Consider the following 57671-nt stretch of genomic DNA (forward strand, 5'->3'; position numbering starts at 1 on the left):
GCATACGTCATCGACTGACCTTCAAACACCAAAGCCGTACTGTCAGGCGTTCGGACAGCCTGTGCTTCAAACTGTTGATGTACCATCAGTTCGTGTGCAGGTGCACACGCTGTGTTGTTCCACGTATGTAGTTGTTGATGTACAGAGTGATGATCTAAACAATTAAACTCTTGAATTTTCGAGCTTGGGTTTTCAAGAATCTGTATAACTAAATTTTCTATCTGACATATATGTGATTCTATTTGTGAATGACTAAAATATGCATTATCAAAAGTAAATTCAGCAATTACATCATCATCTTTTACAAAGTCTTGAATTGCAATTACAAGAGGCTTTGCTCCAAAGTCGTTATTAAGGGGTCTTCTATGGGTTTTGGTATTTTCAAAGCTATATTCATCTGAATAATCTTCTACCGACAAAGATATATCAAACAAATTGGCTCCTAGATGACTTGTCGACCGCAATAGACGCATAAGTTCAGAAACAGGAAAACGTTGATGTTTATACAAACTTCTCATTTGAGAAGTAATTGCCAGCATTGTCTCGACAAACGAACTTGATGGAGCAACAGGAACTACAACAGGCAAAATGGAAGAAAACATACCTAATGATTTTTTCTGACTTGCAGATGTTCGATTGTGAACAGGCATTCCAATTGCAAGTTCTTCCCTGCCATCTGTCAGTTTAGAAAAATAAATTGCCATAACCGCGAGGAAAAAATGTGTGTTAGAACCACCAACCTCCGCTGATAGCTTTGTCACAGCAGAGAATATACTACGCTTTATTGGCCAATAGGCCTTAGAGAAAGAGCTACTATTGGAATTCAGCGACTTAGTGTTAAACAAAGGCTCAGGCAGTTTATTAAAACTTTCTAACCAAAAAGCTTTATCTTTTTGAAAACGCTTCGAAGATTTATATGCTGCGTCTGATTCAATAAAATCAATATAAGAAGATGTATAGTCACTTAGCTTTTCAGGGGAATTTAGATCATGGTATATATCAATGAGGCGGGTTGAAAATAAGTAACTTGAGAATCCATCAGCCATTAGATGATGAAAGTACGCAACAACTATTCCCTCATCTTCCGCGACTTTGATCCAATCGACTTTCCAAAGTGGATGGTTATATAAAGAAAAAGGTTCATTTAGTCGTTGCCGCATATGCTCTTGTGCACGTTGCTGCGGATCATCATAAGACGAAAAGTCTACTCGCTCGAATTGCACGTCAATGTCATTCTCAACTCTTTGAGTGACACCATATTCAGTTTTACTGAATACCAAACGAAATGCATCATTGTTATCGATAAGAATTGAAAGGGCGGTACACAAACGTCCAAAATCAACCTTCCCTTTGATATGCATTGAACCACCAATATTATGACAAGGCAGTTCAGATTTTAGTTCTTGGTCTATCCATATTAATTCTTGAGGGGAAGTAAGTGGGTATTGTAATTTATCGCTCATGACAATTTATTAACCTATTTTTATATACACTCTTATTAACTTATAAATTTAAAAAGTTAATTCAGAACCATCCTTGAAGTTATATTTCTTTAAAATTCAAATTAAAAACGTATAGAAATTAAATTATATTTACAACAGGATTTAAATTTTCACCTATATCACAGGGGAAACGACACTTTATTTTGGAAGCTAAACCATAGTAGCTGATTCTTTTTCTTTTGATTCGATGCCAACTAGTTCCCCTCCATCCATAAAGATTAGCCTATCGGCACATTTGAAATAACGATCATCGTGAGAAACAACAATGACTAACTTATTATCTTTTTTCATGGTGGGTAAAATTTGATGATAAAAAACTTTTTTGAATTCAGGATCCTGATCAGCGGCCCACTCATCAAAAATATAAATATCCTTATCTTCAATCAAAGAAACTAAAAGTGCTAACCTACGACGCTGTCCGTCAGATAGTTTGGTGGTAGTAAAATAGCCATTAACAAAATCAGTTTTTCCTGCCAAGCCTAAGCTTTCCAAATAAAAATTGACTTTCTCAACATCTGACAAACTTTGCTTTTTATACAGCTTGCTAAACAAGTAATAGTCTGAATATATAACTGAGATCCGCTCTCTAGCTAAAGCAATATTACTTTCATTAATAACCGTATTATCAAACAAAACCTCACCCTCATCACATTGATAATGAAGTGAAATTAACTTGCTTAATGTAGACTTACCAGAGCCGTTACCGCCCACAATGAAATTTATTTGACTTCGACTAAATGAGAGACTGACGGGCTTTAAAGAGAATGAGTTATCAGATTGTTTACTAGCGTACTTATAGCTTACACCTTTGACATTGTATGTATTCCATTCCGGCAACGGTAAAGAATCGTTACGGTATACTTCACCGTCGTAACGCTCTAATGCATGTATACGTTTCAATGCAACATTCCCTATTTCAAGCTCTCTCAACATCCCTAAGATTGTTGCAAGTGGGCCAGCTATATAGAGTAGGGCCATTATAATTCCTGCACTTTCTTCTTTGGGAAAAGGAATATAGCTGGGCAAAACAAAAACAAGGAAGCCAATAATAAAAAAAGACAAAAGATCACTTGCTGTAGCAGATAAATGAAGAATTCCATCAGCAATTTTTTCTAATTTTGTAGACTTTAAAAGTGGATTTTCTATTTCTTCTTTTATGTAATTTTTCGATTTATTTCTATCTAGTTTAAGCTCAAACGCTCCAAATATTAAACCCCTTAAGCCCTCTTGAATAACATCGCTAAACTCTCGCGATTTAGCGTACGAACCTCTAACAAGCCTGACTGGCGTTTGATAAAGAATAAGGCCAAATATGACGGAAACTATAACAATTGCAAAAACAACAGAGTTCAATATAAACAAGTAACTAAACATACCAATTATTGTTACTATTGAAACGACAATAACGGGAATACCTACAGCAGCATTAGCCACACTTAGTACATCCTCAGTCAGTACATTTAACAATCGAGAAAAACCTACCTTTTCCATATCATCAAGTTTCATACTGTTAACTCTCTTAACAATATTTATTTTTAATTCTGCAGTAGCTGATTTTGCGATATTATTAACAAGAATAACTGAAGCGGCTTTAGTGAAAAGTATTATGATAACGGTTAAGAAGAATACCCACCCCTCATTACCATCTATAAAATTATATGCTTGAAAATAACCATCATTAACTCCAACTTCATCGCTGTCTTTACCTTGAATACTATTAACAATAATTGGAATTATCAGACTATAAAAGAAACCTGATAAAGCACCAATAGTAACTGCTAAAACCAATAGCTTTGGTGAATATGAGAACAACAAGGAAGTTATAGAAACCTTTTTATTGTTTGAATCACTACTACTCATCCATGTTCCTTAAAAATAAAATTTAAAACCACAAACACTGAAAATCATATTACCTATTGAAAACCTCTAAACTAGAATTAAATGAACTTTCACCATACCAACACCATAAAAAAGTAGAAAATATAGTAAAAGCAATCTTCATAAAGACAGTAATGATAATAATAAGCAATTTAAATTATAAACTAGAGGTAAAATTTCACTCTGTATAGTTCTGTTCACTAGCCTTTACTTAAAAAATTTAAATCAAACACCTCTGTCTAGTTTTATTTAAATTTTTATAGAGATAAAGATAAGAGCTTATTATTCAAATGACATTCTTATACAGAACAAAATTGAAAGATAAGCTTTTCTATTTATAAATATCTAAGGTAAGATTTAGCCAATTAGCTTAGCTTGTTCTTTTTGAAATGAATCATACTTATAAAAGTTCTTCTTGGCATTTTGAATAAAATCAGATTGACTGAAAATATTAAGAACAAGCCACTTATTAAGTATATCCATAGGGAAAGGTAATGGTCTAAGAAAGTCAACAAATAGAACAGTTCTAGTCTTATCTGATTCGTTCCAAGCTGAATGCTCAAAACTATCATCAAAAACTAAACTTTTGCCATTTTCCCAACCTTGCACTTCGTCTTCAATTTGAATTGCACATTTTTCGGGAACACTGATCCCCAAGTGATAACGCAACAATCCATTGTAAACGCCGGTATGAGGAGGGATCTTTTTACCAGGCTTTAGAATTGAATACATAGCAGACACCCAGCCAGGTATGTTATTTAGCAATTTCATCGTGGATGGAAACAAAGCTATGTTATCTTCTATAGACTCTCCATATCCTTTAAGCACGATCACTTTCCACTTATCATCTGATGTCAGATAAGTTTGCTCGTTCTGAATTTCTTGGAAAGCAGGAATATTTTCTTCCTGAGATAAAGCTAATAATACTTCATTCAAAACTTCTGAATACAAGGCTTCAGCTTCTTTAATCCAGGAAAAGTCCTCATTATTAAAAAACTTAACATTCCCATCTTCTGTTTGACGAATGATTTCAGTAGCCACAGGGTGTAGTATGTGTCCCCACTCATGCATGTTATCTAAAGTCAGTAAGTCAAATTGCCCCAACAAATATTCTGCTTTAGATTTATCATGTTCGAATAATTTGTCCAGCAACGGTGATAGACTATTAACCAACGAACTAAAGTCACCCCTATTGAGATCCATTTCTATTTTTTGTGTACTTTCCTGCATTACATTCACTCCTTAAAATAAAGCCCAAACACTGTATTAGAATACGATTACGACACAGATATAAATAGTTGCCCTTCAGTACTATCATCAAAGCAAATCTATACCTGTCCTGTATGATGACAGCAAACTAAGCAGGTTATGGGGAATATAAAAACGCTAATGTCATCGCTCTTAGTCATTTCAAAATTTGCGCGTGTTTACTCAAAAGCCCGTTTTCACATACCCAAAGTAAGCTTTCAAAGTCTATCAAGCTAAACGCTCAATCCAATTTCATCATCTTTATAAAGTCGACCATAAATAGCTTCTGAATTTGGGTTTACATCTGGCAATTTTTTTATGATCAATTCGCCCAAGTTGGCTTCAGTAGTAAGTGGGCCGCCGCTTTCAAATTTTTCAAGATCATCTTCAATAAGTATATCTTTTACTTCTGAAGCCAAACCTGCATAGTGAATAATATAACTATCGACTCTTTCAGATGGATCAACATTAAGAAACAGCATGTGATTAAACTGAATAGGTAAATGGAACACTTCACAACCAAGTTTATTGACATTGTAATTTAGGAGTGTTTGCTCTGGGTACTTGAGTCCCCCTTGCGAGTCCTCAGTAAATTCGAAAATAGATTTGTGGCATTTCGAGAGGACCATCACACCCACATTGAAATAGTCCTTGTCCCACTTAATTGGGGGCATCTTTTCAAGCATATCATTGATTTCCAGTGTCTGATCAATGCCAAAATCAGTTTCATATAGCACTGCAAATTGCTCTTCAGGTACGATATCAAATAGATTTGGACAACTTTCTCGAACCACGGTATCAAGATCTAAAAAAATAATTCTTTCGTACGATTTTAAAAGCTCAAATAATTTAAATTTAGCCCAGTATGCAGAATATTCTGATTCTATTAAAGGAAGCTCAAACTCTTTTATTTCGACGAAATCAGCTCCTATCTTATTTGCATAAGCTTTATGGGTAGGGAGAGTTAGGCTCGCCATTTTGCTATAACGCGTACCAATATTAATAGTGACAACAGCATGCTTCTTCATTCAGAGTTATTTCCCTTTATTTTTGAAATGAAAAATAAATTAAAATTTGAATTAATTTATTAATTAATAAAACATATGTCCTTAGCAAAAACTATTAAACTGAATAGTTAAATCAGATTAGTTGTAACAAAGCATTTATAAAACTTTTCAGCTAACGAGTTACGCAAACACGTTTACGCATTCTAACCTAGAAAAATTGACGCATTAATTACAATAAAAAGCAAACCAAAAGCGAATAAATTGGCCACAAAATAACAAAAACAATGATGTTGGTCAATCTATAATATACGTTACTGCTTAAAGGATTTTTCCTTCTATCTCATATGGATAGAAAACTTAACATAGAAAGTTTTCAATTTTTTTTCAAACATAATTTATTGCATACGTATTCATAGCATACATTTTATTTACAAATCACTAGGTGAAAGTTTCAATAACCACACGTATTAAAAAGGGTAAAAAACTACACAATATTTATTAGATAAAAAATATAGTTAAGCCTATAAACATCTACCTTCCCCACAAAAAATGGCTTTTTCAAGCTTTTTAATTGCAAATTGAACAACATAATTATTTCACGAAATATCAGGGGAAATTTATAGATTAAAAAGCTAATTAATTAGGAAAATGCAAAAATAAAAAGGGTAATTAGAGACGTCTAAATTTTTATAATTAGGTGTTACATAGTAAGAGAGCATGGCTCTTTGATAGTATTATCTTAAAAATAGGAATGGACAGACTCAATAATAATAGTAGAAGTAATGCAATATTAATAAATGCATAACTTCTACAAACCTTTAACTGTCTATTATTCAATCATTCCCTATGAAGATCTGAGGCAGATATGTACAAACTTGCACCACATAGCCTCCAATTAAAGTGAGGCTAAGTGGCACAACGGATCACATAAGCCAATGCAATCACCAATTAATACGAATAGAGTTTTTATGCCTAAAAAAGTGCTGATAGCGATACCCATAACAGATAGAGATGAGCCACTTATCGCCGAATGTTTCAATGCGTTGAAAAATGCTATTGAATACGTAGAAAGTAACGAGGTTAATCCAATAGAATTTAATATTTTAATTATGCCTAGAACGACTGATCTTGCAGCTATTGATAATTGGTCTAGATTAAAGAACACATCAGCATACCCTATAAAGATTGAATGTGTTGATCCCTATGAAATTAGTTCACGTCATAACCTCGCAGCCATAGCCATGAAACGGAATTTAGCGCTAAAAAAAGCATTGGTAAATAACGACGATTATGTGCTTTTTGTTGACTCAGATATTTTGGTGAATCCAAACACAATCTTCGATTTACTTAGCGCGGCTTATCTAGGGCATGATATTACAATATCAGCCTACGAAGTTGTTTGGTTAGGGTACCCTGCTATATGCACTATTCAAGACGGCAAAATAGGCATATTGGATCTATCAAACAAAAATGAAAACATTGCACAACCAGTTCAAATTGTAGGCATGGGCTGTAGCCTGATTAGCAAAACATGTTTCAATATTCCTTTCTCAGACCAATTCACTGATCCGACTCATGAGGCACTATTAAAAAACGCTTTAAGAGAAGATAACGGGGCAGATTCCATTATTTTTGGTGAAGACGTCATATTTTCACTAAGTTGCCTAACACAAGGAAAATCAATGTATTTCACAGGAGACGTAGTGGAACACAAATACAAACGACAGTAATGGCCTGAGGCGAGCTAATAGTCGTCATTAGATCGCCAACACCTCAGATAACACTATGCTATGCAATTCAACCACACTGATCATCGCCCACATCATAAACTACAGATCAAACTTTAAGTGCGCATCAGCTTATTTTTAAGCAAGGTTCAAGCAAGTACTATCTCAATCATAAATACTTACTCCTTGAAAAAATTGTATATATATTAGAGATAAGCAAATTTAGTATCGGACATTATGATTTGATTCATGTATCACCTACGCAACAAAGTGATATTGAAAATCAGTGGATCCCACATGGATTGATAACTGAGGGCGATAATCTTGACTATAAAAAATGGACAATTAAGTTTTTTTTAGAATATTTACTTATATATACCTTATTTTATAGATCCAAAAAAACATCTTGATAACCTTCAGATCGATCAAACTCAGAATAAAACTATCCACATGACTATTTTTTGGTGTCAGCAAGAGCAAGAGATTGTGATCATCACGCTCGATGACTGCACCTTATCTTAAGCTTACTACCTGTTTATCCACAGTAAACAATTAAAAACCAAGCTCGGAATAATTTATTTACCCGTTATAAAACAACAAGATATGAAGAAGCACTCACAATATATCAATTATTCACCAATTAATTTTATCCCTGTGAAAAACTATCTCTTTACTTCTGCCCATGGCGCATTATTATGAGCGGCATAAATAGTGCCTTTTCGAGATAAAATGAGTAACTTAGAGATCATAATTGGCAGTCAAATGGGATCAGCAGAATACGTTGCAGAGCAACTAGCTGAGGATCTTGAAACAAGATCCGTCACATGCAATCTGCATGAGCAGCCTGATCTGTCGGAGTGTAAGGGTGATACTTGGTTAATAATTACATCGACTTATGGCGCCGGTGATTACCCAGAAAACTTATTGCCCTTTATCTCTCAGCTCCAAGAGCAGGAAGATATGAGCCATATAAAGTTTGCTGTAGTCGGTATAGGTGACTCAAGTTACGATACATATAACCATGCAGCAATCAATGGCACGAAACTGCTGACAGACAAAGGTGCAAAGCCTTTACTACCCACCCTTACAATAGATGTATTAGATGAAGCGTTACCAGAAGACACGGCATTAGCATGGCTACCAACGCTAAGTGAGATCTTAATAGCAAGTTGAGAAAGATCTGTTTCACATAAGTTATCCACAATATTTCTTAAATTTAATGAGTAGTGTGGATAACCTTTGATCTAACTGCTGATCTATACTTACTTATCCATTGGATAACTTTAAGGGCATAACTGGCTGTGTATAAATAGCCGATTTGATCAAAGCTTATACGCCATAAGATCCGATCTAATTCACACCATTTGATCTGACTTAAGTCTTTGGATCAATATAGGAATATCACGTTATGCACAGATCTTACTGCCTATAAATATAAGATCAATAAAGATCTTTAAAAAGATCCTTATATATATTTAGTGATCCATTTTATCTATGGGTTAAAATTTAATCGTTTCACTTCTGCGTTTTTCTAGGTAGAATACGCACCCTTTCGAAATTTGCTGGTTGTATTTAAGTAGGATCCCGTAAATGATTTATCATGAACATTTTGACGTAATCGTGGTTGGTGGCGGTCATGCTGGTACTGAAGCTGCACTTGCAGCTGCACGTATGGGTATGAATACCTTATTGTTAACTCACAATATGGACACATTGGGGCAAATGTCTTGTAACCCAGCGATCGGCGGGATCGGTAAAGGTCATCTGGTCAAAGAGATCGATGCACTGGGTGGTGCGATGGCACAGGCGATTGATAAAGGTGGGATCCAATTTAGAACACTGAATTCATCAAAAGGTCCTGCTGTACGAGCAACCAGAGCACAAGCAGATCGTGTTTTGTATAAAGCAGCGATCCAAGACACTTTACAAAACCAAGAAAACTTAAAGATTTTCCAACAAAGTTGTGATGATCTTATTGTTGAGCAAGATCAAGTGAAAGGCGTCGTTACCCAAATGGGGTTGCGTTTTAGCGCAGAAACGGTGGTATTGACGGTGGGGACTTTCCTTGGTGGTCAAATCCACATTGGTTTAGAGAACTTCAAAGGCGGTCGAGCAGGGGATCCTCCCTCTATTGCTTTAGCGCATCGCTTACGAGAACTCCCATTTCGTGTTGATAGACTAAAAACGGGTACTCCTCCACGCATTGATGCAAGAACGGTGGATTTCTCCGTTATGCAAGCGCAACCGGGGGACACGCCTACACCTGTATTTTCTTTTATGGGCAAACAGTCCGATCACCCGCAGCAAATTCCTTGTTATATAACGTATACCAATGAAAAAACCCATGATGTAATACGCGCAAATTTGCATCGTTCACCAATGTATGCAGGTGTGATCGAAGGGATCGGGCCAAGATATTGTCCATCAATCGAAGATAAGATCGTCCGTTTTGCTGATAAAGAAAAACATCAGATCTTTGTTGAGCCTGAAGGGCTAACGTCTTATGAATTATACCCTAATGGCATTTCCACCAGCTTACCATTCGATATACAACTTGACATCGTGCGTTCCATCAAAGGTTTTGAAAACGCGCATATTTGTCGTCCTGGTTATGCGATTGAGTACGATTTCTTCGATCCGAGAGACTTAAAGCAGTCACTGGAAACCAAATTTATTAATGGTTTATTTTTTGCTGGCCAAATCAATGGTACTACGGGCTATGAAGAAGCCGGTGCACAAGGTCTTATCGCGGGTATGAACGCGGCACTACAAGTCAAAGGTGAAGCGCCATGGACACCGCGAAGAGATGAAGCTTACACAGGAGTACTCATTGATGATCTTGCGACATTGGGCACAAAAGAACCTTATCGTATGTTCACAAGCCGTGCGGAATACAGATTATTATTGCGCGAAGACAACGCCGATCTACGATTGACAGAAAAAGGCCGCGAGCTTGGGTTAGTAAATGACAAACGCTGGGCTGCATTCAATGACAAACTTGAAGTCATGGAGCAGGAGTCTCAGCGCATTCGTTCAACTTGGATCCACAAGGATCATCCTGCTCGCGATCAAGTGAATGCTCTATTGAAGTCCCCTTTGACGCGTGAAGCCAGTTTAGAAGATTTGATCCGTCGCCCAGAAGTCAGTTACAAAGATCTGATGGCAATTGAAGGGTTGGCCAGTGAGCAAGACAATTGGCAGGCACTTGAGCAAGTAGAAATACAAACCAAGTACGCAGGCTACATTGCAAGGCAACAGGATGAAATCAATAAGCAGTTACGCCATGAAGAAACATTACTGCCTAGCGAGTTTGATTATAGTCAGGTAAGTGGTCTATCCAATGAGGTGGTTGCAAAGCTCACTGACGTGCGTCCGCAAACGATCGGACAAGCATCGCGTATTTCTGGTATCACCCCAGCGGCGATTTCGCTATTATTAGTGTATCTGAAAAAGCAAGGGCTGTTGCGCAAGTCGGCGTAACAGCGATGGAAAACTGTGTTATTAGAACAACTGAATGCGCTGTTATCTAAAACAGACATTACGCTGACCGAAAATCAAAAACAGCAACTTGTCGATTACGTCGGGTTGCTCGACAAATGGAACAAAGCTTACAACCTCACTTCTGTGCGAGATCCAAAAGAGATGATGGTGAAACACATTTTGGATTCCTTGGTTGTTGCGCCACATTTAAAAGGCAAACATTACATCGATGTCGGTACTGGACCTGGTTTACCAGGCATTGTATTGGCAATTGCACTCCCTGACACTGAATTTGTCCTACTGGATAGCCTTGGAAAAAGAGTACGATTTTTAACCCAAGTAAAACATGCGCTTGGACTAAAAAACGTCACGCCTGTGCAGTCTCGTGTTGAAGAATATCAGCCAAGTGTTAAATTAGACGGTGTGTTAAGTCGTGCGTTTGCGTCTTTGCAAGACATGGTGCAATGGTGTACACATTTAATTGATACATCAGGACGATTTTTAGCACTCAAGGGAATGTATCCGCAAGATGAGCTAAATAGTCTGCCTGATGGCATTTCTTTAGAACAGAATATCACCTTGCAAGTTCCTAATCTGGAAGGTGAACGCCATTTAATTATTCTTACAAAAGATTAAGAGTCGAGGACACTGTGGCTAGAGTCATTGCAATTGCAAACCAAAAAGGTGGCGTTGGTAAAACGACCACTGCGGTTAACCTTGCTGCCTCGATGGCAGCAACCAAAAGAAAAGTATTGCTGATCGATCTCGATCCGCAAGGCAATGCCACCATGGGCAGTGGTGTTGACAAATATTCTGATGTTGCAACGATTTACGATTTGCTGATTGAAGAGACGCCGATCAAAGACGTTATTTGTACTGAAACTTCAGGTGAATATCACTTAATTGCCGCAAATGGTGATGTGACAGCCGCTGAAGTCAAGCTGATGGAGCTGTTTGCGCGTGAAGTGCGTTTGCGCAACGCGATTGAGGCCGTTCAAGACGACTACGAGTTCATTTTTATTGATTGCCCTCCTTCGCTCAATATGTTGACGGTCAATGCCATGGCCGCTGCTGATTCGGTGATGGTGCCAATGCAATGTGAATATTATGCATTAGAAGGCTTAACGGCACTGATGGACACAATTACCCAACTGTCGAAGTTGGTGAATCCATCTCTGCAAATCGAAGGTATTCTTCGCACAATGTATGATCCGCGTAATCGACTGGCCAATGATGTATCTGAGCAATTAAAGCAGCACTTTGGCGAGAAAGTATACCGCACTGTGATCCCGAGAAATGTCCGTTTAGCTGAAGCCCCAAGTTTTGGTGCGCCTGCAATGTACTATGATCGAGCTTCAAGTGGGGCAAAGGCGTATCTTGCGCTTGCAGGAGAAATGTTGCGTCGCCAAGAAAAACAAGCCGCTGCAGTAGCGTAAGAGGATAATAAAAACATGTCGGTGAAAAAAAGAGGACTGGGCCGAGGGTTGGATGCATTACTCAGCTCTGCGAAGCCACCCGCTGCGGCATCAAAGGAAACTTTAGAAGCACAACCGAGCGAATCCGTGCCCGCTGAACCTGTAACTGAGCCAGTTACAATCTCAGAAAATGAATTACAGCGAATTCCTATCGAGTTTTTACAACGTGGTAAATACCAGCCGCGTAAAGATATGTCTGAGCAAGCATTGGAAGAACTTGCTAACTCAATCAGAGCACAAGGGGTGTTACAACCAATCGTTGTGCGCAAGATGGCTCTGAATCAATATGAAATCATTGCGGGTGAGCGTCGCTGGCGAGCATCTCAATTGGCAGGCCTTGATGTCGTACCCTGCATCCTCAAAGAAGTTGAAGACGATGCCGCCGTTGCGATTGCTCTCATTGAAAACATTCAGCGTGAAGATTTAAACGCCATGGAAGAAGCGGTAGCATTAGATAGGCTCCTCAATGAATTTGAGCTGACCCATCAACAAGTGGCTGATGCTGTCGGCAAATCGCGTACAACCGTTACTAACTTGTTACGTTTAATCAATCTCAATGATGATGTAAAAATCTTGTTAGAACATGGTGATATCGAAATGGGCCATGCACGTTGTCTATTATCACTGCAAGGGGAAGCACAATCAGAAGCCGCGCGCACTGCGGTCGCGAAGGGCCTTACGGTGCGTGAAACCGAGAAACTTGTTCGTACAATGCAAGAACCTGCGGTTAAAAAAGAAGCAAAAGAAAAGGACCCAGATGTCAAACTGTTAGAACAACAGCTAGCAGAAAACTTGGGTGCCAAAGTAGAGATCAACTACAATCAAAAAGGCAAAGGAAAGCTGGTTATTTCTTATGCTGATCTTGATGAATTAGACGGCATTCTTGGGCGGATCCATCCAGATTTACAACAACCCTCCTAAAGGTCAAATTTGCGACGAATTGTGTGCCTATTTTATGCGTCAATTCGTCGCGTCAAGTTGCAAATTGAGCAGAAATCAGTATAATTTCGCCAGTTTTTATACCCTGATAAATTTTAGCGTCATTAAGGTTAATATAAAGTGACTCATTCGTTAGCTGGCCCGTACAGACGTGCCGCATTAAAAGGTGTCTTGCTTCAGGGTATCGTAGCACTGTTTGCTGCAGTAATAGTTTTAGTAGTTTGGGGAGCACAAGCCGGTCTGTCAGCTTTGATGGGCGGTATTGCAATTGTGCTGCCAAACTTCGTATTTGCTTTGTATGCCTTCAGATATGTTGGTGCAAGTAAAGCAGAGCAAGTATATGACTCGTTAAAACGAGGCAAAGGATTAAAATTTTTGCTAACCATTTGCATATTTGCACTGGTATTTAAACATTTAAGTGTCATGGCGTTGCCATTTTTCTGCTGTTACATACTCGTGATGTTTTCGCAGTGGCTAGCACCGATTTTTTTTAATCATTAACTTTTGGGATAAAACATGGCTGCAGAAGAAGTTACTCTATCAAGCCATATTCAGCACCACTTGACCAATGCCAAGATGTGTTCGACCGATGCCGGTCTTGCCTTCAATAAAGCATGTGCGGATAGTGGATTCTGGACATGGCACGTAGATACCCTCGCATGGTCAATCGGTTTAGGTCTTGTATTTTTATGGATCTTCCGTAGCGCCGCTAAAAAATCCACTACAGGTGTTCCTGGTAAATTCCAGTGCTTCATCGAGATGATCGTTGAGTTCGTTGGCGACAACGTACGCGATACTTATCACGGTAAAAGCGCTTTAATCGCACCATTAGCCCTCACAATTTTTGTTTGGGTGTTCTTAATGAACTTAATGGACTTAATTCCGGTTGATTTCCTACCTGCATTCGCTGGTTTCGTTGGTGAAACCGCATTTGGTATGGACTCTCATGATGTTTACATGAAGATTGTACCGACAACAGATATCAATATGACTGCTGCACTAGCACTAGGCGTATTCTTCTTGATGATCGGTTATTCAATTAAAATGAAAGGCATCGGCGGTTTTATTGCTGAGCTAACGCTTCACCCGTTCAGCACTAAGAACAAAATCGGCATGATTTTCTTAATCCCTTGTAACTTGTTACTAGAGACAATCGCATTAGTCGCTAAGCCTTTCTCGCTTGCACTACGTTTGTTCGGTAACCTTTACGCGGGTGAGCTGATCTTCATCTTGATCGGCGCAGTTGGTTTGATGCAGTTACCTCTGCACTTCATTTGGGCTGCTTTCCACATCTTAGTTATCGTTCTTCAAGCATTTGTATTCATGATGCTGACGATCGTATACCTAAGCATGGCTAGCTCAGATAACCACTAAGAATATAATTTTTAAAAAGATTTTTTAACTTTAACTTTAATTTACAAATGAAACTTTGGAGAAAAAAATGGAACTAGTATTAGGTCTTAAGTACATCGCTGTTGCTCTACTTATCGGTTTCGGTGCTATCGGTACTGCTATCGGCTTCGGTAACATGGGTGGTAAATTCCTAGAAGCGTGTGCTCGTCAGCCTGAACTTGCACCTTCACTACAAGTTAAAATGTTCATCCTAGCTGGTCTAATCGATGCGGTAGCAATGATCGGTGTAGGTATCGCGATGGTATTGTTGTTCGTACTTTAATAGCCTTATTTTTTGAACAGCTTACTATTTTAAGGAGGAGCGGTTGTGAACTTAAACGCCACTCTACTAGGTGAATTAATCGCATTTGTGGTATTCGTATTATTCTGTATGAAGTACGTATGGCCACCACTAAATGGTGCGATTGAAGCTCGCCAGAAAAAAATTGAAGATGGTTTAGCTGCCTCTGATGAAGCTGAAAAAGAGCTTGAGCGCGTTCGTAAAGAAGCCGCGGTAGAGCTAAATGAAGCGAAATCTCAAGCTGCTGAAATCATTGAGCAAGCTAAAAAGCGTGCTGCGCTTATCGTTGACGAAGAGACAACTCGTGGTCAACAAGAGCGTGAGAAGATTATTGCTCAAGGACACTCTGAAATTGACTCAGAGCGTAACCGTGTTAAAGAAGAACTACGTTCTCAAGTAGCTACTTTAGCAGTGGTTGGCGCTGAAAAGATTTTAGAGCGTGAAATTAATCAAGACGCACACAGCGATATCGTTGATAAGCTAGTTGCTGAGCTTTAATTAGGAGGGTATGAGCATGTCTGAATTGACTACTATCGCTCGCCCATACGCTAAAGCGGCTTTTGAACTTGCCGTTGAGAAAGGTGCTGTTGAAGCTTGGAATGAAATGCTGTTCTTCGCTGGTCAAGTGACTAGCGATGAGCAGGTTCAGACGCTACTGGGTAGCATTGCTACTCAGGCAGAGCAGTCTGAAGTCATCATCAAGCTATGTGCTGAACAACTCAACGAACAAGGTCAAAATCTTATCAAGCTGATGGCCGAAAATGAGCGTTTATCTGCAGTCCCTGCAGTTGCTGAACAATTTGCTGAATTAAAAGCGGATTATGATAAAGAAATCGACGTTGACGTGGTTTCTGCAACTGAACTTGCGCAAGAGCAGCAAGATAAATTGGGCGCTGCGTTAGAAAAACGTTTCGCACGCAAAGTTAAGCTGAATTGTAGCATTGACGAAACCGTAGTAAGTGGTTTGGTTATCAAAGCTGGCGATACCGTAATTGACGGTAGCGTACGCGGTAAATTAGACCGCCTAGCAGTGTCGCTACAATCGTAATTGGGAAAAAGAGCATGCAACTTAATTCCACAGAAATTTCTGCACTGATCAAGCAGCGTATTGAGCAGTTTGAAGTTGTAAGTGAAGCACGTAACGAAGGTACTATCGTATCTGTTACTGACGGTATCATCCGCATCCACGGTCTAGCTGACTGTATGCAAGGTGAGATGATCGAGCTTCCTGGCAACCGTTATGCTATTGCATTGAACCTTGAGCGTGACTCAGTAGGTGCAGTAGTTATGGGTCCTTACGCAGACCTTAAAGAAGGCGTAAAAGTACAATCTACAGGTCGTATCCTTGAAGTGCCAGTAGGCCGTGGTCTACTAGGTCGTGTTGTAAACACACTAGGTGCACCAATCGATGGTAAAGGTGCACTAGACAACGATGGTTTCGAACCAGTTGAAAAAATTGCACCAGGTGTAATCGAGCGTCAATCAGTAGATGAGCCAGTGCAAACTGGTTATAAGTCTATCGATGCGATGATCCCAGTTGGTCGTGGTCAGCGTGAGCTAGTTATCGGTGACCGTCAGACTGGTAAAACTGCACTTGCAATCGATGCAATCATCAACCAAAAAGACACAGGCGTTAAGTGTGTGTACGTAGCGGTTGGTCAAAAAGCATCTACTATCGCAAACGTAGTACGTAAATTAGAAGAGCATGGTGCACTTGAAAACACAATCGTTGTTGTTGCATCTGCTTCTGAATCAGCAGCGCTTCAATATCTAGCGCCATTTGCTGGTTGTACTATGGGTGAATACTTCCGTGACCGCGGTGAAGACGCGCTTATCGTATATGATGATCTATCTAAGCAAGCAGTTGCTTACCGTCAGATCTCACTACTACTTAAGCGTCCACCAGGTCGTGAAGCATACCCAGGTGACGTATTCTACCTTCACTCACGTCTTCTAGAGCGTGCATCACGTGTTAACGCTGATTACGTTGAGAAGTTCACAAACGGTGAAGTGAAAGGTAAAACAGGTTCATTGACGGCATTGCCAATCATTGAAACTCAAGGTGGTGACGTTTCTGCATTCGTACCTACTAACGTTATCTCAATCACCGATGGTCAGATCTTCCTAGAAACTGACTTATTCAACGCAGGTATCCGTCCAGCTGTTAACGCTGGTATCTCGGTATCTCGTGTAGGTGGTGCAGCGCAAACTAAAATCGTTAAGAAACTAGGTGGTGGTATCCGTCTAGCGCTAGCTCAGTACCGTGAACTAGCGGCGTTCTCACAGTTCGCTTCTGACCTTGACGATGCAACGCGTGCACAACTTGAGCACGGTGAGCGTGTAACAGAGCTAATGAAGCAGAAGCAATACGCACCTATGTCTGTTGCTGAAATGTCTCTGTCTCTATTTGCTGCTGAGAAAGGCTTCCTACAAGACATCGAAATCAACAAAATTGGTGATTTCGAAGAAGGCCTAATCGGTTTCGCAAACAGCACTTACGCAGAGCTGATGACTCAAATCAACGAAACGGGTAACTACAACGCTGAGATTGAAGCGCAACTTAAAGAACTTCTAGAGAAGTTCAAGTCGACGCAAACTTGGTAATTTAGTTATTCATGGTGACTTCGGTCACCACTGATTCGGAGAGAGAGTCATGGCCAGCGGAAAAGAGATAAAAAGCAAGATCGGGAGTATTAAGAATACTCAGAAGATCACCAGCGCGATGGAGATGGTTGCCGCTTCAAAAATGAAGAAGGCGCAAGACCGCGTGGCATCAAGCCGTCCATACGCTGAGAACTTACGCAAAGTGATCGGTCGTGTTGCTCAAGCAAATCTTGACTTCCATCACCCGTTCTTAGAAGAACGCGATGTGAAGCGAGTTGGTTATATTGTTATCTCAACTGACCGTGGTCTGTGTGGTGGCTTAAACTCAAATGAGTTTAAGAAAATCACACAAGACGTTAAGGCGTGGAAAGAAAAAGGCGTTGATGCTGAGTATGCTACTTTAGGTAGCAAGGCGGCCGGTTTCTTCCATCGTTTTGGCGGTGAATTACTCGCTAAAAAAGCGGGTCTTGGAGATGCACCTTCAATTCAGGACGTTATTGGTCCTGTAAAAGTAATGCTAGATGCATTTGCTGAAGGCAAAATTGACCGCTTGTTCGTTGTGTACAACAAATTCGTGAACACAATGAAGCAAGAGCCAACGATCGAACAGTTATTACCTTTGCCAAAAGCTGAAGAAGAAGTATCAGCCCACGCTTGGGACTACTTATATGAGCCAAACCCAGAAGCGATCTTAGAGACGCTATTGGTTCGTTTCATTGAGTCACAGGTGTACCAGGGTGTAGTAGAAAATGCTGCATCTGAACAGGCTGCCCGTATGGTTGCGATGAAAGCTGCAACCGATAACGCAGGCGACCTAATGGATGAGCTGCAACTTGTTTACAACAAAGCACGTCAGGCTGCAATCACACAAGAAATCAGTGAGATTGTTGGCGGTTCGGCTGCTGTTTAACGCTTCGGCAAAGTTTAACGAGAGGAATAGACATGAGTTTAGGTAAGGTCGTCCAAATTATCGGCGCCGTTGTGGACATCGAGTTTCCACAAGACAACGTGCCAGCCGTATATGACGCACTAAAAGTTACAGAAGGCGACCTAGCTGGTTTGACACTAGAAGTGCAACAGCAGTTAGGTGGCGGTGTGGTACGTGGTATCGCACTTGGTACTACAGACGGTCTACGTCGTGGTATCTCAGTAGAAGGCACAGGTGAGCCAATCAAGGTTCCAGTTGGTACTAAGACCCTAGGTCGTATCATGGACGTACTTGGTCAGCCTATCGATGAAGCAGGTCCAATTGGTGAAGAAGAGCGTATGTCTATTCACCGTGCTGCGCCTTCATACGAAGATCAATCAAGTTCAGTTGAGCTACTAGAAACGGGTATCAAGGTAATCGACCTTGTATGTCCATTCGCGAAAGGTGGTAAAGTTGGTCTATTCGGTGGTGCCGGTGTAGGTAAAACCGTAAACATGATGGAACTTATCCGTAACATCGCAATCGAGCACAGCGGTTACTCAGTATTCGCAGGTGTTGGTGAGCGTACACGTGAGGGTAATGACTTCTACCATGAAATGAACGACTCTAACGTACTAGACAAAGTATCTCTAGTATACGGTCAGATGAACGAGCCACCGGGTAACCGTCTTCGTGTTGCACTGACTGGTCTTACAATGGCTGAGAAGTTCCGTGACGAAGGTCGTGACGTACTATTCTTCGTAGATAACATCTACCGTTATACACTAGCAGGTACTGAGGTATCAGCACTACTAGGTCGTATGCCTTCAGCGGTAGGTTACCAGCCAACGCTTGCAGAAGAGATGGGTGTTCTACAGGAGCGTATCGCGTCAACTAAGACGGGTTCAATCACTTCAATCCAAGCGGTATACGTACCTGCGGATGACTTGACTGACCCATCACCGGCGACAACGTTCGCGCACTTAGATGCAACAGTTGTACTTTCACGTGACATCGCGTCTCTAGGTATCTACCCAGCGGTAGACCCTCTAGATTCAACTTCACGTCAGCTAGACCCTCAAGTAATCGGTAACGAGCACTATGAGACTGCACGTGGCGTTCAGACTGTACTTCAGCGTTATAAAGAGCTGAAAGACATCATCGCGATCCTAGGTATGGACGAGCTGTCTGACGAAGATAAGCAAGTTGTATCTCGTGCACGTAAGATCCAGCGTTTCCTATCTCAGCCGTTCTTCGTTGCTGAGGTATTTACAGGTGCACCTGGTAAATACGTATCTCTTAAAGACACCATCTCTGGCTTTAAGGGCATCCTAAACGGTGATTACGATGACATGCCTGAGCAGGCATTCTACATGGTTGGCTCAATCGACGAAGCAGTTGATAAAGCTAAAAACATGTAATTAGGAGGTTGTTATGGCAATGACAGTACAACTTGACGTAGTAAGCGCAGAGCAGAGTGTATTCTCTGGTGCTGTTGCCACTATTCAAGTAACAGGTAGTGAAGGTGAACTAGGTATTCACCCTGGCCACGCGCCACTCCTGACTGGCCTAAAACCTGGTATGGTACGTTTGGTTAAAGAAGATGGTACAGAAGAGATCATCTATGTCGCAGGCGGTACGCTTGAAGTTCAACCTAAGTCAGTAACTGTCCTTGCGGACGTTGCTATCCGTGGTGAAGAGCTTGATGAGCAGGCTGCTGAAGAGGCCAGACGTGAAGCTCAAGCGCAAATCTCTTCAGGCTCTGCCGCTGACCTTGATTACGATCGAGCAGCTGTACAGTTAGAAGAAGCGCTTGCACAGCTACGCGTTATTCGCCAGTTGCGCAAATAACCAACCACCTATTTGGTTTAAAGCCCACGCTAGCAATATCTAGCGTGGGCTTTTTATTTTATCTTTTCCGCATTTTCTGCACTTATCAATGTGAACGACCATGGTGCTTTTAGCTGCATCAGCCACAATGTGCACGCGCTAAATTTAATGCTTCGTCCTTAGTTATTAGTCTTTTTAATTATGTTAAGTAAAAAGTAATATTTATTAGAAAGCAGCGTGTCGCTGGTTTTTATTCTATTGATAACTATTCATCGATTATAAGTGAAGAATTGTTCACATTGAGGGATATTTAAAATAGTATAGCTATTGGTCGTATAGTCGGTCGTTAGCTGTGACGTACTTAACTTGAGTGCATTGTATTAATTCGTCAGCTCTTTTTAATGTGGAGAACCATAGAAGAGCTTTGCATATTTACTCTGCTTTTATTCCTATATCCTCAAAAAAGAATATGAATATTGTTGCGTTTTGTAAAAATATAGAAAAAATAAAACTGGAATCTTGGACGATATATCCAGATAAACAATTACTAACAGACAACGATAAAATAGAAAGGGAACTGGAGCCACTACTATTTAGGATGCTGTTGTATTTTATTGATAACAGTCATCGTATTGTCACGCGTCAGGAGTTATCCGATGAAGTGTGGCAACAGCCTTATGTTGATGATAATGCAATAAATCGTGCGATATCCGAATTGAGAAAAGCGCTGAAATCGGACAAACAACGTGGGCAAACATTAAAAACGCATTACCGCACAGGCTATAGCTTTGTGCTGGATGTTGAAATCATTTATAAAGGCGCACACGCCAAATCAAATCACACTGAGTCTGCCGCAAATCCACAACAAACGGTTGAAAATGCGGCTTTAAGTAGCTCGCCCTCTTTGCCTCCAATGTCTAACGCAAAGTATATTTGGGGCGTACTTGGTGTTATCGCATGCGTTACAGTCGGCGTGATGCTGAAAGATCAATTACCTGCACCAGTTGAAGAGGCTACGTCAGTAGCACAGAGTCATGGCTACAATGATTATATTACCCTGCTGGACAAAGAGATATTGACCTGGAGCAAAGGATCGGTAGCGTTTCAGGACATGTCGTCAGATAGCGCGTTGTTGGCTTATTCATTTCTTGCTGAGGGTAAACGAACGTCTGCTTTGTATGTAAAGGATATGAAGTCTCTGCAGAACAGTAAGCTAGTCGAGGTCGCTGGTGCCAATGTCATGCCGACTGGGTGGGCAGCAGACGGCGCGCGTTTATACTATCAGATCAGCAGTATTGGCGAAAACAAAGTATGCGAATTGTGGCTGGCAACATTCTCACCAGGTACTACCGATGCGGAACATACAAAAGTTTGGGATTGTAATGCTGAGCGCAGAATGAGTGTCACCAGTGTAGACAGTACGTTGCTATACACAAAATATGATTATCGTGACCGACCTTATATTTCGGCGATTTTCAGTAAAGACTTATCCAGTGGTACCGAGTTTCAAGTCACCTCTCCAAATATTCGTTTCAGCGGAGACTTTTATGTCAAGCTCTCCCATAGCAAGCGTGAGATTTTGTTTTTACGTTCAATTAAAAACGGCACGGCCATTTTTAAAGCAAATGCCGATGGCAGCGAACAAGAACTGTTAGTGCGATTGAACTACAGATTGCGCTCAGTTGAATGGTCAAGCGATGATTCAAAAGTGATGTGGTTTGACGACAATGAAAATAAGCTGATGACTTATGAGTTGGCCAGTAAAATTGTTTCAAGCATGTATTTTCCTCTCGAAAAAGAAATGCATGGTTCTATGGTGGTGTCACCTGAACAGTTGATATTCTCGACTAAATTGTTGGATGGTAATATTTATCAAATTGATGAAAGTACCTCTGAGGCATTACTCATTCCATTTTCTGAATCTGATGCGACAGAATCTTTAGTCGCGCCTTTCAACCATGCGAAGGGTGGCATCTATTTAGCAAGAGGCGCAAGAAATCAGTCGTTGTGGAAGATCATTGATGGGGTTCGTACTAAGTTCTTGGAACTGCCAACCACCGAGATTGTCGATATCGTGCTTTCGTCAGACGACAGTCAACTACTGGTTGCTTATCAAAATCGGCTCGAAATCATTGCAATGAATGATCTGAGTGTGGTCAAGAGTATTGCAGTAAGCGATACCATTGCGGATGCGAGCTGGGGCTTGAACGACAATATTGTGATGACCTTGGTGAAAGATACCAGTGACGCATGGAGCTACAGCTTAACAGAGCAAAAGTTTGTGCGGCTCACCAAAAAAGGTATTCACTCTGCACGCATGATCGATGACTCCTATTTGTACTATTTTGATAAAAACTACAAACTCTTTAAGCGTGAATTGGAAACGGGTAATGAACAAGAATTGTTAGATTTATCTGACACCACGCATTTGAGCTGGTCGATGACCAATGATTTTGTTTACTTTAGCTCGGGCAACAGCGTGAGTAAAATGGATCTGAGTAGTTTAACTGTGACACGGTTATTAACCGTTGAGCGTAAAACGGATTCTTTTTTTGGTATATTTACCGGTGCTCAAAAAGGGCAAGTTTATGTCTATGCTAAGCGGCTTCAGAATAACCACCTGTTGAATGTGTCTGTGGCCAAGTAGTGCGTAAATGACGAGCTCTACTGAGGTAGTGCTCGTTGAGTCAATCATACTACGGTCAGTGCCACTGCGTCCTATGGCCTAGCGCCTGTGCAATCAGAGAGAAACTGACGCCAATTCTCCAATCTTTTATACAGCTGCAAAAAACGATAGCTGTCTCGCCGGCGTATTAATCATTGAGCTACGGAGGTGTTTGAGCACGCCCGCGATTAAAAAATGTCACCGAGATAATCTGATACTCCGCTCAACGCGCTTTACTGTGGCCGTTATTTGTGGACTGTCGCCATGAAGGTCATAGGGTCAATTGTTTGCATGCGGTTTCTCAATGCACTCTCCATGTATTCACTGTCATGTCACTTTTGTAATCTTACTCATCGCTTTTCAAGATGCTAAATCATCCTTGTTCTGTCAAAAATGACAGTTACTCAATTTTTGAGGTTTTATTAATATGCATGTGCTCGCTGATCAATGGCAGCTGAGAAGAAGGGGGGCATGTGAAAAATGAAAAACATGTCACTTCTTACAGTTTTATAAAAACCAGAGTTTGCCATTATGGCTAGGCACAAAACGAAAACTGAATTAGAGCATGAGTATGAACAATATTTTGAGGTTACAGCAATTACCACAACGACATAACACAGAAGAGGGCGTTTGGAATTTTCACAGCGTAGTGAGAAGTACCTAGCACTCGCCTCTAGCATCAGGAAGTATGATTCAACCCCAACCATAGAGAGTCAATACCCCTGAGAGTCTGCGACGTGCCGGATGATTGGTCGCGTCGTCCTGACAACTTTTCTAAAACAAATTGAACAATGAGAACGAAAATATGTTGGATAATTTATACACCTTTGCCGATAAGCATTTTTTCTCGCGACCATCAGAGTTAAGTGCTGATAAGGAATACAGTGAAGTTATAACCAGTTTGCTTTCGAAAGATTGGACAGTAAAAAGACACAATATTTGGTTGACGGCCACGCCAAAAAATATAGATATGCCGCTACAAGGATTTAAAATTCATGTCTCGGCAATTGAAGACGAAGCCATTGAAGTAATACATAAAGCGGTACAAGTGTGTCTAGATCACAAAGCGGCTTTCAAAGTCATTTGCCGCAAAGATATTGCAAACCAATTGGCCTCAAAATCTACCGGTCGCAGTGGTTCAGGTAAATTAGTTACGATTTATCCGGTCAATATTGAGGCTTTTAAGGTCATAATCCACGCATTGTACATGGCCACCAAAGACAATAGCGGTCCATATATCCTATCCGATAAGCGTTATAAAGACAGTAAAGTGGTTCACTATCGCTATGGTGGTTACAAATTGATCCCTAAGCAGAAACCCGACGGCACGACAGATACATGCTTAATTCAGCCTGACGGTACTTTGGTCAAAGATGAGCGGGCAGCATTTTATTCGTTGCCTAGTTGGGTTGATGAGCCATTTAAAGAGGAAGAGAGCACTGACAGCGCGTCGGAGATCACGCCTTTGGCTGGTCGGTATCAAGTACTGGAAGCCCTTTCTTTTTCTAACAGTGGGGGGGTCTATAAAGCGCTAGATTTACACACTGAAAAAATGGTTGTGGTCAAAGAGGCACGTCCATATGTACAGTTTTCTTCACTCAATACGAAGTCAATTTATGCCGATACGGTTTTGAAGAACGAGCACAAAATCCTTGAGGCCTTGCAAGGCAGTGAATACTTCCCAAAACCCGTCGATTGTTTTTCAGAATGGGAGCATTCATTCTTAGTGGCGGAGTTTGTGCAAGGGGAAGCAATTCGCTCACTCAGCGCCAAAGAGGCAGTCACCTTAATGCCATTTACAGGGAACTTGGCAACGGCGGAAAAGTTTAAGCAACAGTTTACTTGGATCTCTCAATCTTGTATCGAAGCGATTACCTACGCTCACAGTCAGGAAATCGTTTTAGCTGATATTTCACCGAATAATATCATGGTTGATATCACCAATAAACGTATTAAATTTATCGACTTAGAAGGGGCGTTTCGAGTTGATATTGCGCATGAGCATCGAGACAGCATCCCTATTCTGGCAACGCCTGGGTTTACTGAGCAGGCTACTCTGGCCAAAGAGGGAGCAACATACAAAGGTGACTGGTATGGATTATCAATGGTGTTATACAGCATGCTATTGCCGATACAGCAAGCCTTTGACATGAATGCTGAGTTCAAATGGACTTTGCTAGAGAAAATGGTTAAAGACAGCGGCTTACCAGCGCAAGTGACGGATGTTATCGACTCGCTCTCGAAAGGGTTAGTTGCGGATGCCAAAGTACTTTTAAATGAGCTCGATAATATCTCCTTGTCGAAAGAGGTGGCAGGCAAGATAGAAAGATTAGATGCATTCCCAGCAGTGCCATCTAACTTTTATGAAGTCGAACATACACTTCAGCGTTCGTTAAGCAACATTACTCAATTACTGCGTACGGGCATTGAGCGTCAAGGTCATGACTTTTATTTACCTGTGGATTTCCAAGCATTCGATACACATATGGGATCACTTGCCTTTGGTTACTCTGGACCTGCTTTGTTGCTTGCTCGCGCATGTAAAGATATACCACAGGGCCTCGCTTCAGAGTTGGATAAGAGCTTTGCTGAAAAAGAGGCATCTCCTGGCATACTGGTTGGCTACGCAGGTATGGCACTGAGTCAAATTGAGCTGGGCAATTATGATGTTGCACGTGAATTATTGATGAAATCAATGCTTGTTCCATATGAGCAGCAAGCGAGTAATTTTGCCTATGGCTTAGCTGGTATTGGCCATGGCTTTGTAAAATTGTATCAGCACACACAAAGGTCAAGCGATTTACAGCAAGCGATTGAAGCGGCTTGGTTGCTAAGAAACCGCAGAACCTTTGAACACGGTGGCTACAAATATGGGTCAAGCGTAGAAGGCAATGAGGGCGTTGGGTTTATGTATGGCAGTGCCGGTATAGCCCTCTTTTTAACCCAACTCTTTACTGTAACCAATAAAGAAAACTACCTTGAAGAGGCGAGGTTAGCACTGCAATTTGACTTACATGCGGGACTCAATTCTGATGGCCACTATCAATGGGGGGATTCGCAAAACAGTGCTTTAGTACTGCCCTATATTGAAAATGGGTCTGCGGGTATTGGCTCGGTGGTTTTGCGCCTGTATCAAGCAACGAAGGACGAATATTATTTGGATATTGCCCGTAAACTTGCCTTGAGCTCATACTCGCTTTATACCGCTCAGCAAGGCCTTTTCTCAGGTTCTGTAGGCATTGCAGACTTCTTGTTTGACATGTATCAGGTAACACAAGAGCAGCAATATAAAGAGAGTGCACTCAGTATATTAGAGCGCTCGGTGCTCTTCTCTGTATCGCGAGATGAAGGCGAATTGTTCCCCGGCCGCACCTTGATTCGGCTGTCCACCGACTTAGCAATGGGCTCCTCGGGTATCGGTATCGTTTTTGACCGCGTGTTGAATAACAAATCACGTCCGTTTTTTGATATCTAACCGAGTTGGCTGTTTGACGACGGCGTTCAATAGTAAAAGGAAAATTGGCAGGAAACTAAAGCTCGCTTACAAACAATAAAAATAAATAATAACAACAAAATAATAAAAAAGAGCGGGTTTTGGTAGTGACAGGGAAGTCACGCTAGGGAGAGGGGACGCATCATTGTGTGACTCGGTAAGGGCGTACACAGCCACTGTTGAGTTTTTTGTTCTCTGGCAAGGACGCCAGCCTTACTGACTGAGTAAGAGAGGCCAGGAAGCAGATGTCAGGTCATGGTTTACCTGAGAGAGCAACGTGCACAGGACGTGCACACACCGATTTATTTTTTTGTTCTCTGGCAAGGACGCCAGCCTTACTTGACTGAGTAAGAGAGGCCAGGAAGCAGATGTCAGGTCATGGTTTACCTGAGAGAGCAACGTGCACAGGACGTGCACACACCGATTTATTTTTTCGTTCTCTGGCAAGGACGCCAGCCTTACTTGACTGAGTAAGAGAGGCCAGGAAGCAGATGTCAGGTCATGGTTTATCTGAGAGAGCAACGTGCACAGGACGTGCACACACCGATTTATTTTTCGTTCTCTGGCAAGGACGCCAGCCTTACTTGACTGAGTAAGAGAAGCCAGGAAGCAGATGTCAGGTCATGGTTTGCCTGAGAGAACAACGTGCACAGGACGTGCACACACCGATTTATTTTTTCGTTCTCTGGCAAGGACGCCAGCCTTACTTGGCTGAGTAAGAGAGGCTAGGAGGCAGATATTGGGTCATAGTTTATCTGAGCGAACAGTGTGCATAATATGCGCACAGATGATTTATTTCCATTTCCTTTTCCTTGGCAAGGAGGCCAACCTTATTGTATTGAATAAGAGATGCTAGGAGGCAAAGTGCAGGTGACTCAGAGTGTTGGCGTGCAAGTTGGCGCTATATTTTCGATTTCTGGCAAGGACGCCGGCCATGCTCTTATGCACTAAGTGCGAATATCACACACCTAGCCTTTTATTTCTCCCTAAAGGCAGGCACCTTTGCTATCCCAAATGACTGTTAACTTTGCATACTACCGCACCTTGCTGTATCTCACTTGGTTGCACCACTCTTGTTGGGGGCAATGTAGGTGTTTATGGAAAAAATTATCACGGTATAATTCAGCAAAATTTGTGTCAAAGTGCGAAGAGTTCAAGAGTTACCCCTCAGGCGATAGCGTCGTTTCACGAGCTAGAGCAAAGTATATTAACGTGCAAGTCACCCTTGATTACTGCTGGGCATTTTTGACGGCGTGTTAATTGGGGGGCTAAAAGCTTATCGTTTTCGCCCTTTCTCATGTCAATCGCCACCCGCATGTGAACGCTTATTGCGGTATTCAGTTTGTATGTTTCAACATCAAAATACCAAGCGCCAAATGATACGGTGGGTGATGCCATTGTGCATATCGGGAAGCTAAGGGGAGTGACAGTCATATATGTGCGTGAAAAGGTACCAATAAACTTTTACTGACGAGAAAGATCACAGACGCGATTAGGTTGAGGTGTGCATGTATATCATAGCCTAATTAGAGGCTATGATTAAAAAGGTACTTTACGATGGCTTGTTGTCTGTTTGCACTGTTGGTTTTCTCAATGCAGTTGCTCAAGTGAAAATTAACAGTACGCTCCGATATCCCCAATATTTGACTGATCTCCCAAGATGTTTTGCCCTCAGATGCCCAAAGTATGCAATCACGCTCTCGTTTAGTAATTTTGACTGTTTCTTTGGAGATACAACGCTTTAAAGCAAGTAATAAGTGTGGCCCTAAAATACTCCAGTACCACTCTTGCTGTTGCGGCGTGATATACGACTCGCTGGTGATGAGAATGCTCCCTAAGATACCGCTGACACCGCGAATAGGTATAATCAATCCGTATGTACTGTCTTTGACATTTAAAGAGCAAGGAGTATGACTTTCTCTGCAATGCTCATAGATAACGTCAAGGTTGAGTATTTCCTCTATTTCATAGCTTTTTGGCCCAATGATTTGATGCTGATATGACGTTGGTGAAAGTGGTGTAAAGCCAATTAAATGTATCGAATCACTGTGAATACGTGCAGCAATGTCTCTCAGCCAATGATCAATGTGGGCCAGTGTGTCTAAATTCCCTGCTGCAACAATGAGAGGCTTAAAACTCAATATATTAGAAAATGTATTTTCTAAGTTGTGATTGTTCATCTTAGTTCCCGCAATTAATGAGCGTTGATGGGGCTATAGTGACGCTAATAAATTCACCTTGCAAATTTCTGGATATTTATTAATAAGTATAAAAAACATGTATTTAACCTTATTTATTATGGTTGAAATGATTGCACAATGGATTCTTTATAAGTATGTCAGCGCAGGCTATGATTTATTAATTATTCCGAACGAATAACCACAGCTTGATTTACCACAACTGACTGACTTTTGTTTAACTTAACCTCATGTTGGATGCGTCATTCGGGTCATTGGCATGGTTTCGTGAAACCTTGATGATCGGGAGCGGGGTTTTATGCTGGTTAATGGGGTCGATTGCCAGAAGGGTTGTCTATCATTGCTGTGTACTCAATGGTGTGCCGCTCAGTATTAGCGTCTGTTTTAATACAAGCGTCCTGTTTTGCTCAAAATACAACGAAGTTCACCGTGCAAAGCGCTTTGCTTTTGATTTCATATGTGTCATGCGATGATAACGGTAAACTCACGCCGCGCATTACGCTATTGGCGTTGTCTGGGAGGCGCCAATGGTAGGGGTATTTTACGGGGCATGTTGAGCTGGTGGTAAGTATTTAGGTGAATGGTGTGAGTGAACAGGATAGGGCGAAGCAATCGCCATGGCTTGAATCGTGTTTGAAAGAGACGTCGTTTACGCAGTGATGTGCCTGATGCGAGCGATTAATACTACACACGGTATGGCGTATCAGAAATGAAAAAAGCGCCCTATTAAAGTAGCGGACACGGGTGCTATTTTAAAGGGCGCTTGAACAAAAAAGTAAGTAATAAAATTAGAGTAATTCTGTAAACTTAAAAGATTCGCCGGTACCTAGTACACGTACTTTGAAGCTTGGGTTTAATTCTTTGGCGGCATAAGCAAGTCTGCGCAGTGGCTCGTTAACATGCTCAAACCCAAGTTGCCATGTGCCATAGCCCCAGGGGATAAATACCTTACAGTGCAGATCTTGCGCCGCTTTTAACGCATCCTCAGGTGACAGGTGCATACTTCTATAGTGCTTTCCATAGGCTGCTATTGGCATCATGCAGATATCAATATCCCCATATGCATTTTGTATATCATGGAAAATTGGGCTGTACCCTGTATCGCCTGCAAAATATATTTTCAGTTCACCGGTATTGATGATCCAACCACCCCATAAACTTTGGTTCCGATCGAAAACGCCTCTTTTGGAGTAATGATGCGCTGGTACAAAGTGGATTTTATTCTGCTTGTAATCCACGTCGGTATACCAATCCATGGCATATACACGATTAAATTTTCCTGCGAGCTCATCTTGCATGCCTAATGGTAAAAAAATATCAAGGCCGGTCCCCAATTCTGATAAGGTCTCATTGGAGAAATGGTCGTAATGGTCATGGGATATTAATACGCTATCGACGAATGACAGCGCTTTCGATGCCACAGGTGCTGGTCTTAAACGCTTTAACTCATCAAATATCATTGTGCCTACGGCACCGATTATGCCATCAAACTCACCAAGTACAGGATCTGTTAAAAAGCTATTTCCATGGCTGTCCTGAATTAAAAAACTCGCATGACCCAGCCACGTAATCATATTGTGAGACTGGCGATGTATAGAGAGCGGAAATAGATTATCCCGATAATTGAATCCATGGGTTTTATCAAATCCGGCGTAATAGAGCTTAAAGATACTGTCTTTAATCGGCTTTCTTTCTGCTGGTGTCACGAAGTCTATTGTATCAATCTCATGATAGGGCCCTAGGCCCTGAAAGGGAGATACATAGAGGTTTTTATACGGTTTTACATCGTCGGCATGCAATGTGTTGTTTACTTTAACGATTGGGCTTGACGGCTGATTAGTATTGCACGCCGTGGTGGCCAGTATGGCTACACATAGCCCAATGTATTTAACCGATTGCATTTTATTTCCTTAAAACTTATAAAATATTGGTGACAACGCATTTCGCGATTGCTTGAAGTCGATTTGCGCTGTTGGTCTTTTCAATACAATTGGCAAGGTGAAAGTTTACAGTGCGCTCGGACACACCTAAGATTTGGCTAATTTCCCATGATGTTTTCCCTTCACAGGCCCAAAGTAAGCAATCTCGCTCTCGTTTTGTGATTGCGACAAGGCGCTGTTTCGTCACTTTGAAATAAGCATGCACAAGGTAAGTTGCAATGGATGACCAATACCAACATAAATGCTCGACAGCCTCGGTGTCCTCAATGTGCAGCACGAGAGCGCCATGCTCATTGTGGCCCGCATGGACAGGTAACAGGTATAAATGCTGTGGATATAAGCTGCCAAACCGACTCAGTGAGATGGGGGAGGATTCCCTATTACAATACTGTTGTACTTCTTCACTTAATAGTAATTGGTTAACAGCGCCGGACTGACTTCCAAACAATTTACTTTTGATAGACGTTGGCGTGATATGAGCAAACGCAATGAAGGTTAAAAAGCTAGGAGTCGACATTGCTTGTAACTCTGACACTAGGTGGCGAAATTCAGTTTCACTTTTTACGTTGTCTATTTTATTCACGACTTCATTAAAGGCGGTTTGGGTGTAAATGCTGGCCGCTGCTTGCGCGATGATTGCTGAACTCATGTCCGGTGCTCCACTTATTGAGACGTATTGATTTATATTTCTGAAGGGCTTGTCACTGAAGTATCAGAGCTGTCGCCTTTGGGTGGTGTCGTTTTTAATAAATGAAATGACGTTGCACCGCCGTTTATCATCTGGGTCATGTTGACTGGTAAGCGGTTGCTGTCTTGGCTTAGGTTTTTGATTTTCTTTTTTGTAATTGCTAATTTCATGGTCGTGTCCTTAATTTTATTATTATTATGTTTTTATTGGGTTTTTTGTTTTTTATTAGTCTTGATGGTTTGGGCCTGAAGGCACGGTGACTGATGTATCAGAGCTACCGCGTTGCAGGTCAGATGATGTACCACCATTGATATATTTGGTCATTTCAACAGGAAGACGTTTGTTGTCCTGACTTAAGTTTTTGATTTTCCTTTTCGTCATCGCTAATTTCATGGTCGTGTCCAGTTTCTTATTATTAGATGTGGTTGCTGTTATAGCTGATGGCCAGGACCTGAAGGCACGGTGACGGACGTATCTGAACTGTCTGCTGGCAGTTGTGGCATCGAACCACCATTGATGCGCTTTGTCATATCGGCAGGAAGACGTTTGTTGTCTTGGCTTAGGTTTTTAATGTTCTTTTTAGTGATAGCCAGTTTCATTTTTTATCCTTTTACTAATTTGTTTATGTAGAACTAGGTACAGTTTTTATTATTTGACTTTTTTATGTCTTTACAGGGATGTTTTGTGGTGCCCTGTAACTTGAGTCCTAAGTTAGCAAGAATTTTCTAAAAGTGAATTATTAGAAGGTTATGATTTGTATATAAGGATTTGTGCTAAATATATGATTTTAAAGGTTTGTTATATTGTAAAAGAGTTTAATTAGAACTTTTTCAAGTGTTTTGCACGATTTTTACGGTGTTTGTGGATGCAACAAAGCACGCATATGCGCATAAGAGCGTAAGGTAAAACGCGTCGATGGTGTTGCATGTATGAGGATATTGGTGGGGGACTGACAGGAGGTCGAGGGCGCGATAAGAAGAAGGGCTATTTATTGTGCACAATGGACACGTAGAAGCAGCGGGTTGGTTGAAAAACAACCTGTTTGGTGCAGTGTTTGGTATTGAATCAATGCACAAAAACACGCAAAACTTGATAAAGACGTAGCTGTACTCGTCAGATGAGCATTCAAAGTATGAATTTGACTGTCAATTGAGATAAATCTAGTTAAAATATCATCAATCATTTCTGAACCATTTTATACATTACGTGTAGGTTGGCTGTGCACATGGAGTGGCAGCCTTAAAGTGTGTGGAATGTAGTAGGGGATTATAAGTAATAAAAAGGATTCATCACTGATGGCATTAAACACAGTTATTCTCGCTGCGGGTAAAGGTACTCGCATGCGTTCAAATTTACCCAAAGTTCTTCACCCTGTTGCTGGTAAACCGATGGTTCAGCATGTTATTGACAATGCAGTTGCAATGGGCGCAAAAGCCACTAATTTAGTTTACGGGCATGGCGGTGAGCAATTAAAAGAGCATCTAGCACACAACAAGGTCAACTGGGTGTTACAAGAAGAGCAACTTGGGACAGGTCATGCTGTGGCAGTGGCAAAAGAACATATTGCGGATGATGATACGGTATTGGTCTTATACGGGGATGTGCCTCTGACCAAACGTTCTACCTTAGAAAGACTTTTAACGGCAACGCCTGAAAATGGTTTAGCAGTACTGACAGTGACGCTTGATAACCCAACCGGTTATGGTCGTATGTTGCGTGAAAATGGCAAACTTGTTGGCATAATCGAGCAAAAAGATGCCTCTGCTGAACAGCTAGAGATTAAAGAGATCAACACCGGTATCATGGCTGCCAAGGGTGGTTTACTTAAAAAATGGTTGGGCCAGTTATCTAACAATAATGCGCAAGGGGAATACTACCTGACAGACATTGTGGCCATGGCACACGCGGAGGGAATTGAAATCAGTTCTGCTCAGCCAGACGACGCGATGGAAGTTGAGGGCGCGAACAACAGAGTGCAACTTGCGGCGCTAGAGCGTGCATATCAAGCGCGTCAAGCTCATGAATTAATGATAAATGGTGCTAGTCTGGCAGATCCAGCGCGTATTGACGTACGCGGTCAGGTGACAACGGGGCAAGATGTTGAGATAGATATCAATGTCATTTTCGAAGGTCAGGTTGAGATCGGCAACAATGTGCGTATTGGACCAAATTGCGTATTGAAAGACTGTCAAATTGGCGATGGTGCGGTTATTAAAGCGAATACCGTCATAGAAGAAGCACGTGTCAACGCGTTGTGCACCGTGGGGCCATTTGCAAGGCTGCGCCCGGGTACCGTACTTGAAGAAAATGCGCATGTTGGTAACTTCGTGGAGATGAAAAAGTCTCGTTTAGGATCTGGTTCAAAAGCTAACCACTTCACGTATCTTGGTGATACCACGGTGGGTGAGAAAGTTAACATCGGTGCCGGTACGATCACCTGTAATTATGATGGTGTGAATAAATCACAAACTATCATCGGTGATGGCGCCTTTATTGGTTCTAACTCGTCGCTCGTTGCGCCAGTGAATATTGGTGCACAGGCAACAGTGGCTGCGGGCTCGGTCGTGACAAGCACGGTTGCGGATTCGCAATTGGCAGTGGCGAGAAGCAAGCAACGAAACATCGATGGTTGGCAACGCCCGACCAAGAAAGCCTAACGCAAAATGCAAAAAAGGGAATTGAATTCCCTTTTTTTGTATCTCATTTCTTTCTGGTGTTCAAAGTGATACATTACGGAGGGGTTAATTAAAATTTAACAATAAAAACAATTAATTCAGGTGTACAAGTTATTATGGAAAATCTCTTTCGCAAAGAAGTACTTGAGAATAAGCGACACCGATTAGAAGGAGCTGTGAGTTTAGTTCAACCACCCGTGTTTAAGACACTCACCTTTCTGATCTTGTTTGTGGTGATCATTAGTATTATTTTCCTTGCCGTGGGCAGCTATGCGCGAAAAGAACGCGTATCTGGTGTACTGGAGCCAAATACCGGGATCCTCAATATGGTTGCTTCACAAGAAGGCGTGGTTGCCGAAGTCCTGGTTGAGGAAGGTCAGTTTGTAGAAGCCGGACAGCCGATTTTGCGCATTGCATCAGCTAAGCACAGTACGCAAGCGCTAGAGTTAAACCAAGCGCTACTTAATCAATATACGTTTCAGATACAAAACATCGAGCGACTTATTGCTCAGCAAGAACAACAATATCAATTAGATCTCAATGAGCTAATGCTCCAAAAAGTCAGTGCTAAAAAACGCCTTGAAGAAATAAATAGTCAGCAAGTGACATTCTCACAACGCCTCGATTTGAATAAGCAGATGGTCAATCAAATTAGCACGTTGAAGGGCACAGGGTATATTTCAGAGTTGGAGTTGCAAAGACAGAAAGACACCCTGTTATCACTCGAGCAGCAGTCTTCCAATATCCGTTCAGAAAAGCTCAGCTTAGCGTCCCAAATTGAACAGTTTGACACGCAGCTAGAAAAACTCCCCCTTGGACATGATGAACGGATCAATCAACTTAAATCCGAGCGTGCGCAATTAAAGATTCAATTGACATCAATCGAACAGCAGAGGCTGGGCGAATTACGTGCGCCCAAATCTGGGGTTGTGACAGGCTTGTTGGCGAAGGTTGGTAAGAATGTCATTTCAGGACAAAAGCTGTTAAGCGTGATCCCAGAAAATAGCCAAATGCAAGCCGTGATTTATGTGCCTACATCGGCCTTTGGGTTTATTGAGCAAGGCCAGCAAGCCAAATTGCGCTACCACGCTTTTCCTTATGAAAAATTTGGGATTTATGGGGGAGAAATCAAACAGATCAGTACCAGTTTAATTTTACCTGAAGAAGCCATCATTCCCGGTATTATTAGTGAACCTGCTTATCGTGTCATTGTGTCTTTGTCTGACCAAAGTATTCAGGCATATGGCAAATCTACCCCGTTACGTGCAGGGATGATGTTAGACGCAGATATTATCATCGAGGAGCGTTCGCTACTGCGTTGGTTATTTGATCCGGTATTTAGTATTAAAGGACAGCTGTAAGCTGCAATAACGATAATAAAAGGCTTTGTATGCACCAGGAAGATAACTCACCGGTACAAAAATTACAGTTTTGGTCAAGGAATTCACTGCCTATCATTTTGCAATCTGAAGCGGCGGAATGTGGTTTGGCAAGTTTGGCAATGGTTGCGGCATACCATGGATACCACAGTGATTTGACCGCGCTCAGGCAAAAATTCAGTATTTCAATTGAAGGCGCTACGTTACTGGATATTATGCACTTTGCTGAACAGCTAGAGCTTAGTTCTAGGCCACTAAGAATTGAATTAGAAGATTTAGATGCACTACAAACCCCATGTATTTTGCATTGGGATATGAACCATTTTGTGGTGCTAAAAAAAGCCAATGAAAAGCGCATCGTCATTCACGATCCTGCATCAGGCGAAAAGACCTTTACGTTAGAAGAAGCTTCTAAACACTTTACCGGCGTTGCGCTAGAACTCACCCCGACAAAAAGTTTTGAGAAAAAAGAGAAAAAACCAAGTCTAAAATTTGCCGACTTTTGGAGTCGTATTACTGGCTTAAAACGCTCTTTGTTATTGATTTTCTTACTTTCTATTTTACTTCAAGTGTTTACACTTGCCGCGCCATATTATATTCAGTTGGTGATTGATGATGTCGTCCTTACTGGCGATACCAACTTATTGACTGTCTTAGCCACCGGCTTTTTCTTGGTCCTCATATTTGAGATTGCCACCAACGCATTACGGGGGTTCACACTGCTGCACTTTGGCAATCAAATGAATATCCAATTGGGTGCAAACCTTTTCCATCACTTGGTGCGCTTGCCGATTTCATACTTTGAAAAGCGTCATATGGGGGACGTGGTTTCTCGGTTTGGCTCGTTACAACAAGTGAAGCAAATTCTGACGACCGGTGTGATTGAAGCCATTATTGATGGCTTGATGGCCATTATTACCTTAGCCATGATCTTCTTTTACAGCCCGACACTTTCGCTGGTGGTCTTGGCCGCGGTGATTGCTTATGCGTTGGTTCGGGTTGCCATGTACAAGCCATTTAGAACCATTAGTGAACAAGAGATCATGGCGCGTGCAGAAGAAAACTCCAACTTCATGGAAACGGTGCGTGGTATTCAAACAATCAAGCTGTTCGGTTCTGAAGTAAAGCGAGAGGGGCAATGGCAAAACCGCTATGCAAATGCAATCAATCAAAGTATTCGCTTAGGTAACTTCCAAATTGGTTATGATGCAATCAACCGTGCCCTGTTTGGTATCGAGAATATCTTGGTGGTCTACTTGGCGGCGCATTTGGTCCTAGAGGGAGGCTTTAGTACGGGGATGTTATTTGCCTTTATGTCTTATAAACGTCAGTTTATGGACAAAACGGCGAACCTAATTGAAAAGTTGATTGAATTTAAAATGGTGGGGTTACATTTTGATCGTATTGCCGATATTGCGCTTACTGACAAAGAAACCTTGCAACCAGAGAAGCAGAAGAAACACACTGTAAAAGGCAAGATTGAACTAAAAAATATCTGCTTTTCTTATTCAGATGCGACACCAAATGTATTGCACAACCTCTGTTTAGATATTAATGAAGGTGAATCAGTGGCCATTACTGGCCCTTCGGGATGCGGTAAATCAACCTTACTTAAAATTATGTTAGGCCTTAACCAAGCCAAAAGTGGTGAAGTACTGATTGATGATGTGCCCATTGAGCAAATTGGCGCGAGGCAATATCGTCAGCAAATTGCTGCGGTGATGCAAGACGATGAACTGTTGTCAGGCTCTGTCGCCGATAATATCGCCTTTTTCGATACCCCGATAGATATGGAGCGTGTGGTTTATTGCGCGCAGTTAGCGGCGATACATGACGATATTAGTCAAATGCCCATGGGTTACGACAGTTTAATCGGTGATATGGGGTCATCCCTTTCAGGGGGACAAAAGCAACGGATCATATTGGCGCGTGCATTGTATAAACAACCTAAAATTTTGTTTATGGATGAGGCGACGAGCCACTTGGATACGACTTTGGAATCGGACATCAATGAAGCGGTAAGCCGCTTGGATATGACCCGCGTAATTATTGCACACCGTAAAGAAACCATTGCATCGGCGAATCGTGAAATCCGCTTGCAAAAAGTTACAGCAGAAGAGCTCGAAGCCGAGCAAGAGTAAATTTAACCATCGCCCTCCAGCGCTAGGGAGGGCCTTATTCGACGTAGTTTTATTTAATTTTTGTTGTGCTTCAGTCATTTTGAGAACGCGTAGGCGTGCAATTTATGTGACCAACTAGTCAATTTTTAGACGTAGATTAACTATTGAGATAGGGATCTATTTAAGTTAATTTCTATTGCGATAACAAAAAAAATAAAGCTTTATTATTAAGGAAGACCATGTCAGAGCATCTTATCATCACAGAAAGTCAACGCCGTGAAATCACGGACATCATATCGCTGCTAGCTGCAAGAGTGAGTGAGAATCTCAAATCAGGAGAAGCGCAAAATGGATTGTTAAGTGGTATTGCAGGCCAATTGCTGTTTTTATTTAAAGCGCATCAATTTGACGAAAGCATTGTGGACGAAGACGTTTTTGGTGAGATGCTTGAAGTGTTGCAGGAGCAATTAGCGGATCAAAGCTTCGAGTTGAGTAATGGCCTTGCTGGGCAGGCTTGGGTACTAGAATATTTTAATCAAGCGGATCAAGCAGACTACGATCCCACGCTCTTAGATGATGTAGACGACCTGTTTACCGAAGCGCTCAATCATAATCCCTGGCCTGGGGAAATCGAAATGGTACTGGGTTTGTGCGGATATGCCCCCTACGCGGCTAGACGTGCGAAGTTTTCTGATCAGCATAAACTGTATGGCACCATCGTATCTGGGTTAGAAAGCACGGCGACGTATTTTGACAATGGGCATATCGCGTGGTCTCAACCTGCAGAATCCGTTTACCGCTTTGATACCGATGATAAAGATAAGCCAGAATATAACTTAGGCTTGGCACATGGTGTGCCAGGTATGATTGCTGCGTTGCTCCCAGCCTACCATATCCCGTCACTTAAAGCGCGTGTGGACAAGCTTTTATCGGGGGCCTGTGATTGGTTAATGACACATCAAAACTCGGCCAGCGGAGCAGATGCTGAGCATTCTTGTTATGGCTCTTGTGCCGGTGCTGAAACTCATTCAAGACTGGGGTGGTGTTATGGTGATTTAACCATCGCCATGATATTAGCGCGAGCAGGCCATGCATTGGACAGGCCGAGCTATGTAGAGCATGCCTTAGAAGTGGCTGTACATGCCACCAAACGCGATGCAGAAAATGCCTATATTAATGATGCTGGTGTGTGTCATGGGTTTGTAGGGTTGGCGTTGATTTTTAATATGCTTAACGATTTGATGCCACACCCCGCACTGAAAGCACGCTCTATCTACTGGATAGAATATGGCCTGCAAAAATTTCGCGAGGGCGGTATCAAATCGCTATATTCATACAATGGTGTCACAAAAGAACATGAGGAAGAATTTGGCTTCTTAATGGGATATTCCGGTATTGGTTGTGCATTAATCAGCGTGCTGAATGATGATACGAGTTGGACTGAATGTCTGCTGATGTCTTAAGGAGAGGTATATGTCAACAAAACAACTAAAAAACGACCACTTTTTTGTAATTCGAACGCCTCGTTTAGCACTTGAGCAGTTGGCTGCATTCGGTGAAAAAGACGCAGATACCAATTTGCTGCTCAGTGCTTGGTTAGCGACGCCAGGTGTTGAAGAGGCCATCTACCTTGCCAGCCCTTCGCTGTTGGAGCGTATCGAACAGTGGCGCAGCAAGCCAGACTCAAAGCAAGGTAAAAAAGTAGCCCATGCCCTGATTAAATATATGGTACGTATGTGCTCCAGACCGACCCCGTTTGGGTTGTTTTCAGGTATTCATAAAGGCCGCATCGCAGCAACCACTGAACTTTTGCCTGCAGATCACTGCAAAGACAGTCGCAAAACACGTCTGGATATGTTTTACCTGTCTGCGTTGAAAGAGCATTTTATCAAGCATGCCTCGCGTTCAGATAATTTAACTTATAAGCCTAACTCATCTCACTATTTTATTGCGCAGCAATGCCGTTATATCGAAACATATCTATCTGATGACACGATGCAGTACCGCCTCAGTGCGGTTGAAAGCGATGAGTACTTTAGATTTGCACTACAATTGGCTAAACCGGGCGTAAGCTTTAACGAGTTAGTGTCTCGTTTTAAGGCGCAATACCCTGAAGCATCGCAAGAAGAAGTCGAAAACTATATTCAAGATCTTATTGATGAAGGCGTATTGCTGGCGGATATTCCATTGCCATTGACAGGCGACTCACCAGATCATGCGTTATTGAAGTCAATCGAAGATATTAAAGAGTTAGACGCCGCAGACAAGCTGGCGACGGCACTGTCTAAGATCGACAGTTTGGACGCTGCATCCAGTGGTGACATTTCGCCATACAAACAATTGCTCTCACATCTAGAAAACTTACCGGTGAAAGCACAAGAAAATAAATTGTTTCAGAGCGATATTTACCGAGCATTTGATCAATGCACCCTTTCAGAGATGGAAATAAAACGGGTTCAAAAGCAGTTAGAGCTGATAGCTGGGCTGACAATTACTGAGCCGACTGGCGGTTTGAGCCAGTTTATCAGTAAATTCAACTCACGTTTTGAAGGCCAGTTTGTTCCTTTGGATGTGATTTTAGATGATGAGTCTGGCATTGGGATTTCTACGGAAACCGGCTATGAAGCACCGCTGGTGGCGGGGCTGAACTTAGCACGCAGTGGCGCTAATCAAGCGACCGTACCTGAAGTCAGCTTAATCGAGAATATTGTTGAGCGTGCATTGAGCCTACCAGAAAATCGTGGCAAGGCGTGTGTGGTACTGAAGAGCAAAGAACTGAAAGCCAAAGTAAACAACAAAGAGGCGGTCGCTACCTTTCCATACTCATTTGGCACCATGCTGAGCTTGTACCAAGATGATAGAGGCAACCCCATCTATAAGTTTAACGGTTGCTATGGGCCATCTGCCGCGAATTTATTGGGACGTTTTTGCCACCTTGATGATGGATTAAAAGAGGCTGTGAAGGGACATTTAGCACAGGAACAATCGCACAGTAATGATGTGATCTTTGCCGAAGTCGTACATATGCCAGAAGGGCGCCCTGGTAATGTGATCGCCAGACCGCATTTAAGAGACTATGAAATTGTGTTCATGGCAGATAGCTCGCTGGAAGATGAATATCAAATCCCGCTCAATGACCTGTATGTTTGGGTGGAAGGACAAAAAGTGAAGCTATGGAGTAAACGTCTGAATAAACAAGTTATTCCACGTTTATCAAGCGCCCACAACTATTCCGCTCGCAGCCTCAGTGCGTATAAATTTTTGTGTATGTTGCAGCATCAAGAAGGTCGAGCACCGCACTTTAGAATGCCAACCAGCACAGAGCGCGCTGCGTTTGTACCACGCGTCATGTTAGATAATTTAATTCTCAGCGAAAAAATATGGCGTATTGAGCGCACCGAACTAGAAGCAATCAATAAAAAAGGGGAGTTCAGTCGCGACAAGCTTGACGCACTCATGACCAGATATGATTTGGATGCACAAGTGAGTTTTGCAATGTCAGACAATGTGCTTCAGCTTGATTTACGCAACCCAGACATGTTTGCGATTTTACTGGCAGAGACGAAGGGCCATACCAATGTTGAGCTTAAAGAAGTCTTGTCTAGTAGCTATTGTTCTCGCGTGACAGATGCGCAAGGGTTGCATTACAGCAATGAAGTAATTGTGCCCTTTATTAATGAACATGCACGGGTGCACAGCCATTTCTCTGATGATCCCTATGCCAATATTACCGCTGAGCCTATCAAGCGCCGTTTTGGGGCGGGCTCAGAATGGCTTAGCCTGAAAATATACTCGGGTAATTCTCTGGTTGAGCAATTGCTTACCGAAGAGTTGCTGCCTTTGATCACTGAGCACCAGGATCTTTATGATAAGTGGTTCTTTATTCGCTATGGCGATCCGGACTGGCACCTTCGCTTACGCTTTCACGGTGATCCCGGTCTGCTGTGTGGCCAACTGTTACCGCGCTTAAATGCTCTGCTTGATCCAAAAGTAGAGTCCGGTGAGCTACACAAGGTGGAGTTGATGACCTACGAGCGCGAAGTTGAGCGCTATGGTGGACCAGAATCAATGAGTATGGTTGAGGCATTATTTATGTATGATAGCCGCCTAATTGCGCAAGCATGTGGCTTAATAGATGACCATGGCGAAGACGTACGTTGGCGTGTTGCACTCGCTTGTACTCACCGATTATTAAACCTATTCGAATACAGTAATGACGCGCGCTTCAAGCTGATCAGCAATCTGCGAGATGGGTTTGGTCGAGAGTTTAATGAAACCAGCGTGCTGCGTAAGCAACTGGGTAATCGTTATCGTGAATACCAAGCGCAAATGGAGGATGATTTTATTAAGCTAGTCCCTGAGCGGGCCAGTGAATGTGATGACGTGCAAACAGCCATACTGACGATTTTGGAGTCATGGCAAGCAAGCGCAGCACCTGTGGTGGAAGTATTGAGTCGTCTGATTGAAGAAGGGCAATTAAATTGCACGCGTGATTCTCTATTGAGTTCATTGCTGCATATGCACAATAATCGGATGTTTAAGGCATACGGACGTGAACAAGAGCTGGTGATCCATGACTTGTTACGGCGCAAGTATTTCTCAGCAGACAAAAAGGCGTGAGCCTGAATACAGTAATAAGGCGCCTGAGAGGCGCTTTTTTATTAATGGCATAGGCTAACTCCGTCAAAAGTGACTATAAATATAAGCAGGATCAGATTATTAGGTAAAAATATGAACTATATAAATGGATTGCTTCTCGGGTTGCTTCTATGTACGCACAGTGTTTTGGCAGCCTCTATTGCGAAAGAGCTTAAGGTTTTTGAGCCATACCTAGGCACTTGGCAGGCGAGTTTTTCGATGGGGGAAGGGCAAACCGTAACGGATGTGAGCCGGTGGGAGCGGGCATTGAATGGCACCGCAATCAGAACGTTACACTCGATTAATGACGGGGCGTATGGCGGTGAGTCATTGTTGTTTTGGGACAAAGCCCAGCAGCGCATTGTGTTTTACTATTTTACCACTGCTGGGTTTTATACGTCTGGCAAAATTGACGTTGTCAGTCAGCAGGAATTTGTCGCTTATGAAGCTGTTGAGGGCAATCAAGATGGCATCACCAAAGTGAAATCGACCAGCCGTTTCACAGAGGGCGCCTTTACTGTGTCTACCCAGTATCTTAAAAACGGGCAATGGACGGAGCCGGAGGTGCGTACATACCGCCCCAGTACCAAGCAAGTTAAGTTTAAATAATGGCCTTAAAACGACTCTTTTTTGGTCTTGGTTTAGATGCGCAAGCCAAGGCGCATATTTCACCGTGGTTAAATCAATCCGTGTCTCATGCAAAGCCTGCGACGTTGGCGCGTAATTGGCATATTACGTTGGCATTTTTGGCGCAAGTGGATGAATCGAGCACTGCGGCACTGATTGACTTTGCCCGCAAACTCAATCTTGCGCCTTTTGAACTGCACTTTTCACACACTGGGTATTGGTCACATAATGGCATCTTTTATTTAAAACCAGCCCCCAGTGAGGCACTCAACCGGCTTGCCACACCGCTTCGAGAAATATCAGAGCAATGGCAGTTATACTCTAACCCCTACGCGTTCTCACCTCATATCACTTTGTTCAGAGGGCTCAAAAAGGCCCCTGAGGTACAGTCGCCTTTGGCGCCATGGACGCTGACTGTGACCGAGTTTCATTTATATCATTCGCACACATGTCAGGATGGTTTGCATTACACACCGATTGCGTCGTTTGGGCTTAACGCCTGAGCCGTAAAGAGAGCTGATTTAGCAAAAAATGGGCGACTCGACGTAAAGGGCCAACGGCACCACTGTGATTAAATAATTTGGCGGTTGCCTGATTGCGTGCTGTGCTGACATGCTTGCGGCGACACTCTTTCGCGGCCATAGTCCAGTTTTCTGCTCGGATGGCGCTAAGCAGTTTAGGCCAAGCGCGACTCAGGTTAGTTGTGCCTAGATTATAGGCCATATCAAGCAGTGCTAGTTGCACATTGCTGGGCATTTTTTTGAAAGGAATATAGCCATTTTGGGTGCTAAAGAGCACCTCGAGTTCATGCTCAAACTCGGCAATTTTTTTCTCGAGTAATTTAAGACACTCTTCATGGGGCAGGTAGAGGTGACAATGTTGGTCGTACCAACTGGCTAGCCGCCCTTCGGGGAGCTTCGCAATGGCCTTAAATTCTTGGGCTTTTTGCGCTCGACTGGCCGCTTTTTTGGTGGACTTGTCTCTCATGGTCATTTTCGTTAACGCTTTCTCATCACCGACAAGGAAACCTGCGCCGACGGTCACGTTACCACGCGTATCAAGGTACAGATGGGCTATCACGCCTTCATACAAACAAATATGCTTGGCAGCTTGCTGCCTATCCAACTTTTTTAGATTGAACACCTTTCAACCTTTTTAACTTCTGATGCCTTGTTAACTGTGTAGCATTGCTTGAGTAAAGAGCAATAGCAAGTATTGACGTCGATATCGTGGGCGATGTGACTAATCTTTTCCCACAGATTACCGTTAAAGCTGCTGCGATCCATAGAAAAGAGCACTAAGTCATTTCCGTCAGCAAGCAGGGCATTTTGTGGATTGCTGGTCACATACCAGCCAAATTGTTTCATGTAATTGATATCTTGGTTGTCGTCCTGTACCTCATTTAGCGCTGCTTTATAGGCCTCTAAATTGCAGCAATGATTTAGAAGTGCTTTGAGGCTGTGGTAGGTATTACCTTGATATTCAAACCGCATTGATTTGATCAGGGCTGGCCCTGTCCCAGAGTTGGTTACTTTCACAGACATACGTGCTCGTTCAGCGTCCAGATCGTAATCGCTGTAGCTAACCTGTAACCAAGGCCAAGTTTCGGCGTGCAGTTGCCTTTCGGCTGCTGCGACTTGTTCTTGTGCGGCTTTGGCTTGCATATAAGTGGCGTAAAATGAGGCGGCGGAGATCAATATTGCACACAGCGCCAAAATACTGTTCATCTTGGAACGTGACAGGCGCCATTTAACCTGGCGTGGTTGTGTGCCCTTGTTTGGAGGCGTAAGAGGTTGCTTTATGGACATTACGTACTTCCCATTATGGCGCTAAAAAAATGGTCAGCTGTTCGCCAATTTGCAAAGTAGAGTGAGATATCTGATTCCACTGTTTAAGCTTATTAACGGACACATTGAATTGCCTCGCAATGCGCCACAAGCTGTCGCCAGATTTCACTGTGTATGTGTAATGTTGCTCTGCCAAGATGGGTAAAATGAGCTTTTCACCAATACGAATTGTATCACTTTTCAATTGGTTGAACGATTTAAGCTGAGATACGCTGAGGCCGTAACTGGCCGCAATTACACTCAGGCTGTCACCGCGACGAATTGTATAAGACTGCCATTGTTGGTCAGGCATGGTGGGTAAGTTCTGAGCGTACTGTTGCCACTCTTGCACCTTTTCAACAGGTAAAATGAGTCGGTTAGGGCCGCCTAACAGGGCTGGAAAACGAGCATAACCCGTGTTGAGGTCTTCGAGCATTGACCACTGGGCGCGATTGTCTAGTATCGTTGCGCCAGGCAGAGAAACTACGGTGATTGCCGGGGTGTTATCGATGGCTGGAAAGGGCATCAGTCGTTGCTTTAACAACTGTGTGGCAGCCAGTAGTTTAGGTACATAGTGACGAGTTTGGCGCGGTAAATTCAGCGCAAAAAAATCGGTGGATTTACCCGATTTTTGATTGTTGGCTATTGCCCTTAAAACTCGCCCCTCTCCAGTATTGTAAGCGGCAATGGCATGGTACCAGTTACCTTCAAAACGACGGTGCAAATAGGTTAAAAAATCCAGTGCGGCCCTCGTTGAATCAATCAGGTCTTGGCGGCCGTCATACCAGGGGTTGATGGTTAATCCATAATGTTTTGCAATCAGGGGGGTGAGCTGCCATAACCCTGAGGCATGTTTGTGGGAATAGGCCTGCATATCAAAATCGGTTTCGATGAGCGGCATTAAGGCAAGCTCGATGGGCAAACCGCGCTTTTCTATTTCAGTTACAATATAGTAGAGCAATGGGTCTGCACGTTCACTGATGGTGTGCATATAGTTTGGGTGGCTCAAGTACCATTCAATACGCTTTATAACACGTGGGTGATTGGACGGCGCAAAACTAATCTGCTGACGTATTCGTTGCCATACATCTTTTGCATCTTGTGGTTTGATTGCTGGTTTGTTCGCAATGTTTACTAACGGTGGCTGTGTCACAGTTGGGCTGCTCGGCGATATTTGAGAAGGCAGCGGTGAGGGGACATTGTGTACGTCCTCAGCTGAGGGCGTTGTTTGGCACGCCGTCAGAGAGAGTGCCAGAGCAATGAGTATGAATCGTTTGAGCATGATTGAGCCGTTTTATTATCGTTTTTGTCTCACTATTTTATAAGTGAATGAAATAAATAAACAAGTTAAAAAAATTGGGACAAAGAAAAGGAATTTAATAGTGGTTGGTTGTTTTTTGAACTAAAATTGGGTGTGTTGCGTTTAAGTAAAGTAGTTCCATTCAGTAAGGGGTATTTTTATGGATCGCACAGAACTCAGAGAACAATTTGAACATAGCTATATGGACCCGGTCATATTAAGTTACGCAGATTCCAATCACTATCTCGCTGGTGGTCTGGACGTACTGGGTAACTACCATCTTATTACGGACAAACACGGTAAAATCGTTACATACAACTCGCTGCGAGAGGCTGAAGTGGAGTTGGCTGAACTCGGCGCCACAGAGGCCACCTTTGATATGGAAACGGCCTATGACGAAATGGTCGGCAGCGTGAGCGATGGACATTGCCGCTTTAAACTGCCTTTGGTGCATTAAAAACGCTGAGCCTTAATAATGGGGCTCACGGCCCCGTATTAATAACTTCCGCTCAATGACAGTGTGACGACTGGCTCAACGCGTTCATCGAAACGTGTTCTTCCATCGTTGTTACCACTACGCTGAGGCGAGTAAAATGTTTGCTCGTAGGTGTATTTGGCGGTATTGAGTGCCGCAACCTCAACGTTGACACGCACCGCTGTGGTGAGCTGATACTCTGCGAATGCGTTGATTTCTATGTGGTCTTGCTCAACAAACACTTCGTCTTGATAATAGTAGGTTGCTGATTCTGGCAGGAAGATGTCTATCCCCCAGCTGTACTTGGGCATATCTCGCCTAAACGCCATGCTCGCGCTGTGCGGCGTTAAACCAGTTATTGCTCGGGCACCTGTCAGTGGGTCATGGTAACGCGCGCTTTGGTATTGATAATCGATACTTAGCTGACTACCTGACAGCCATCTGTCAGTATCCCATGTCAATGACCATTCGGTTCCTGCAAGCGTGGCAGTGCCAGCGTTGCCCAGACCTGCTCTACCATTGGCCAATGTAATCACTTCATGAATGTCTTTTTGCCATTGATGATAGAGTTTGAGGCTCATGAACAGGGTATCCGTGGGTCGAATATTGAAGTGTGTAGCAAGCTCGCTGTACTGGCTTGGCTGCAAGCGACTATTGCCGGCTTGGTTGCGGTCAAAGCCAGCATTTTGACTCGCCACAAAGTGATTAAAATCGAGTTGTTCTACATGATGTTGTGCAGTTAATACTAGGTCCCAATAAGATGCTTGCTCATAACTTAGGCGCACCAACGGTTTAATAAAGCTCAGGTTGCTGCGATGCGTGTGCGCCGCGCTGCTCTTAAGTTGGGTATACTCTGCGTCCAGCCTCATATACAGCTGCCAATGATGAGGGAGCGTGTGCGCGACGGCAACAAATGGTTGATAGCGCATTTCTGACACTCGGCTGTTGAGAACTTCACCCTCGACGTACGTGGTCGCATCTAGCTGATTACGACTGATCTCAATCCCCAATTCTGGTTGATAAGTCAGTGATGGCGCATTGAAATTGAATTGAACAACCTGCTCTTGATGTACTTTATGTTGTTTAAATAAGTCAGGTTGTTCACCCGTATCGCGACTGAGTGCGTCGCTGTCTGTGGCTTTTTTACTGTGTAAAGCGACCAGTTGTAGGTGTTTATCTTGGCGAGATTGATGTTGCCAATCAAGACTGAACTCTTGTTCCTGAGTTTGAATAGACTCATTGTAACGCCATGTACGCGCTAAATCGGTATCCGTTTCGCGATAAGGTCTGTGGTAGTCTGTTTGCCAATCTTCGTTGCGTGTTTTTGCTGACAAACTGAGTCGGCTATGTGACTGAGTTAACACGCTGCGCAGTGACAAGAGGCGGCTGTTTAGCTTTTCAAAAAAATCTTCGTGCCCTGTCTCGGTTTGCAGGTCCTGTGCTGAATATACATGCATACTCGATACTGACTGATGTCTATCATCCTGATAGTGCGTATTGATTTGATGTTGCCATGTGGCACTTGGTACTGATATTTGGGCAGCCAGCTCACTTGGTCGGTAGGCACGATAGGCTGATGTGAGTTTACTGCGTGCTTGCCAGTTGGTGGTTGCTATGTTGTCTCGGGTGATGACATTCACAACCTGATTAAACTGACTCGCGCCAGTAAAAGGGTGACCGGCACTGTAAAAGCGGATGGCGACGATATGTGACGTAGGTAGCTGGCTGAGTATTTGGCTCAAAGATTCTGATTTAGAAGCGGGCACAGCGCCATTAATTAACACATTTCCCCCGGACGCAGCTAATCCTCGGTTGGCTGTGCTTTGTGACAATGAAAAGCCAGGAATTTGCGTGATTTTGTCGAGTGCATTTTGCCCATAAAGCTGGTCCAGTGTGGTGTTTTCATAGTTGATCACTGTGAATGGTTGGCGATCTTGTGCATCGTTGGCTGTGACCTTGGCTGGCATGATAAGAAAACAACACACAATACCTGTCAAGAGGTGTGGGTTTTTGGATGGCAGTTCCATGGCGGCTTTGCTTCCTGTTCGATTCGATTTCAGTGCTTATTGAAATAAATCAAACTACGTAATTCAATCATTTAGGGATTGTTGGGGGCTTCTAGGGATGATTGGATGGGGGATGTGCACTCGCCCCTAAGTTGCAAGGGACGAGTGGACGGGTTTAGGTTAGGCTGCGTTTTTCAGTTTGGCTTTTACTTTGGGCTTAAAAGCTTTACTCAGTGCCACAGATTGCCCGTTTTTAAGCAGTACGAGTCCGCTACCTGAAGGCTTGATGTGAATACGCGCGACAAAATTTAAATTAACCAAGTGAGAACGGTGGGTGCGTATAAACTGAGAGTCTGGCACCTGTTGTTCAACTTGTTTGAGTGTTGCGCGTTTTAAAAATTGCTGCTCTTGAGTATGAAACTCAACATAATTGCTTGCGGAGCTAATGTGTGTAATATCATCAAAAAACAGATGTGATTTGGTGGCGCCATTGTCTACCTCAATGCCGGTATGTGGGTTGAGCTCGGTGCGTAAATACGTATGCCAAATAAAGCTGATGACGAACAAGACCAATGGGTGTGATGGCGCGAAGTACAACAAGGTATAGGCGATATTGTCGTTAAACACAAAGAAGTCAAAAATACTTTGGTAAGTCATCGATATACATAACATCAGCGCTAGAATCCCCAATAAACGCCGGTGTGTAAGTTGCTTTTTAATGTCATATTGATGCAGCAAACGAAAGGTGAGCGGCGTCAGTAAATACCATAACCCCCACTCTTGAAGTGCCCAAACAGGGTGGTTATTGATTTGCTGTGCGACGGGCATGACATAGTCATAAAGTGCATAGGTACCCGTTAAAAAAAAGATCAGTGCACTCCATCCAGCAAGTGAAATTAACCATTCCTTTTTAATCTGCTCTGTCATCATATAACCCTAAATCAGAAACGCGATTGTAGTTTACTCAAATTGTCTCAATTTCCCACACTATTGCGACGATATTGTGCTTTTTCGCTAGCCAAAGACACAGCGAAAGCAGGCGCCTTGTGGTTGGTCCAAATATAATAACTCACCCCCATGTTGCAGCATAATTTGTCGAGAGAGGCTGAGGCCAATGCCGGAACCCTGTTGCTTTGTGGTGTAAAAGGGGACGAACATCATATCCTGTGCTTGCTGTGTGATCCCCGGGCCGTTATCTATGACATCTACACAGAGTTTATCCTCCTCATTTTTGACGATCTTTAAGGTGATTTTGGGATTCGTCTGAGCACTAATTTGAAGTGCCTCAACCGCATTTTTACAGAGATTTATTAGTACTTGCTCTATTTGTTTGGTGTCTAAAACACACAGGGCATTGGGCGGCGCCACAATATCAAACGCCACTTCATTATGTTGCATACAAAAAAGCTGTTTTGTATTTTTTAATAGCTCACTAAGCTCAATCTTTGCAAGCTGGGGAGCAGGTAGGCTACTCAGCTTTCTAAATTCTTGAATAAATTCACTAAGATGAGCACTCCTTGATGCGAGTGTGGAGAGTGCTAAATGGAGATCTTGTTTGTCTTCTTCCTCATCAAAGCTCAGTGCGTCCGGTAACAATGAAATGCAAGTTTGTGCCATGGAGGTGAGCGGTGTAATGGAGTTGGCGACCTCATGGGTGAGCACTTTGGTCAGTTGCTTGTAAGCATGTTGCTCCTTGGCATTGAGTTCTTCTTTAATGGATTGTAAGGTCACGACCTTATACAGCTTGGTTTGGATCCGCAGTGTACTCACCTGTATATACAAGGTGTCATGTAACCCATGTTTCTGCCAAGAAAAAGTTTGGCGACTGTGTTTATGCGTATTTTTTATAAACTCAATGATTTGTGGGTTGTTACTGGCGATGGCATCGATATGATCGATTTTCAGGCCGAGTTGCTTTCTCACTGCCGCACTTTGCTCGGTAATCTGACCATATTCATCGCAAATGAGCATGGCCAGATCCATATGGTTGAATACGGCATTGATAAATTGTATTTGTTGTTCAGCCGCCAATTGTGCTGCTTGCATTTGCGTCTGTGCGTCACGGAAATCTCGACGTAATGGGTGATCATCGGGTAATCCTAAAGTGTGATCACCATTCGCAAGTGCGCGAAATAACTGCACTGGGACGCGTTTTTCCTGTCGGTATACATGATTTAACCAAGCAATTAATAATACCGCAGAAATACCAAACACAATGGCTGTGGCGCTGAGCCCACGACTGGCAATGGCCAGTTGGAGTAGCATGCCTAAACCCAGCAAACCACAGGCGGCGATGAATACTTTAAATTGTGCATTCATTGTTAAAGTCCATACTTTTCTAAGCGGCGATACATGGCACCTCTGGTTAGGCCTAACGCCTTTGCCGCATGACTTACATTGCCCTGGAAGTGTTTTAACGCTGCACGGATCGCCCGTTGCTCAATCACATCCAAGTCGAATGTGTCGTAATCTAGGCTCGACGTGGGTTGGTCGGATACAGGAGGCGTAGAGGCAACGAGCACATGGTGGATAGCCAGTTCGTTGCCGTCAGATAAGATAACCGCACGCTCAATTGTATGGGCAAGTTCTCGTACATTACCAGGCCAAGAATAGTCGCAGAGTGTGCGCAAAGCACTGGCTGGGAGCGTCACGTCACGACGGTATTTTTGCTGGTAAACATTCATATAATGATCGACCAGCAAAGGAATGTCTTCTTTGCGCTCTCGTAAAGGCGGTAGGTTTATTTCTATTGTATTGATTCTATACAATAAATCTTGCCTAAAATGACCGTCAATGACTGATTGGGGGAGTGCGTCATTGGTCGCACATACCAAGCGAATATCGACGTCGATAGCTTGATTGCCACCGACGGGCGTCACTTGTCGATTTTGTATTGCTGCGAGTAATTTAACCTGTTGATCAAGCGGCATATTGCCCACTTCATCTAAAAATAATGTGCCGCCATGGGCCAGTTCAAAGCGCCCCATTCGATCGGCTTTTGCGTCGGTGAAGGCGCCTTTTTTATGGCCAAACAACTCACTTTCAAACAAGCTACTGGACACTGCCCCCATATCTAAGCTGATAAACGGCATCTGGGCACGTGTACTTTGCGTATGGAGTGCATGTGCCGTGAGCTCTTTGCCGGTACCACTTTCTCCTGTGATCAGGATGTTCGCATCTGTTTTTGCAGCTTTACTCAATGTATCAAACACTTGAAGCATGGCGTCACTTTGCCCCAAAAATTCACTTTGAGGTTGGCAGAGCGCCTGACTCAGCCCCTGGGTTTGCCGTGATAGCTTACTAATGGCTTGTTTGTCTTGTGCGTGGGCAAGGGCTGTGGCAATGACGGTTAATAGTTGGTCGTTTTGCCAAGGTTTGGCAACAAAGTCCGTCGCGCCATTTTTAATGGCCTCAACAGCCAGTTGGACATCACTGTACGCGGTCATCAAGACAACGGCAATACTGGGCGCTTGCGAATGAATTTTATTGAGCCAGTAAAACCCCTCCTGTCCACTGATGGCATCACGGTTAAAGTTCATATCAAGTAAAATGACATCAACTTGATGGGTGTTGAGTAACCCTGCCACATCAAAAGGGTTATCTGTGGTGAGGACTTTTTTATGGTGTTGCTTTAGTAATAGTTTTGCGGCGAGTAATACATCGGTATTGTCGTCCACAATAAGTATGGTTCCCTGCTTTTCCATGCTGATAACTCATTATTGTTATTTTTTGACCTGCTCAGCTTACCGCAAAATGACAGAAAGTGTCCAATTATGGACATAGCTGTGTACTGAAAACGGACACTAAGCACATCTGTATTGGTAATGTATTTTCTTAAGTTTATGTATTTTAAAAGCTTTTAACTTTGGCATCAAAATTGATTAGTGAATAGGTATCAATGCCGAAGGAGCTGATATTATGGATAAGAAAATCACTAAAACAAACCATCGCCGTTATATCAAACCGGCACTTTTTAGCTGTTTCGCTTTGCTGGTTGGCTTTGGCGCTTATAGCCTGAGTCAATCTGCTGAGCAGGGACAAATGCAAACCGTTCATAAAGCTGGGGTCACTGTAAGCACGGTGACCAGTGGTGAGTTTAAAAACGCGTTGAGCATTCGTGGCCAAGTGGTGCCAAAAACAACGATTTTCCTTGATACCGTGTCGGGGGGGCGTGTCGAGGGCAAATTGGTGGAGCAGGGCGTCTACGTCGAACAAGGGCAGCCATTGGTACAACTGTCTAATACCAACTTGCAGCTTGATGTGATGAGCCGTGAGGCCCAGGTGACAGAACAACTGAATTTTTTACGCAATACTCAGATGACTATGACTACCAATGGTTTGAATTTAAAGCGTGACCTATTAGATATTGAATTACAGATAAGCCATTTAGAACGCAGGCTACGTCAATCAGAGGCATTGCTTAAAGAGGGCTTGACCAGCAAAGATGAGGTGGATGAAATTCGTCAAGACCTGCAATACAACCGCGATATTCACACGCTGACTTTGGAGCGTCAAAAGCAGGAAACCAGTATTCGAGAGGTGCAACTGGCGCAACTAGAGGACAGTGCCAAAATGCTACAAAACAACCTGCAATTTGCGCGCAAAAACCTCGAAAGTTTGCAGATCACCGCCCCTGTTTCTGGGTACCTCAGTGAGCTAGATGTGCAGGTGGGTGAATCGAAGCAAGCTGGCGCACGATTAGGTCAAATAGATATTCCCGGTGAGTATAAGTTAGCTGTGAGCCTAGATGAATACTACCTAACACAAGTCTCGTTAGGTATGGCTGTCGAGATTGCGCACGGTGGCAACACGCTGCAAGCTAAGGTGAGTAAAATTGATAGTCGTGTGACCAATGCCCAATTCCAAATTGAAGCTGAATTGCCATCGGGCATTCAAGCAATAAAGCGCGGTCAAGGCCTTGATGCCCAGTTGATGCTCAGTGATGAACAAGCACAAGCGACACTGTTACCGCGCGGCGCATTCTTTACAACCAGTGGGGGTCATTGGGTGTTTGTAGTGAATAGTGATGGTACGCAAGCGGCACGTCGTGATGTGCGTTTGGGCAAAAAGAACCAATATTACTATGAAGTTATTTCTGGTCTTGCGCCAGGTGAGCAAGTTATCACGTCTAACTATGGCAACTTTGACAAAGCCCATGTATTGAATTTAACCAATTAAAAATTATAAAAATCAATAAAGATTAAGGAACAATAATGATTAAGCTTTCAAACTTAAATCGCGTATTTAGAACGCACGATGTTGAGACAACGGCGTTGAATGGCATCGATTTAACCGTTGAGCAAGGGGAGTTCGTGGCCATCATGGGACCTTCGGGGTGTGGCAAGTCGACATTACTGTCAGTGTTGGGCTTGCTGGATGCGCCATCGAGTGGGAGCTATAACTTTGATGGTACCGAGGTAGCTGGTTTCTCTGAACAGCAAATGGCCAATTTGCGTAAAGCATCAATTGGTTTTGTATTTCAGAGCTTTAATTTGATTGATGAGCTAACTGTATTTGAAAACGTCGCGCTGCCTCTACAATACCAGAATGTCTCAAAGGCGGAGCGTAAGCAGCGTGTAGAAAATATTTTAAAGCGCGTGGCGATTGATCATCGAGCTAATCATTTACCGCAACAGCTGTCGGGTGGTCAGCAGCAGCGCGTGGCTGTGGCGCGTGCACTGGTTATTAACCCCAAGCTCATCTTAGCGGATGAACCCACCGGTAACCTTGATTCTAAAAACTCTCAGGAAGTGATGACCATGCTGCGTGAGTTAAACCGTGAAGGGACAACCGTGATAATGGTGACCCACTCGGAGAGTGAAGGAGAGTATGCGGACAGAGTAATACACTTACTTGATGGTCAGGTGGTGGTTGATAAGGCCAGCCAAGTGAATCAAGCTGCGAACGTTGCTTAGGCCTTGGGCCAGTAGTACAACCCAAGGAGATATTATGTTTTCAAGTTATATAACAACGGCGGTGCGTGCTTTTGCCAAACATAAGCAGCATTTTGCTTTGAATGTACTGGGGCTAAGTTTGGGCCTCGCGGCAGCAATTATGGTTGCATTATTTGCCGCGTATGAGCTGTCTTTTGATCGCCAACACCCTAATGCTGAACAAGTGTATCGAGTTCATACTGACTATCGAAGCTGGGGGTTGCAGTTGATTGGTGCGTCAAGCTCAGAGCAACCTATCAATATGAAGAGCCAGTCTCAGGTTGAGGATGTGTTGCTCATTGCAGACGCTGAAGAGATGACGTACTACCAAGCGCCACTGCCTTTGGCGGTAAAAATTGCGGATAGGGAAGTACAATTACCAAATTTTTATGCGGTCAGTGAAAACCTGTTAGATTTCGTTGCGCTCGATGTGATTGCAGGATCGGTCGAGGAAGCCATTACTTTGCCAAATCAATTGGCGCTCAGCCGCAGTACTGCGATGAGTCTGTTTGGCCGAGATAACGTTGTTGGTGAACGCTTGATCAATGAGTCTGGTGCCTACACGGTTGCTGCGGTATTTGAAGACCTGCCAGACAACACACACTTTTATTTTCACACACTGACTGCAATTCCAAATCATGCGCAGGGTGCAATCAGTGGGTACGTTTATATGCGCTTCGCACCTCAAGCAGATGTACCTGCATTGGAGTCTGAGCTCAACCGTGTCTTCACAGAACAATCGCAAGGAAGAAATAAAACTCTATCACTGCACTTAGTGCCACTATTAGATGTACACTTCAACAGCAGCGGCCCATTTGAAATGAAACCAGGTGGATCCGAGCAAGTCGTTTGGGTCAGTGTGGCGTTGGCCATTGTGTTACTGATTGTTGCGAGTACCAACTTTATCAACTTAAATATTGCCGCTGCAGCACGACGAGCGAAAGAAGTCGGTGTGAGAAAAGCGCTCGGTGCCAGCCGTTTGCAATTAATCCAACAGTTTTTAACGGAAGCATTATTGGTAGTGAGTATTTCAGGTCTGATCGCATTGGCATTGATCGAGATGACGTTGCCTTGGGTGAATCAGATCCTGGGTAGAGACTTAAGTCTGGACTTTTCGATATGGTTCTTAGTTTCTGTTGTCGGCGTAGTGATCTTAGTGGGTATTTTATCGGGGTTGTATCCGGCATTATTCATTTCTTCGTTCAGCGCAAAGCGCGTATTAAGCGGCGATTTACAGCGCGGCCAAACCGCGATTTGGGTGCGTAAACTGACTTTATATTTTCAAAGTGTGTTGTCAATCGCGTTAATCATCGCTGCGGTGATTATTTACAAGCAGATGGCACTGGTTAACGACCTAGAGGTTGGGTATAGCAAAACAGACCGGCTACTGGTCAAGGAGTTACCAGCGGAGTCACTGTTTAAAGGTGAAAATAATCGCTTATTTGACAGCATTCGCGCTTTGCCGGGCGTGGCTCAAGTCACGGTGAGTAACACGAACCTAACGGTCGATATGAACAGTGAACTCTTTTTGACTTGGCCAAATGGCGAGCAAATTGAGGGAACACAGCCTACAATTTCAACGGGGTACCATGCTGTTGAAGCGCTGGGCCTTTCCTTATTGGCGGGGCGCGACTTCTTGCCTCAATATGGGTCAGATTGGGCGCGTACGGATGAACAAGAGGTAAGACGTTACGGTATCTTAATTACCGAAAGCTTGATGAAACTGGCGGGTTATACCGATCCGAACGAGATTATCGGTAAACAAGCAACGGCCCATGAAGGACGCACACAAGTGACAATTGTGGGTGTTGTAGCCGATGTGAAATTGGGTTCTGCAAAACAACAAAAGTTGCCGCTGTCTTTCCGCCTAGGTTTAAATAACCGTCCTTTTGCAGACATTGTGGTGAAGTTGGATAAAAGCGTACCTGCCGAGCAAGTCTCTTCGCAAATTCAAGCCATGGTTGCTCAGCAATTGAAGCTGCATGAAGTCTCCATCACACGTATTGAAGATGAGTACCAACGTGCACACATTAGTGAATATCGAGTGCAGCAACTGGTGTTATTATTCAGCTCATTGGCGGTCTTTTTGACTTGTCTTGGGGTATTAGGTTTGGCGTCATTCTCCGCATTACGCAGACAAAAAGAGGTGGCTGTGCGTAAAGTCTTAGGTGCATCTCGCTTTAGTATTGTTAACTTGCTGGCGCAGGAGTATTTGGTGCTGATAGCAGCAGCGGTGTTACTGGCTTTTCCGGCGAGTTACTGGTTTTTAGATGGCTGGCTGAGCCATTTTAATGAGCGTATTACACAAGCGCCTTGGGTTTATTTATTTAGCGCTGTATTTGTCGCGCTGAGCACTTGGCTAACTGTGGCTCTGTTGGCTTTTCGTGCCGCAAGTGTGCGCCCATCACTTATTTTACGTTACGAATAAAACGCAGCAGGGTCAGCATTCGCTGGCCCTATTTTTACATCTCGGTTTATTCAGACTTTGGTGCACTAATATGCAAGTGGCCGTCTTTCATATCCATCGTCATGACAAAGTGTTTGAACACCTCATACCCGACAATACCTTTCACTTTAACGCCTTTTACGTGGCTTTTTGTTGCCGAGTACTGACTAACGATGTTCGCTTTGCTGCCTTTTGCCGGAAAGGTAACACTGACATCCGAGAGTGAGAAAGCACCGAATTTCACCTCTTTGGCTTTGATATGTTCGGTTTCGCCTGTGGAGTTTACCCCTGAAAACGACATTTTTTCGTTTTCTGTATCTAGCCAGCCAAATTTATCGGCATAGCGGCGTTCAATCATAATACCGCCAGTAAAACCGGTGTCGAGGAGCATCCAAGCTGAGTCACCTTCCAATTCTACCTTGACGATAGGTTGGCCATACCCCTTTTGAATTTTGAAGTCGATGTTCTCATATTGCTTGAGATCTAGGTGGTCATGGGTAAGCAGGCGTATACGACGGTTGGGATAATCAATTTGGGTGTTGAACAATTTGAAAAAACCACGACCAAATAGTATCGAGTTGTTCGGGTTACCTAACGCTATTTCAGGCAGCCCTTCTAGGTTTGTGTTGATACCAAAAAATGACACCGGCACCTTTTGATAGACCTTATTGCGCTGTGAAGCAAATGCACCTTCAATATTGACATTGCTACTGTGTTTGTATTTTAGTTTATGCGCCGTGACGAAATTTGCGTTGATGGCATTGAGTCCTGCACCCGTGTCCAACACGGCGTAGCTGTCAATATCTGACACTTTGACTGGAATGGTGATAAGGCCGTTTTGATAGGTAAAATCTAGCCAAGGTGTGACGGCTGCATAGGTAAAAGAGTGAAGAAAAACCCCTAATAATATAATGATGTGTTTCATTTCTGCGCTTAAATGTGTCGGTGGTTTAATCAATGTGCATAATTTTA

The 57671-nt window shown here is 43.0% G+C and carries 46 protein-coding genes; 28 read left to right on the forward strand and 18 right to left on the reverse strand.

Annotation, left to right across the window (positions count from 1 at the left end; translation table 11 throughout):
* From L1286_RS13165 to L1286_RS13180, 4 genes are all read right to left on the reverse strand, one after another.
* On the reverse strand, nt 1–1463 hold a 1463-nt coding region (locus L1286_RS13165; protein WP_235407519.1), incomplete at its 3' end, for a condensation domain-containing protein.
* 189 nt (nt 1464–1652) lie between these two features.
* Complete coding sequence (locus L1286_RS13170; protein WP_235407520.1) at nt 1653–3362, reverse strand: cyclic peptide export ABC transporter; 1710 nt, start codon at nt 3360–3362, stop codon at nt 1653–1655.
* 375 nt (nt 3363–3737) lie between these two features.
* Nucleotides 3738–4610: an aspartyl/asparaginyl beta-hydroxylase domain-containing protein gene (locus tag L1286_RS13175; protein WP_235407521.1), complete on the reverse strand. Its 873-nt coding sequence runs from the start codon at nt 4608–4610 to the stop codon at nt 3738–3740.
* A gap of 251 nt (nt 4611–4861) precedes the next feature.
* Nucleotides 4862–5656, reverse strand: coding sequence for a glycosyltransferase (locus L1286_RS13180; protein WP_235407522.1), 795 nt, complete (start codon nt 5654–5656; stop codon nt 4862–4864).
* 947 nt (nt 5657–6603) lie between these two features.
* Between L1286_RS13180 and L1286_RS13185 the strand changes: the two genes are divergently transcribed.
* From L1286_RS13185 to lanKC, 17 genes are all read left to right on the forward strand, one after another.
* The gene (locus L1286_RS13185; RefSeq protein ID WP_235407523.1) at nt 6604–7365 is read left to right on the forward strand and encodes a glycosyltransferase family 2 protein; all 762 of its coding nucleotides are present in this window, start codon (nt 6604–6606) and stop codon (nt 7363–7365) included.
* Between the two features lie 726 nt (nt 7366–8091).
* Entirely contained in the window at nt 8092–8535 is a 444-nt protein-coding gene (locus L1286_RS13190) for a flavodoxin domain-containing protein (protein WP_235407524.1), read from the forward strand.
* A gap of 417 nt (nt 8536–8952) precedes the next feature.
* Nucleotides 8953–10842 (forward strand): tRNA uridine-5-carboxymethylaminomethyl(34) synthesis enzyme MnmG, encoded by a 1890-nt coding sequence (mnmG, locus tag L1286_RS13195; RefSeq protein WP_235407525.1) that lies wholly within the window; start codon nt 8953–8955, stop codon nt 10840–10842.
* 15 nt (nt 10843–10857) lie between these two features.
* Nucleotides 10858–11478, forward strand: coding sequence for a 16S rRNA (guanine(527)-N(7))-methyltransferase RsmG (gene rsmG, locus L1286_RS13200; protein ID WP_235407526.1), 621 nt, complete (start codon nt 10858–10860; stop codon nt 11476–11478).
* A 14-nt stretch (nt 11479–11492) separates the two neighbouring features.
* Nucleotides 11493–12278 (forward strand): ParA family protein, encoded by a 786-nt coding sequence (locus L1286_RS13205; protein WP_235407527.1) that lies wholly within the window; start codon nt 11493–11495, stop codon nt 12276–12278.
* 15 nt (nt 12279–12293) lie between these two features.
* Nucleotides 12294–13238, forward strand: a complete 945-nt coding sequence (locus tag L1286_RS13210; protein WP_235407528.1) for a ParB/RepB/Spo0J family partition protein — start codon at nt 12294–12296, stop codon at nt 13236–13238.
* 138 nt (nt 13239–13376) lie between these two features.
* A complete protein-coding gene (locus L1286_RS13215; protein WP_235407529.1) occupies nt 13377–13757 on the forward strand; it encodes an ATP synthase subunit I in 381 nt (126 codons plus the stop codon).
* A 15-nt stretch (nt 13758–13772) separates the two neighbouring features.
* The gene (atpB, locus tag L1286_RS13220) at nt 13773–14630 is read left to right on the forward strand and encodes a F0F1 ATP synthase subunit A (protein ID WP_063356018.1); all 858 of its coding nucleotides are present in this window, start codon (nt 13773–13775) and stop codon (nt 14628–14630) included.
* Between the two features lie 67 nt (nt 14631–14697).
* On the forward strand, nt 14698–14931 hold the full coding sequence (gene atpE, locus L1286_RS13225; RefSeq protein ID WP_004335261.1) for a F0F1 ATP synthase subunit C: 234 nt from the start codon (nt 14698–14700) through the stop codon (nt 14929–14931).
* Between the two features lie 45 nt (nt 14932–14976).
* Complete coding sequence (gene atpF, locus L1286_RS13230; RefSeq protein WP_063356017.1) at nt 14977–15447, forward strand: F0F1 ATP synthase subunit B; 471 nt, start codon at nt 14977–14979, stop codon at nt 15445–15447.
* 16 nt (nt 15448–15463) lie between these two features.
* Entirely contained in the window at nt 15464–15997 is a 534-nt protein-coding gene (atpH, locus tag L1286_RS13235; protein WP_235407530.1) for a F0F1 ATP synthase subunit delta, read from the forward strand.
* Nucleotides 15998–16011: 14 nt separating this feature from the next.
* Nucleotides 16012–17553 (forward strand): F0F1 ATP synthase subunit alpha, encoded by a 1542-nt coding sequence (gene atpA / locus L1286_RS13240; RefSeq protein ID WP_063369164.1) that lies wholly within the window; start codon nt 16012–16014, stop codon nt 17551–17553.
* Between the two features lie 49 nt (nt 17554–17602).
* Nucleotides 17603–18463: a F0F1 ATP synthase subunit gamma gene (gene atpG / locus L1286_RS13245; RefSeq protein WP_063356014.1), complete on the forward strand. Its 861-nt coding sequence runs from the start codon at nt 17603–17605 to the stop codon at nt 18461–18463.
* A 32-nt stretch (nt 18464–18495) separates the two neighbouring features.
* Nucleotides 18496–19881, forward strand: coding sequence for a F0F1 ATP synthase subunit beta (atpD, locus tag L1286_RS13250; RefSeq protein ID WP_023400934.1), 1386 nt, complete (start codon nt 18496–18498; stop codon nt 19879–19881).
* Nucleotides 19882–19894: 13 nt separating this feature from the next.
* A complete protein-coding gene (locus tag L1286_RS13255; protein WP_235407531.1) occupies nt 19895–20311 on the forward strand; it encodes a F0F1 ATP synthase subunit epsilon in 417 nt (138 codons plus the stop codon).
* A gap of 448 nt (nt 20312–20759) precedes the next feature.
* On the forward strand, nt 20760–22937 hold the full coding sequence (locus L1286_RS13260) for a winged helix-turn-helix domain-containing protein (protein WP_235407532.1): 2178 nt from the start codon (nt 20760–20762) through the stop codon (nt 22935–22937).
* Nucleotides 22938–23760: 823 nt separating this feature from the next.
* Nucleotides 23761–26430, forward strand: a complete 2670-nt coding sequence (gene lanKC, locus L1286_RS13265; protein WP_235407533.1) for a class III lanthionine synthetase LanKC — start codon at nt 23761–23763, stop codon at nt 26428–26430.
* A 1544-nt stretch (nt 26431–27974) separates the two neighbouring features.
* On the opposite strand, the gene L1286_RS24235 is transcribed toward lanKC, so the two are convergent.
* The 6 genes from L1286_RS24235 to L1286_RS13295 form a co-directional block, all read right to left on the reverse strand.
* Nucleotides 27975–28628 carry a helix-turn-helix transcriptional regulator gene (locus L1286_RS24235; protein ID WP_328284222.1) on the reverse strand — a complete coding sequence of 218 codons (654 nt, stop codon included), beginning with the start codon at nt 28626–28628 and terminating at the stop codon, nt 27975–27977.
* Between the two features lie 806 nt (nt 28629–29434).
* Nucleotides 29435–30547, reverse strand: a complete 1113-nt coding sequence (locus L1286_RS13275) for an MBL fold metallo-hydrolase (protein ID WP_235407534.1) — start codon at nt 30545–30547, stop codon at nt 29435–29437.
* A gap of 16 nt (nt 30548–30563) precedes the next feature.
* Nucleotides 30564–31235 (reverse strand): helix-turn-helix domain-containing protein, encoded by a 672-nt coding sequence (locus tag L1286_RS13280; RefSeq protein ID WP_235407535.1) that lies wholly within the window; start codon nt 31233–31235, stop codon nt 30564–30566.
* A 32-nt stretch (nt 31236–31267) separates the two neighbouring features.
* Nucleotides 31268–31444, reverse strand: a complete 177-nt coding sequence (locus L1286_RS13285) for a hypothetical protein (RefSeq protein WP_235407536.1) — start codon at nt 31442–31444, stop codon at nt 31268–31270.
* Nucleotides 31445–31499: 55 nt separating this feature from the next.
* On the reverse strand, nt 31500–31667 hold the full coding sequence (locus L1286_RS13290; protein ID WP_235407537.1) for a hypothetical protein: 168 nt from the start codon (nt 31665–31667) through the stop codon (nt 31500–31502).
* Between the two features lie 38 nt (nt 31668–31705).
* The gene (locus tag L1286_RS13295) at nt 31706–31873 is read right to left on the reverse strand and encodes a hypothetical protein (RefSeq protein ID WP_235407538.1); all 168 of its coding nucleotides are present in this window, start codon (nt 31871–31873) and stop codon (nt 31706–31708) included.
* A 696-nt stretch (nt 31874–32569) separates the two neighbouring features.
* On the opposite strand from L1286_RS13295, the gene glmU reads away from it, so the two are divergent.
* From glmU to thpR, 7 genes are all read left to right on the forward strand, one after another.
* Nucleotides 32570–33931, forward strand: coding sequence for a bifunctional UDP-N-acetylglucosamine diphosphorylase/glucosamine-1-phosphate N-acetyltransferase GlmU (gene glmU, locus L1286_RS13300; protein ID WP_235407539.1), 1362 nt, complete (start codon nt 32570–32572; stop codon nt 33929–33931).
* A 134-nt stretch (nt 33932–34065) separates the two neighbouring features.
* Entirely contained in the window at nt 34066–35310 is a 1245-nt protein-coding gene (locus L1286_RS13305; protein ID WP_235407540.1) for an HlyD family secretion protein, read from the forward strand.
* A 29-nt stretch (nt 35311–35339) separates the two neighbouring features.
* A complete protein-coding gene (locus L1286_RS13310; protein WP_235407541.1) occupies nt 35340–37469 on the forward strand; it encodes a peptidase domain-containing ABC transporter in 2130 nt (709 codons plus the stop codon).
* A 218-nt stretch (nt 37470–37687) separates the two neighbouring features.
* Nucleotides 37688–38911, forward strand: coding sequence for a lanthionine synthetase C family protein (locus L1286_RS13315; RefSeq protein WP_235407542.1), 1224 nt, complete (start codon nt 37688–37690; stop codon nt 38909–38911).
* Nucleotides 38912–38921: 10 nt separating this feature from the next.
* Nucleotides 38922–42068 (forward strand): lantibiotic dehydratase, encoded by a 3147-nt coding sequence (locus L1286_RS13320; protein ID WP_235407543.1) that lies wholly within the window; start codon nt 38922–38924, stop codon nt 42066–42068.
* A 111-nt stretch (nt 42069–42179) separates the two neighbouring features.
* Nucleotides 42180–42695, forward strand: coding sequence for a hypothetical protein (locus L1286_RS13325; protein ID WP_235407544.1), 516 nt, complete (start codon nt 42180–42182; stop codon nt 42693–42695).
* Nucleotides 42695–43216, forward strand: coding sequence for an RNA 2',3'-cyclic phosphodiesterase (gene thpR, locus L1286_RS13330; RefSeq protein ID WP_235407545.1), 522 nt, complete (start codon nt 42695–42697; stop codon nt 43214–43216). Before L1286_RS13325 ends, thpR begins: the two co-directional genes overlap by 1 nt.
* On the opposite strand, the gene L1286_RS13335 is transcribed toward thpR, so the two are convergent.
* Genes L1286_RS13335 through L1286_RS13345 form a run of 3 tightly spaced genes read right to left on the reverse strand, consistent with a single transcriptional unit; the run spans nt 43206 to nt 45821 of the window.
* Nucleotides 43206–43856 (reverse strand): pesticin C-terminus-like muramidase, encoded by a 651-nt coding sequence (locus tag L1286_RS13335; protein WP_235407546.1) that lies wholly within the window; start codon nt 43854–43856, stop codon nt 43206–43208. The two genes, thpR and L1286_RS13335, sit on opposite strands and share 11 nt — an antisense overlap.
* A complete protein-coding gene (locus tag L1286_RS13340; RefSeq protein WP_235407547.1) occupies nt 43844–44521 on the reverse strand; it encodes a hypothetical protein in 678 nt (225 codons plus the stop codon). Before L1286_RS13340 ends, L1286_RS13335 begins: the two co-directional genes overlap by 13 nt.
* Before the next feature lie 13 nt (nt 44522–44534).
* Nucleotides 44535–45821 (reverse strand): LysM peptidoglycan-binding domain-containing protein, encoded by a 1287-nt coding sequence (locus L1286_RS13345; protein ID WP_268832369.1) that lies wholly within the window; start codon nt 45819–45821, stop codon nt 44535–44537.
* A 178-nt stretch (nt 45822–45999) separates the two neighbouring features.
* On the opposite strand from L1286_RS13345, the gene L1286_RS13350 reads away from it, so the two are divergent.
* Nucleotides 46000–46296, forward strand: coding sequence for a DUF6482 family protein (locus L1286_RS13350; RefSeq protein ID WP_235407548.1), 297 nt, complete (start codon nt 46000–46002; stop codon nt 46294–46296).
* A 38-nt stretch (nt 46297–46334) separates the two neighbouring features.
* Here the strand turns inward: L1286_RS13350 and L1286_RS13355 are convergent, their stop codons facing one another.
* From L1286_RS13355 to L1286_RS13370, 4 genes are all read right to left on the reverse strand, one after another.
* Nucleotides 46335–48341, reverse strand: coding sequence for a hypothetical protein (locus tag L1286_RS13355; protein ID WP_235407549.1), 2007 nt, complete (start codon nt 48339–48341; stop codon nt 46335–46337).
* A 159-nt stretch (nt 48342–48500) separates the two neighbouring features.
* Nucleotides 48501–49250 carry a LytR/AlgR family response regulator transcription factor gene (locus L1286_RS13360; RefSeq protein WP_235407550.1) on the reverse strand — a complete coding sequence of 250 codons (750 nt, stop codon included), beginning with the start codon at nt 49248–49250 and terminating at the stop codon, nt 48501–48503.
* Nucleotides 49251–49334: 84 nt separating this feature from the next.
* Nucleotides 49335–50639, reverse strand: coding sequence for a sensor histidine kinase (locus L1286_RS13365; RefSeq protein WP_235407551.1), 1305 nt, complete (start codon nt 50637–50639; stop codon nt 49335–49337).
* Between the two features lie 2 nt (nt 50640–50641).
* Nucleotides 50642–52024, reverse strand: a complete 1383-nt coding sequence (locus L1286_RS13370) for a sigma-54-dependent transcriptional regulator (protein ID WP_235407552.1) — start codon at nt 52022–52024, stop codon at nt 50642–50644.
* Nucleotides 52025–52238: 214 nt separating this feature from the next.
* On the opposite strand from L1286_RS13370, the gene L1286_RS13375 reads away from it, so the two are divergent.
* The 3 genes from L1286_RS13375 to L1286_RS13385 are packed head-to-tail and all read left to right on the forward strand — an operon-like array spanning nt 52239 to nt 56681.
* Nucleotides 52239–53498, forward strand: coding sequence for an efflux RND transporter periplasmic adaptor subunit (locus L1286_RS13375; protein WP_235407553.1), 1260 nt, complete (start codon nt 52239–52241; stop codon nt 53496–53498).
* 35 nt (nt 53499–53533) lie between these two features.
* Complete coding sequence (locus L1286_RS13380) at nt 53534–54235, forward strand: ABC transporter ATP-binding protein (RefSeq protein ID WP_235407554.1); 702 nt, start codon at nt 53534–53536, stop codon at nt 54233–54235.
* 34 nt (nt 54236–54269) lie between these two features.
* Nucleotides 54270–56681 (forward strand): ABC transporter permease, encoded by a 2412-nt coding sequence (locus L1286_RS13385; protein WP_235407555.1) that lies wholly within the window; start codon nt 54270–54272, stop codon nt 56679–56681.
* A 46-nt stretch (nt 56682–56727) separates the two neighbouring features.
* Here the strand turns inward: L1286_RS13385 and L1286_RS13390 are convergent, their stop codons facing one another.
* On the reverse strand, nt 56728–57624 hold the full coding sequence (locus L1286_RS13390; RefSeq protein WP_235407556.1) for an aspartyl protease family protein: 897 nt from the start codon (nt 57622–57624) through the stop codon (nt 56728–56730).
* Nucleotides 57625–57671: the final 47 nt, after the last annotated feature.

Source organism: Pseudoalteromonas sp. SMS1 (genome assembly GCF_021530565.1).
Lineage (GTDB): Bacteria > Pseudomonadota > Gammaproteobacteria > Enterobacterales > Alteromonadaceae > Pseudoalteromonas.

Coding starts and splice junctions, on each gene's coding strand:
- L1286_RS13350 (WP_235407548.1), top strand. CDS start 46,000: ATGGATCGCACAGAACTCAGAGAACAATTTGAACATAGCTATATGGAC.
- lanKC (WP_235407533.1), top strand. CDS start 23,761: ATGTTGGATAATTTATACACCTTTGCCGATAAGCATTTTTTCTCGCGA.
- glmU (WP_235407539.1), top strand. CDS start 32,570: ATGGCATTAAACACAGTTATTCTCGCTGCGGGTAAAGGTACTCGCATG.
- L1286_RS13355 (WP_235407549.1), bottom strand. CDS start 48,341: ATGGAACTGCCATCCAAAAACCCACACCTCTTGACAGGTATTGTGTGT.
- L1286_RS13210 (WP_235407528.1), top strand. CDS start 12,294: ATGTCGGTGAAAAAAAGAGGACTGGGCCGAGGGTTGGATGCATTACTC.
- L1286_RS13380 (WP_235407554.1), top strand. CDS start 53,534: ATGATTAAGCTTTCAAACTTAAATCGCGTATTTAGAACGCACGATGTT.
- L1286_RS13365 (WP_235407551.1), bottom strand. CDS start 50,639: ATGAATGCACAATTTAAAGTATTCATCGCCGCCTGTGGTTTGCTGGGT.
- L1286_RS13320 (WP_235407543.1), top strand. CDS start 38,922: ATGTCAACAAAACAACTAAAAAACGACCACTTTTTTGTAATTCGAACG.
- L1286_RS13370 (WP_235407552.1), bottom strand. CDS start 52,024: ATGGAAAAGCAGGGAACCATACTTATTGTGGACGACAATACCGATGTA.
- L1286_RS13310 (WP_235407541.1), top strand. CDS start 35,340: ATGCACCAGGAAGATAACTCACCGGTACAAAAATTACAGTTTTGGTCA.
- thpR (WP_235407545.1), top strand. CDS start 42,695: ATGGCCTTAAAACGACTCTTTTTTGGTCTTGGTTTAGATGCGCAAGCC.
- L1286_RS13280 (WP_235407535.1), bottom strand. CDS start 31,235: ATGAGTTCAGCAATCATCGCGCAAGCAGCGGCCAGCATTTACACCCAA.
- L1286_RS13290 (WP_235407537.1), bottom strand. CDS start 31,667: ATGAAATTAGCGATGACGAAAAGGAAAATCAAAAACTTAAGTCAGGAC.
- L1286_RS13360 (WP_235407550.1), bottom strand. CDS start 49,250: ATGATGACAGAGCAGATTAAAAAGGAATGGTTAATTTCACTTGCTGGA.
- atpG (WP_063356014.1), top strand. CDS start 17,603: ATGGCCAGCGGAAAAGAGATAAAAAGCAAGATCGGGAGTATTAAGAAT.
- L1286_RS13340 (WP_235407547.1), bottom strand. CDS start 44,521: ATGTCCATAAAGCAACCTCTTACGCCTCCAAACAAGGGCACACAACCA.
- L1286_RS13390 (WP_235407556.1), bottom strand. CDS start 57,624: ATGAAACACATCATTATATTATTAGGGGTTTTTCTTCACTCTTTTACC.
- atpE (WP_004335261.1), top strand. CDS start 14,698: ATGGAACTAGTATTAGGTCTTAAGTACATCGCTGTTGCTCTACTTATC.
- L1286_RS13185 (WP_235407523.1), top strand. CDS start 6,604: ATGCCTAAAAAAGTGCTGATAGCGATACCCATAACAGATAGAGATGAG.
- L1286_RS13260 (WP_235407532.1), top strand. CDS start 20,760: ATGAATATTGTTGCGTTTTGTAAAAATATAGAAAAAATAAAACTGGAA.
- L1286_RS24235 (WP_328284222.1), bottom strand. CDS start 28,628: ATGAACAATCACAACTTAGAAAATACATTTTCTAATATATTGAGTTTT.
- mnmG (WP_235407525.1), top strand. CDS start 8,953: ATGATTTATCATGAACATTTTGACGTAATCGTGGTTGGTGGCGGTCAT.
- L1286_RS13375 (WP_235407553.1), top strand. CDS start 52,239: ATGGATAAGAAAATCACTAAAACAAACCATCGCCGTTATATCAAACCG.
- L1286_RS13325 (WP_235407544.1), top strand. CDS start 42,180: ATGAACTATATAAATGGATTGCTTCTCGGGTTGCTTCTATGTACGCAC.
- atpA (WP_063369164.1), top strand. CDS start 16,012: ATGCAACTTAATTCCACAGAAATTTCTGCACTGATCAAGCAGCGTATT.
- atpB (WP_063356018.1), top strand. CDS start 13,773: ATGGCTGCAGAAGAAGTTACTCTATCAAGCCATATTCAGCACCACTTG.
- L1286_RS13180 (WP_235407522.1), bottom strand. CDS start 5,656: ATGAAGAAGCATGCTGTTGTCACTATTAATATTGGTACGCGTTATAGC.
- L1286_RS13345 (WP_268832369.1), bottom strand. CDS start 45,821: ATGCTCAAACGATTCATACTCATTGCTCTGGCACTCTCTCTGACGGCG.
- L1286_RS13285 (WP_235407536.1), bottom strand. CDS start 31,444: ATGAAATTAGCAATTACAAAAAAGAAAATCAAAAACCTAAGCCAAGAC.
- L1286_RS13305 (WP_235407540.1), top strand. CDS start 34,066: ATGGAAAATCTCTTTCGCAAAGAAGTACTTGAGAATAAGCGACACCGA.
- L1286_RS13255 (WP_235407531.1), top strand. CDS start 19,895: ATGGCAATGACAGTACAACTTGACGTAGTAAGCGCAGAGCAGAGTGTA.
- L1286_RS13190 (WP_235407524.1), top strand. CDS start 8,092: ATGAGTAACTTAGAGATCATAATTGGCAGTCAAATGGGATCAGCAGAA.
- atpD (WP_023400934.1), top strand. CDS start 18,496: ATGAGTTTAGGTAAGGTCGTCCAAATTATCGGCGCCGTTGTGGACATC.
- L1286_RS13295 (WP_235407538.1), bottom strand. CDS start 31,873: ATGAAACTGGCTATCACTAAAAAGAACATTAAAAACCTAAGCCAAGAC.
- L1286_RS13315 (WP_235407542.1), top strand. CDS start 37,688: ATGTCAGAGCATCTTATCATCACAGAAAGTCAACGCCGTGAAATCACG.
- L1286_RS13170 (WP_235407520.1), bottom strand. CDS start 3,362: ATGAGTAGTAGTGATTCAAACAATAAAAAGGTTTCTATAACTTCCTTG.
- L1286_RS13385 (WP_235407555.1), top strand. CDS start 54,270: ATGTTTTCAAGTTATATAACAACGGCGGTGCGTGCTTTTGCCAAACAT.
- L1286_RS13175 (WP_235407521.1), bottom strand. CDS start 4,610: ATGCAGGAAAGTACACAAAAAATAGAAATGGATCTCAATAGGGGTGAC.
- atpH (WP_235407530.1), top strand. CDS start 15,464: ATGTCTGAATTGACTACTATCGCTCGCCCATACGCTAAAGCGGCTTTT.
- L1286_RS13275 (WP_235407534.1), bottom strand. CDS start 30,547: ATGCAATCGGTTAAATACATTGGGCTATGTGTAGCCATACTGGCCACC.